This is a genomic window from Agathobaculum massiliense (genome assembly GCF_900291975.1).
Classification (GTDB): Bacteria; Bacillota; Clostridia; order Oscillospirales; family Butyricicoccaceae; genus Agathobaculum; species Agathobaculum ammoniilyticum.
In genome coordinates, this window is sequence record NZ_OMPN01000001.1 from 1,415,773 (window position 1) to 1,471,418 (window position 55,646).

General features: G+C 53.8%; 60 protein-coding genes, 1 tRNA gene and 1 pseudogene (2 of these 62 only partly in view). 23 read left to right on the forward strand and 39 right to left on the reverse strand.

The features are described from left to right. A protein-coding gene (locus DBQ51_RS07330) for a YebC/PmpR family DNA-binding transcriptional regulator (protein ID WP_054327983.1) crosses the window boundary here: on the reverse strand, nt 1-261 show its 5' end (the start). Its footprint begins 483 nt before the window's first position; only the first 261 of its 744 coding nucleotides appear in the window; its start codon is at nt 259-261; its stop codon lies off the left edge, out of view. Between the two features lie 496 nt (nt 262-757). Here DBQ51_RS07330 and recQ point away from each other — a divergent pair, with 496 nt between their 5' ends. After that, entirely contained in the window at nt 758-2,593 is a 1,836-nt protein-coding gene (recQ, locus tag DBQ51_RS07335; RefSeq protein WP_107631137.1) for a DNA helicase RecQ, read from the forward strand. Between the two features lie 33 nt (nt 2,594-2,626). Here the strand turns inward: recQ and DBQ51_RS07340 are convergent, their stop codons facing one another. Beyond that, nucleotides 2,627-3,385, reverse strand: a complete 759-nt coding sequence (locus DBQ51_RS07340; protein ID WP_107631138.1) for a MerR family transcriptional regulator — start codon at nt 3,383-3,385, stop codon at nt 2,627-2,629. A 133-nt stretch (nt 3,386-3,518) separates the two neighbouring features. Between DBQ51_RS07340 and pfkB the strand changes: the two genes are divergently transcribed. From pfkB to DBQ51_RS07360, 4 genes are all read left to right on the forward strand, one after another. Beyond that, a complete protein-coding gene (gene pfkB / locus DBQ51_RS07345; protein WP_107631139.1) occupies nt 3,519-4,442 on the forward strand; it encodes a 1-phosphofructokinase in 924 nt (307 codons plus the stop codon). A gap of 124 nt (nt 4,443-4,566) precedes the next feature. Next, the gene (gene rfbD / locus DBQ51_RS07350) at nt 4,567-5,427 is read left to right on the forward strand and encodes a dTDP-4-dehydrorhamnose reductase (RefSeq protein WP_107631140.1); all 861 of its coding nucleotides are present in this window, start codon (nt 4,567-4,569) and stop codon (nt 5,425-5,427) included. After that, a complete protein-coding gene (locus DBQ51_RS07355) occupies nt 5,424-6,698 on the forward strand; it encodes a dicarboxylate/amino acid:cation symporter (RefSeq protein WP_107631141.1) in 1,275 nt (424 codons plus the stop codon). Before rfbD ends, DBQ51_RS07355 begins: the two co-directional genes overlap by 4 nt. A gap of 307 nt (nt 6,699-7,005) precedes the next feature. Next, nucleotides 7,006-7,092, forward strand: a tRNA-Leu gene (locus tag DBQ51_RS07360). A 49-nt stretch (nt 7,093-7,141) separates the two neighbouring features. Here DBQ51_RS07360 and DBQ51_RS07365 read toward each other — a convergent pair. From DBQ51_RS07365 to DBQ51_RS07375, 3 genes are all read right to left on the reverse strand, one after another. Continuing rightward, on the reverse strand, nt 7,142-8,395 hold the full coding sequence (locus DBQ51_RS07365; protein WP_159068095.1) for a tyrosine-type recombinase/integrase: 1,254 nt from the start codon (nt 8,393-8,395) through the stop codon (nt 7,142-7,144). Between the two features lie 50 nt (nt 8,396-8,445). After that, on the reverse strand, nt 8,446-8,691 hold the full coding sequence (locus DBQ51_RS07370) for a helix-turn-helix domain-containing protein (RefSeq protein ID WP_054328375.1): 246 nt from the start codon (nt 8,689-8,691) through the stop codon (nt 8,446-8,448). Between the two features lie 328 nt (nt 8,692-9,019). Then, nucleotides 9,020-9,328 carry a helix-turn-helix domain-containing protein gene (locus DBQ51_RS07375; RefSeq protein WP_107631143.1) on the reverse strand — a complete coding sequence of 103 codons (309 nt, stop codon included), beginning with the start codon at nt 9,326-9,328 and terminating at the stop codon, nt 9,020-9,022. Nucleotides 9,329-9,448: 120 nt separating this feature from the next. Here DBQ51_RS07375 and DBQ51_RS16520 point away from each other — a divergent pair, with 120 nt between their 5' ends. From DBQ51_RS16520 to DBQ51_RS07385, 3 genes are all read left to right on the forward strand, one after another. Then, nucleotides 9,449-9,838, forward strand: coding sequence for a hypothetical protein (locus DBQ51_RS16520; protein ID WP_159068096.1), 390 nt, complete (start codon nt 9,449-9,451; stop codon nt 9,836-9,838). Between the two features lie 123 nt (nt 9,839-9,961). Then, nucleotides 9,962-10,477: an NAD(P)H-dependent oxidoreductase gene (locus tag DBQ51_RS07380; RefSeq protein ID WP_054328374.1), complete on the forward strand. Its 516-nt coding sequence runs from the start codon at nt 9,962-9,964 to the stop codon at nt 10,475-10,477. Next, nucleotides 10,462-11,079, forward strand: a complete 618-nt coding sequence (locus DBQ51_RS07385; protein ID WP_107631144.1) for a hypothetical protein — start codon at nt 10,462-10,464, stop codon at nt 11,077-11,079. Before DBQ51_RS07380 ends, DBQ51_RS07385 begins: the two co-directional genes overlap by 16 nt. 317 nt (nt 11,080-11,396) lie before the next feature. Here the strand turns inward: DBQ51_RS07385 and DBQ51_RS07390 are convergent, their stop codons facing one another. The 14 genes from DBQ51_RS07390 to DBQ51_RS17570 all read right to left on the reverse strand — a co-directional run bounded on the left by DBQ51_RS07390 (nt 11,397) and on the right by DBQ51_RS17570 (nt 24,809). Continuing rightward, nucleotides 11,397-12,839, reverse strand: a complete 1,443-nt coding sequence (locus DBQ51_RS07390; protein WP_159068097.1) for a vWA domain-containing protein — start codon at nt 12,837-12,839, stop codon at nt 11,397-11,399. Nucleotides 12,840-13,016: 177 nt separating this feature from the next. Next, a complete protein-coding gene (locus tag DBQ51_RS07395) occupies nt 13,017-13,658 on the reverse strand; it encodes a single-stranded DNA-binding protein (RefSeq protein ID WP_107631146.1) in 642 nt (213 codons plus the stop codon). Between the two features lie 22 nt (nt 13,659-13,680). Next, entirely contained in the window at nt 13,681-14,547 is an 867-nt protein-coding gene (locus tag DBQ51_RS07400) for a hypothetical protein (RefSeq protein ID WP_107631147.1), read from the reverse strand. 93 nt (nt 14,548-14,640) lie between these two features. Then, nucleotides 14,641-16,452, reverse strand: coding sequence for a reverse transcriptase/maturase family protein (locus DBQ51_RS07405; RefSeq protein WP_107632149.1), 1,812 nt, complete (start codon nt 16,450-16,452; stop codon nt 14,641-14,643). A 537-nt stretch (nt 16,453-16,989) separates the two neighbouring features. Further along, on the reverse strand, nt 16,990-17,529 hold the full coding sequence (locus DBQ51_RS07410; RefSeq protein ID WP_159068098.1) for an AAA family ATPase: 540 nt from the start codon (nt 17,527-17,529) through the stop codon (nt 16,990-16,992). Next, nucleotides 17,523-17,882 carry an LPD11 domain-containing protein gene (locus tag DBQ51_RS07415; protein ID WP_199855190.1) on the reverse strand — a complete coding sequence of 120 codons (360 nt, stop codon included), beginning with the start codon at nt 17,880-17,882 and terminating at the stop codon, nt 17,523-17,525. Before DBQ51_RS07415 ends, DBQ51_RS07410 begins: the two co-directional genes overlap by 7 nt. Beyond that, a complete protein-coding gene (locus tag DBQ51_RS07420) occupies nt 17,882-18,412 on the reverse strand; it encodes a hypothetical protein (protein WP_107631149.1) in 531 nt (176 codons plus the stop codon). Before DBQ51_RS07420 ends, DBQ51_RS07415 begins: the two co-directional genes overlap by 1 nt. Next, on the reverse strand, nt 18,405-19,046 hold the full coding sequence (locus DBQ51_RS07425) for a hypothetical protein (RefSeq protein WP_159068099.1): 642 nt from the start codon (nt 19,044-19,046) through the stop codon (nt 18,405-18,407). Before DBQ51_RS07425 ends, DBQ51_RS07420 begins: the two co-directional genes overlap by 8 nt. Further along, the gene (locus DBQ51_RS07430) at nt 19,043-19,336 is read right to left on the reverse strand and encodes a hypothetical protein (protein WP_159068100.1); all 294 of its coding nucleotides are present in this window, start codon (nt 19,334-19,336) and stop codon (nt 19,043-19,045) included. The genes DBQ51_RS07425 and DBQ51_RS07430 overlap by 4 nt, the downstream gene beginning before the upstream one ends. Next, a complete protein-coding gene (locus DBQ51_RS07435) occupies nt 19,333-19,821 on the reverse strand; it encodes a hypothetical protein (protein WP_159068101.1) in 489 nt (162 codons plus the stop codon). Before DBQ51_RS07435 ends, DBQ51_RS07430 begins: the two co-directional genes overlap by 4 nt. After that, nucleotides 19,802-20,212 carry a hypothetical protein gene (locus DBQ51_RS07440; RefSeq protein ID WP_159068102.1) on the reverse strand — a complete coding sequence of 137 codons (411 nt, stop codon included), beginning with the start codon at nt 20,210-20,212 and terminating at the stop codon, nt 19,802-19,804. Before DBQ51_RS07440 ends, DBQ51_RS07435 begins: the two co-directional genes overlap by 20 nt. A 17-nt stretch (nt 20,213-20,229) precedes the next feature. Next, nucleotides 20,230-21,369, reverse strand: coding sequence for a beta clamp domain-containing protein (locus tag DBQ51_RS07445; protein ID WP_107631154.1), 1,140 nt, complete (start codon nt 21,367-21,369; stop codon nt 20,230-20,232). Nucleotides 21,370-21,394: 25 nt separating this feature from the next. Beyond that, a complete protein-coding gene (locus DBQ51_RS07450; protein WP_159068103.1) occupies nt 21,395-24,373 on the reverse strand; it encodes a helicase-related protein in 2,979 nt (992 codons plus the stop codon). 367 nt (nt 24,374-24,740) lie between these two features. Further along, nucleotides 24,741-24,809, reverse strand: coding sequence for a hypothetical protein (locus DBQ51_RS17570; protein WP_390126316.1), 69 nt, complete (start codon nt 24,807-24,809; stop codon nt 24,741-24,743). 398 nt (nt 24,810-25,207) lie between these two features. Between DBQ51_RS17570 and DBQ51_RS07460 the strand changes: the two genes are divergently transcribed. From DBQ51_RS07460 to DBQ51_RS07490, 6 genes are all read left to right on the forward strand, one after another. Next, nucleotides 25,208-26,419 (forward strand): IS110 family RNA-guided transposase, encoded by a 1,212-nt coding sequence (locus tag DBQ51_RS07460; RefSeq protein ID WP_107631156.1) that lies wholly within the window; start codon nt 25,208-25,210, stop codon nt 26,417-26,419. Between the two features lie 832 nt (nt 26,420-27,251). Further along, the gene (tnpA, locus tag DBQ51_RS07470; RefSeq protein WP_107631157.1) at nt 27,252-27,653 is read left to right on the forward strand and encodes an IS66 family insertion sequence element accessory protein TnpA; all 402 of its coding nucleotides are present in this window, start codon (nt 27,252-27,254) and stop codon (nt 27,651-27,653) included. Then, a complete protein-coding gene (tnpB, locus tag DBQ51_RS07475) occupies nt 27,643-27,999 on the forward strand; it encodes an IS66 family insertion sequence element accessory protein TnpB (protein WP_107631158.1) in 357 nt (118 codons plus the stop codon). The genes tnpA (DBQ51_RS07470) and tnpB (DBQ51_RS07475) overlap by 11 nt, the downstream gene beginning before the upstream one ends. Nucleotides 28,000-28,091: 92 nt before the next feature. Further along, entirely contained in the window at nt 28,092-29,681 is a 1,590-nt protein-coding gene (tnpC, locus tag DBQ51_RS07480; RefSeq protein WP_242977859.1) for an IS66 family transposase, read from the forward strand. Between the two features lie 162 nt (nt 29,682-29,843). Beyond that, nucleotides 29,844-30,071, forward strand: a complete 228-nt coding sequence (locus DBQ51_RS17575; protein WP_107631159.1) for a helix-turn-helix domain-containing protein — start codon at nt 29,844-29,846, stop codon at nt 30,069-30,071. 34 nt (nt 30,072-30,105) lie between these two features. Further along, nucleotides 30,106-30,459 carry a sporulation initiation factor Spo0A C-terminal domain-containing protein gene (locus DBQ51_RS07490; RefSeq protein WP_107631160.1) on the forward strand — a complete coding sequence of 118 codons (354 nt, stop codon included), beginning with the start codon at nt 30,106-30,108 and terminating at the stop codon, nt 30,457-30,459. A 141-nt stretch (nt 30,460-30,600) separates the two neighbouring features. Here DBQ51_RS07490 and DBQ51_RS16825 read toward each other — a convergent pair whose 3' ends face one another. From DBQ51_RS16825 to DBQ51_RS07510, 3 genes are all read right to left on the reverse strand, one after another. Beyond that, nucleotides 30,601-32,571 (reverse strand): BspA family leucine-rich repeat surface protein, encoded by a 1,971-nt coding sequence (locus DBQ51_RS16825; RefSeq protein WP_199855191.1) that lies wholly within the window; start codon nt 32,569-32,571, stop codon nt 30,601-30,603. 27 nt (nt 32,572-32,598) lie between these two features. Beyond that, nucleotides 32,599-32,877 (reverse strand): HU family DNA-binding protein, encoded by a 279-nt coding sequence (locus DBQ51_RS07500; protein ID WP_107631161.1) that lies wholly within the window; start codon nt 32,875-32,877, stop codon nt 32,599-32,601. A gap of 611 nt (nt 32,878-33,488) precedes the next feature. Next, nucleotides 33,489-34,334, reverse strand: a complete 846-nt coding sequence (locus tag DBQ51_RS07510) for a tyrosine-type recombinase/integrase (RefSeq protein ID WP_107631163.1) — start codon at nt 34,332-34,334, stop codon at nt 33,489-33,491. A 280-nt stretch (nt 34,335-34,614) separates the two neighbouring features. On the opposite strand from DBQ51_RS07510, the gene DBQ51_RS07515 reads away from it, so the two are divergent. Further along, entirely contained in the window at nt 34,615-35,841 is a 1,227-nt protein-coding gene (locus DBQ51_RS07515; RefSeq protein ID WP_107631164.1) for an IS110 family RNA-guided transposase, read from the forward strand. A gap of 405 nt (nt 35,842-36,246) precedes the next feature. Here DBQ51_RS07515 and DBQ51_RS07520 read toward each other — a convergent pair whose 3' ends face one another. From DBQ51_RS07520 to DBQ51_RS07540, 5 genes are all read right to left on the reverse strand, one after another. Next, nucleotides 36,247-36,669, reverse strand: a complete 423-nt coding sequence (locus DBQ51_RS07520) for a DUF2871 domain-containing protein (RefSeq protein WP_107632151.1) — start codon at nt 36,667-36,669, stop codon at nt 36,247-36,249. An 8-nt stretch (nt 36,670-36,677) separates the two neighbouring features. Next, nucleotides 36,678-37,343, reverse strand: a complete 666-nt coding sequence (locus DBQ51_RS07525) for a hypothetical protein (protein WP_107631165.1) — start codon at nt 37,341-37,343, stop codon at nt 36,678-36,680. 3 nt (nt 37,344-37,346) lie between these two features. After that, a complete protein-coding gene (locus tag DBQ51_RS07530; protein ID WP_107631166.1) occupies nt 37,347-37,799 on the reverse strand; it encodes a hypothetical protein in 453 nt (150 codons plus the stop codon). Between the two features lie 69 nt (nt 37,800-37,868). After that, nucleotides 37,869-38,426 (reverse strand): TetR/AcrR family transcriptional regulator, encoded by a 558-nt coding sequence (locus DBQ51_RS07535; protein ID WP_107631167.1) that lies wholly within the window; start codon nt 38,424-38,426, stop codon nt 37,869-37,871. A 345-nt stretch (nt 38,427-38,771) separates the two neighbouring features. Beyond that, nucleotides 38,772-39,113, reverse strand: a complete 342-nt coding sequence (locus DBQ51_RS07540) for a helix-turn-helix domain-containing protein (RefSeq protein WP_107631168.1) — start codon at nt 39,111-39,113, stop codon at nt 38,772-38,774. Nucleotides 39,114-39,279: 166 nt separating this feature from the next. Here DBQ51_RS07540 and DBQ51_RS07545 point away from each other — a divergent pair, with 166 nt between their 5' ends. The 3 genes from DBQ51_RS07545 to DBQ51_RS16530 all read left to right on the forward strand — a co-directional run bounded on the left by DBQ51_RS07545 (nt 39,280) and on the right by DBQ51_RS16530 (nt 40,940). After that, a complete protein-coding gene (locus DBQ51_RS07545; protein ID WP_107631169.1) occupies nt 39,280-39,813 on the forward strand; it encodes a hypothetical protein in 534 nt (177 codons plus the stop codon). Between the two features lie 376 nt (nt 39,814-40,189). Then, nucleotides 40,190-40,525: a hypothetical protein gene (locus tag DBQ51_RS16525; RefSeq protein ID WP_159068105.1), complete on the forward strand. Its 336-nt coding sequence runs from the start codon at nt 40,190-40,192 to the stop codon at nt 40,523-40,525. Nucleotides 40,526-40,538: 13 nt separating this feature from the next. Continuing rightward, the gene (locus tag DBQ51_RS16530; RefSeq protein WP_159068106.1) at nt 40,539-40,940 is read left to right on the forward strand and encodes a hypothetical protein; all 402 of its coding nucleotides are present in this window, start codon (nt 40,539-40,541) and stop codon (nt 40,938-40,940) included. 480 nt (nt 40,941-41,420) lie between these two features. On the opposite strand, the gene DBQ51_RS07550 is transcribed toward DBQ51_RS16530, so the two are convergent. The 3 genes from DBQ51_RS07550 to DBQ51_RS07560 all read right to left on the reverse strand — a co-directional run bounded on the left by DBQ51_RS07550 (nt 41,421) and on the right by DBQ51_RS07560 (nt 44,897). After that, nucleotides 41,421-42,965, reverse strand: coding sequence for a recombinase family protein (locus DBQ51_RS07550; RefSeq protein WP_107631170.1), 1,545 nt, complete (start codon nt 42,963-42,965; stop codon nt 41,421-41,423). Between the two features lie 135 nt (nt 42,966-43,100). Beyond that, nucleotides 43,101-44,219 (reverse strand): HAMP domain-containing sensor histidine kinase, encoded by a 1,119-nt coding sequence (locus DBQ51_RS07555; RefSeq protein WP_107631171.1) that lies wholly within the window; start codon nt 44,217-44,219, stop codon nt 43,101-43,103. Then, on the reverse strand, nt 44,220-44,897 hold the full coding sequence (locus tag DBQ51_RS07560; protein ID WP_107631172.1) for a response regulator transcription factor: 678 nt from the start codon (nt 44,895-44,897) through the stop codon (nt 44,220-44,222). It abuts the gene before it with no gap. Nucleotides 44,898-45,066: 169 nt separating this feature from the next. Between DBQ51_RS07560 and DBQ51_RS07565 the strand changes: the two genes are divergently transcribed. From DBQ51_RS07565 to DBQ51_RS07570, 3 genes are read left to right on the forward strand one after another with little or no spacing between them, the layout of a single operon-like run. Then, entirely contained in the window at nt 45,067-46,257 is a 1,191-nt protein-coding gene (locus tag DBQ51_RS07565; protein WP_107631173.1) for a TlpA disulfide reductase family protein, read from the forward strand. Then, nucleotides 46,244-46,390 carry a CD1871A family CXXC motif-containing protein gene (locus DBQ51_RS16830; protein ID WP_199855192.1) on the forward strand — a complete coding sequence of 49 codons (147 nt, stop codon included), beginning with the start codon at nt 46,244-46,246 and terminating at the stop codon, nt 46,388-46,390. The genes DBQ51_RS07565 and DBQ51_RS16830 overlap by 14 nt, the downstream gene beginning before the upstream one ends. Next, entirely contained in the window at nt 46,383-47,303 is a 921-nt protein-coding gene (locus DBQ51_RS07570; protein ID WP_199855193.1) for a 4Fe-4S binding protein, read from the forward strand. Before DBQ51_RS16830 ends, DBQ51_RS07570 begins: the two co-directional genes overlap by 8 nt. 22 nt (nt 47,304-47,325) lie before the next feature. Here DBQ51_RS07570 and mobQ read toward each other — a convergent pair whose 3' ends face one another. From mobQ to DBQ51_RS07610, 8 genes are all read right to left on the reverse strand, one after another. Beyond that, complete coding sequence (gene mobQ, locus DBQ51_RS07575) at nt 47,326-49,023, reverse strand: MobQ family relaxase (protein WP_107631174.1); 1,698 nt, start codon at nt 49,021-49,023, stop codon at nt 47,326-47,328. Nucleotides 49,024-49,468: 445 nt separating this feature from the next. Next, a complete protein-coding gene (locus DBQ51_RS07580) occupies nt 49,469-49,675 on the reverse strand; it encodes a DUF3847 domain-containing protein (RefSeq protein ID WP_101877477.1) in 207 nt (68 codons plus the stop codon). Between the two features lie 220 nt (nt 49,676-49,895). Next, nucleotides 49,896-50,249 (reverse strand): sporulation initiation factor Spo0A C-terminal domain-containing protein, encoded by a 354-nt coding sequence (locus DBQ51_RS07585; protein WP_107631160.1) that lies wholly within the window; start codon nt 50,247-50,249, stop codon nt 49,896-49,898. A gap of 34 nt (nt 50,250-50,283) precedes the next feature. Beyond that, nucleotides 50,284-50,547 carry a helix-turn-helix domain-containing protein gene (locus DBQ51_RS07590; protein ID WP_107631175.1) on the reverse strand — a complete coding sequence of 88 codons (264 nt, stop codon included), beginning with the start codon at nt 50,545-50,547 and terminating at the stop codon, nt 50,284-50,286. Between the two features lie 126 nt (nt 50,548-50,673). Further along, nucleotides 50,674-52,263, reverse strand: coding sequence for an IS66 family transposase (gene tnpC, locus DBQ51_RS07595; RefSeq protein WP_242977859.1), 1,590 nt, complete (start codon nt 52,261-52,263; stop codon nt 50,674-50,676). 92 nt (nt 52,264-52,355) lie between these two features. Continuing rightward, nucleotides 52,356-52,712, reverse strand: a complete 357-nt coding sequence (gene tnpB / locus DBQ51_RS07600) for an IS66 family insertion sequence element accessory protein TnpB (RefSeq protein WP_107631158.1) — start codon at nt 52,710-52,712, stop codon at nt 52,356-52,358. After that, complete coding sequence (gene tnpA, locus DBQ51_RS07605) at nt 52,702-53,103, reverse strand: IS66 family insertion sequence element accessory protein TnpA (protein ID WP_107631157.1); 402 nt, start codon at nt 53,101-53,103, stop codon at nt 52,702-52,704. The genes tnpB (DBQ51_RS07600) and tnpA (DBQ51_RS07605) overlap by 11 nt, the downstream gene beginning before the upstream one ends. A gap of 416 nt (nt 53,104-53,519) precedes the next feature. Further along, nucleotides 53,520-54,068 (reverse strand): replication initiator protein A, encoded by a 549-nt coding sequence (locus DBQ51_RS07610; RefSeq protein WP_107631176.1) that lies wholly within the window; start codon nt 54,066-54,068, stop codon nt 53,520-53,522. Nucleotides 54,069-54,903: 835 nt separating this feature from the next. Between DBQ51_RS07610 and tnpB (DBQ51_RS17580) the strand changes: the two are divergent. Both tnpB (DBQ51_RS17580) and tnpB (DBQ51_RS17585) read left to right on the forward strand, forming a co-directional pair. Further along, nucleotides 54,904-55,002, forward strand: a pseudogene (tnpB, locus tag DBQ51_RS17580) (IS66 family insertion sequence element accessory protein TnpB); the annotation flags it as partial. Further along, a complete protein-coding gene (gene tnpB / locus DBQ51_RS17585; RefSeq protein ID WP_407923235.1) occupies nt 54,989-55,264 on the forward strand; it encodes an IS66 family insertion sequence element accessory protein TnpB in 276 nt (91 codons plus the stop codon). The pseudogene tnpB (DBQ51_RS17580) and the gene tnpB (DBQ51_RS17585), both read left to right, overlap by 14 nt. Here the strand turns inward: tnpB (DBQ51_RS17585) and groL are convergent. Next, nucleotides 55,214-55,646, reverse strand: partial view of a chaperonin GroEL gene (gene groL / locus DBQ51_RS07620; protein ID WP_107631178.1) — the end only. Its footprint extends 1,202 nt past the window's final position; the window shows 433 of its 1,635 coding nt (coding positions 1,203-1,635); the start codon falls outside the window, past its right edge; it ends in the stop codon at nt 55,214-55,216. The two genes, tnpB (DBQ51_RS17585) and groL, sit on opposite strands and share 51 nt — an antisense overlap.

Genomic DNA, 55,646 nt, shown 5'->3' on the forward strand with positions numbered 1-55,646 from the left:
GTTGTTGGCCTCGTAGTTGACCTGGCCGTTCGCACCCGAGTATTTGTCCAGCGTGCGCTTGATGTTGTCGTTGGGCATATTGTTGGCCTTGGCCTTGGCGATGCAGTCGCGCAGGCGGGCGTTGAAGTCCGGATTCGCCGAGCCTCCCTCTTTGATGGCGATCGCCATCTCACGGCCGATTTTGGTGAATATCTTTGCCTTTTTCGCGTCATTCGCGCCCTTGCGCTTGGCAATATTATGCCACTTGGAATGTCCCGACATGATGGATGTCCCTCTTTCTATCATTATAATAATTAAAACAAACCTGAAAAACGCCGTGCGGCGCAGATAGATTCTATCAGGTTTTGCAGCTTTTCGCAAGACCCACGCGTATATTTTCCGCACAACGGGTGCAGACTATCATCGAAAAATCCAAAAAAAGAGGTGATTCCGTTATGAGCAAGCAGAACCGCAACCAGAACCCGTCTACCTCGAACCAGCAGCAGAACAACGAGCAGAACAAGAACCAGCAGAATACCCAGAATAAGAAAAACGACCAGCAGTACTAAGTCTTTCGCCTGGGGCATGCCGCTTCCAGGCGGGCGGGGCATCGCCGGCTCACGGCCGGACATGCCTGTCACGGCAGGGGGCGCTGAAAATCCTGATTTTCAGCGCCCCCTGCTTTTGCCTTTCCGGTGGGGCTGGCAGATTCTTTGTTTTACATTCCGCGGTCCAGCGTGGTATGATAGAAGTGATTCCACCAAAGGAGCTTACGCGCATGGAGACCCCACAAAGCATCTTAAAGCAATATTTCGGCTATGATTCGTTCCGGCCTGGGCAGGGCGAGCTGGTGCAGTCCATCCTCTCCGGCTGCGACACGCTGGGCATCATGCCGACCGGCGCCGGCAAATCGATCTGCTATCAGGTACCCGCCCTGCTGCTGGACGGCCTGACGCTGGTCGTTTCCCCGCTGATCTCCCTGATGAAGGACCAGGTCGGCGCGCTGGCCGAGGCGGGCGTACCCGCGGCCTGCGTCAATTCCTCCATGCCGCCCGCGGAAATGGCCGACGCCCTGTATGCCGCCGAGGCCGGCGCGTGCCGCCTGCTGTATATCGCGCCCGAACGGCTGACCGCCCCCGCATTTCTGGATTTTGCGCGCCGGACGCCGATCGCCATGCTCACGGTGGACGAGGCACACTGCATCTCCCAGTGGGGACAGGACTTCCGCCCCAGCTACCTCAAGATTGAGGAATTTCTCGCCGCCCTGCCCGCGCGTCCCCTGGTTTCCGCATTCACCGCAACGGCGACCGCCCAGGTGCGGGACGATATCGTACGCGCGCTCGGCATGCGCGAGCCTTACATCAAAACCACAGGCTTCGACCGGCCCAACCTGTACTTCTCGGTCGAGCGCCCCTCCTCCAAGCCGAACGCCCTGCTACGGCTGCTGGCCGAACGGGCGGGGAAAAGCGGCATCGTGTACTGCGCCACACGCAAAGCCGTGGAGGATGTGTGCGATATGCTGGTGTCCAAGCGCCTGCCCGCTACGCGGTACCACGCCGGACTGTCCGCGGAGGAGCGGCAGCTGAACCAGGATGATTTCCTCTACGACCGCAGGCCCATCATGGTGGCGACCAATGCGTTCGGCATGGGCATCGACAAATCCAACGTGTCCTTCGTCATCCACTACAACATGCCGAAAAACATGGAGAGTTATTATCAGGAGGCGGGCCGCGCCGGACGCGACGGAGAGCCGGCCGACTGCATCCTGCTGTACAGCGGGCAGGATGTGCATACGGCGGAATTCCTGATTGAGCGTAGCCGCGAGGCCGAGGACGATGCGCTCGCCCCAGCCGTGCGCCAGCATCTGCTCGAACGCGATCGGGAGCGGCTGCGCCGGATGACCTTTTACGCCACAACCACCGAATGCCTGCGCCGGACCATCCTGCGGTATTTCGGGGAAGAGGCGCCCCTGTCCTGCGGACACTGCGGCAACTGCGACACCACCTTCGAGCAGGTGGACGCGACGGTCGAGGCACAAAAGATCCTGTCCTGCGTATACCGTCTGAGCGAGCGCGGCCTGCATTTCGGGCGGGTGATCATCGCCGCCGTACTGACCGGCAGCAAAAGCGAAAAGATCGATCAATTCCGGCTGGACACGCTCTCCACCTACGGCATCATGGCGGACGCGACCGCCGCGCGCGTGCGCCAGTTGACCGACGCGCTGATCGAGCGCGGACATCTGCGGACCGATCCGGCGCGGTACAACGCGCTGTTCCTCACCCCGTCCGGTAACGCGCTCATGCGCGGGCGGGATACCTTCGTCCTCCGTCTGCCGCGCGAAAAGGCGCCCGCAGCCCGCGCCGCGGAGTCCAGCGCGGCCATGGACCAGGACCTGTTCGGCCTCCTGCGCGCCCTGCGCACGGCGCTGGCGCAAAAGGCGCATGTGCCGCCCTACGTCATTTTCTCCAACGCCACGCTGAGCGACATGGCGGCGCGCCAGCCCATCACGGAATTTGAGCTGCTCGCCGTGCGCGGCGTGGGCGAGGCCAAGGCCAGACGCTACGGCGGGGCCTTTCTGGAGGAGATCAAGCGTTACCTGCAGGAAAAGGCGTAGGGCGGCAATGCCGCCCTACGCCTTTTCTTATCCTCACCGCGCCCAATACTGTACCGCGTCGCACAGGAACTGTGCGCAGCCGGCCAGCTTGCGGTCGTAATAGGCGGTGAATCGTTCGTCCGCCGTGTAACCCGCGGCCAGCGCGCGGTGCGCCTGCGCGGTATAGTCCCTCCACGTCATGCCCAGCCAGGTTTTATGCAGCCGGACAATGCGCTCTCCGGACGGCCCCTTGGGATCGTCCCCCGCGCGCACCGCGTCTTCCAGCGCTCGCTGCACCTCGTCCTTCAGCGCTTCGAAACGCTCATAATCCGCCTCGGTCATGGCCAGCACCGCGGCGTTCGCCGCGTCGGCCTGCCCGTCTCCGTATTTGGCGCGCACTTCGGCGCCGTACCGTGCCTCGTTCTCCCATACGATTTTGTGTTTGAACGCCTCAAATTTTTCCGTATCGCTCATCTCTGTCTCTCCTTTCAGGGAACGGATGGTTTTTTGCACCGTCTCAATCAGGGCGGTGGTCTGCGCCTGCCGTGCATACAGGGCCGACAAATGGCTTTCCAGTGCGCGCAGCCGGTCGAAACCGTCCGCCTGCACGATGCGGGCGATCTCTTTCAGCGGCACGCCCAACGCCCGATAAAACAGGATCTGTTGCAGCAGGTCGACCTCCCGCTCCCCGTACAGGCGGTAGCCGGCTTCGGTCGTGCCGCTCGGCCGCAGCAGCCCGATCTGGTCATAGTACCGCAGGGTGCGCGCGCTCACCCCCGCCAGCCCCGCCAGCGCGTGAATCCCGTATTCCATCGTTTTTCACCTCCCTGCCCTTAGTATAGCGGTTTACGCTGCGTCAAAGTCAACCCTGTTTGTGAAAATATTTTGCTTCCTGCGCGGAACTGCGGTATCATACTATTATAATAAGGAAGAGGAGGCAGCCTCCATGATCTATACCGTTACACTCAATCCCTCGCTGGATTATCTTGTCCAGACCGACCGCCTCCGCCCGGGCAGGCTGTGCCGCATACACGGCGAAACCCTGCGCCCCGGCGGGAAAGGCGTCAATGTTTCGCTTGTCTGCGCGGCGCTCAGCCTGTCCACGCGCGCGCTCGGCTTTATCGCGGGCGGCACGGGTGCGCTGTTCGCCTCCCTGCTGGCCGAAACCGGCGTGGAATACGATTTCTGCCGTTTGGGGCGGGGCATGACGCGCATCAACGTCAAGGTTTGCGCGCGCGAGCAGACCGAGCTTAACGGCGCGGGGCCTGATATCCCCGCGGACGCGCTCGAAAAGCTGGCCGCGTCGCTGGACACGCTCGGCGGCGGGGACTGGCTCGTTCTGTCCGGTTCGGTCCCGTCCGGCGTGCCGACGGATATTTACGCCCGCCTGCTCGACCGCGTGCGGGCAAACGGCGTACACACGCTCGTCGACGCCTCGGACGACGCGCTCAAAAACGCCCTGCCATGCGCACCCGACCTGATCAAGCCTAACCTGGAGGAGCTGGACGCGCTGGTCGGCGGCGCGCCGCGCAGCCCTGCTGGCATCGCCGCCTGCGCGCGCGAGCTGCAGGCCGCGGGCGCGAAGGACATCCTTGTTTCCTGCGGGCCGGACGGAGCCGTACTCGTCCCCGCTACCGGCGCAGCGCTCCATCTGGACGCCCCCGCCGGCCAGGTGGTCCAAACCGTCGGCTCCGGCGACTCCATGGCCGCCGGCTGGCTGTACGCGCGCCTGCATGGCTTTTCCGCACCCGAGGCGCTGCGCTTCGCGGTCGCTGCGGGCAGCGCGGCCGCGTTCTGCGGCTGGCTCCCTGACCGCGCCGCGGTCGAGGCGGTGCTGCGCCGCACCGCCGCCCCAACGGAAATCCGATAATTTTTCTTCCGCAGCGCACACTTTTATGGTATACTGATACTCCATGCGCGCAAAATCTGAATATACAGGCGCATGCCCGAATGGAACTGCGGTTTCGATCGAAGATTATATCGAGAGGTGTTTTATGAGTATCACGACACGCGTCTGGATCGCAGGCGCAGGCGGCCGTTTGGGTTCCGCTCTGTGCCGCCGGTTCGACCGCAACACAGGCTTCCGGCTGCTGGCAAGCGACCTTGACGTTCGGGTGGAGGACAGCTTCCAGGTCGGCCACTTCGCCGACCTCAACCATCCCGACGTTATTATCAACTGCGCCGGCCTGACCGACGTGCGCGCCTGCGAGCGGCAGCCGGAGGAAGCGTATAAGGTCAATGCCATCGGCGCGCGCAATCTCGCGGTCGCCGCGCGGCGCATCGACGCCAAGCTGATCCAGCTGTCGACCGACGACGTTTTCGACGGCGCAGCCTCATCCGCGCTGTGCGAGTTCGACGACGCGCATCCGGCGACCATGTATGGCAAAAGCAAGTACGCTGGGGAAAAGCTGGTGCGCGAGCTGACGGATAAGCACGTGATCGTGCGTTCCTCTTGGCTGTACGGCGCCGGGGCGGACGATTTCGTCGACCAGGTGCTGCAGGCGGCGGCACGCGGGGAAACCGTGCGCCTGCCCGAGGACGAGATTTCCTCCCCGACCTCGGCGGACGCGCTCGCCGGCTTTATCGAATACCTGGTCAGGGCGCGTGAATACGGGCTGTACCACGCCTCCTGCGAAGGGGCCTGCTCGCGCGCGGAATTCGCGCGCGAGATCCTCCGTCTGAGCGGCTTCGCGGATTCCGTTGTGGAGCCTGCGGCCGCAGACGAAACGCTGCGCCCGCGCTTTACACTGCTGGACAACATGATGATGCGCATTACCGGCATCTACCATATGCCGGACTGGCGGGAGGCGCTTGGCATGTATCTGTCGGAGCGGAACGCGGGAGGGCTGGCATGATCGAAACCGGAAAAATGAGAAAAAACAGCCTGACCACCAAAATCTTTATCGCTCTGCTGCTCGGCGCGGCGGCCGGCGCGCTGCTGCACGGCTTTGCGGACGGGTCCGCTTTCGTGCAGGACGTCCTGGTCGGCGGCATATTTTATGTTGTCGGCCAGGGCTTCATCCGGCTGATGCAGATGCTGGTCGTGCCGCTCGTGTTCTGCTCGCTCATCTGCGGCGCCGCCGCGATCGGCGACACCAAGACGCTTGGCAAGGTCGGCGTCAAAGCGATCGGCTTTTACCTGGTCACAACCATGCTGGCGGTCGCGGTTTCGCTGGGCGTTGCCTCGCTGCTCAATCCCGGCTTGGGGCTGGATATGTCCCAGGTGCAGGCCGTGGATACCACGGTCACGGAAAGCGCGGGCTTTGCCGAGACGCTGCTGGACATCATCCCCAAAAACCCGATTGAAGCGCTGGCCGCCGGAAACATGCTGCAGATCATCGTATTTGCGCTGATCATCGGAATCATCCTTGCCAGACTGCAGGATAAGGTGCAGCTGGTAACAAACTTTTTCCAGCAGGGCAACGACATCATGATGGAGATGACCATGATGATCATGCGGCTCGCGCCGGCGGGCGTGTTCTGCCTAATCGCAAAAACTTTCGCCGAACTGGGCTTTTCCGCGATGGTCCCCATGTTCAAATATATGGCGGCCGTCCTGCTGGCGCTGCTGGTGCAGTGCCTCGGTGTGTATCAGATCCTGCTCAAGCTGTTTACCGGCCTCAACCCGTTCCGGTTCATCCGGAAATTCGCGCCGGTCATGGGCTTTGCGTTCTCCACCGCGACCTCGAACGCAACCATCCCGCTCTCCATCGAAACGCTGGAGGAAAAGGTCGGGGTGGCGCGGCGCATCTCGTCGTTCACGGTCCCGCTCGGCGCGACGATCAACATGGACGGCACCTCCATCATGCAGGGTGTGGCGGTCGTATTCGTCGCGCAGGCGTTCGGCATCGCGCTGACGCCCGCGGATTACCTGACCGTCATCGCCACGGCCACGCTCGCTTCGATCGGCACGGCCGGCGTCCCCTCTGTCGGCCTGGTGACGCTGGCGATGGTGTTCGACTCGGTCGGCCTGCCGGTTGCCGGCATCGGGCTGATTATGGGCATCGACCGCATTCTGGATATGGCGCGCACGGCGGTCAACATCACGGGCGACGCGGTCTGCACCACGATCGTCGCGCACCAGGACGGCGCGCTGGATAAGCGTGTGTTTGAAAAAAAGGCGTAACTTTCGCCGCCCCGCCTGTTTGACAGGCCGCGTCCGGTCTGCTATAATAACAACGATGCATGCCGCCATGGCGGAACTGGTAGACGCAGAGGACTTAAAATCCCTTGCGTTCAAAACAAATCCCAGACCATGCAGCATGCAACATTCTGTTAATTTTATTATTTTTTGTGATAAAAACCTATCTTTTCAAGCGGGTATTCTTCATGTTGGCAATTTTCTTCCTCCTTTTTGTCCCCTGTATGTTGGCAAACACTTCGGTGTTTGCCAACACTTTGCCAGCAAATCGTACAAAAATGTATTTTCATATGCCGCCATGACGGAATTGGTAGACGTATCAGACTTAAAATCTGAGGCTGGTTTCAGCGTGCGGGTTCGATTCCCGCTGGCGGCACCATCACCCAAGGGCTCCTGCGACTGTTACCGTCGCAGGTTTTTTTATTCCCTCACTCTGATCCGCCCTTTCCAAGCACATCAGAAACTATTCTTGCCGCGGCATTCGCAGTGCCGATTTTATCGGTATAATTCAAATGCGTGTAGATATCCGCTGTGGTTTGATAAGTGGAATGTCCCAGCCAGACTTGAATCTCCTGCAACGATATCTTTTTTCGGCACAGCATTGTCGCACATGTATGCCGCAAATCATGGAATCGGATTTTTTTGAGATTGTTCTTTTTCAAAAACCATTGAAAATGACGCGATACATAATCCGGCTTTATCAATTTCCCGCATTCATTCACAAAAACAAAATCCCTATCGTCTTGTTCATATGCTTTGCCATAAAGCTTGCGATTCCTGTTTTGTTGAAATTTTAATCTCAACAATTCTTCTTCGATTGAGGGAACCAGTGGCAAGGTCCTGTTACTGCTTTTGTTTTTCAACAGGCTATCCTTTACATATACCAGCTTCCCGTCTATCAGGGTCTCTGTCACCTTATAGCAAATGTGAATACTCTTCTCCTTGAAATTGATTGCCGACCATTTCAGACCAAGCAATTCGCTTCTACGCAGTCCATAAGTTACATCCATCAGGATAATCAACGCCATCGGGTCCCCGCGCATTGCTGCGAACATCTTTCGCAAATCATTTTCGTCATACGTTTGTGGAATATAACGCACATGCTTTGGCTTTAAATCCTTATCCAGCACCGCGAAAGGATTAACCGGTAGCAGTTTTTCTCGAGCCGCTTTTCGCAGGGCTTGATTCAGAACAGTCTGGTAATGCAGCAGTGTGTTCTCCGACACACCATTACGCCGTTTATACCGATAAAAGTCTGCAATATCTTTGTCGGTCATCTGCTCAACAAGAATGCCTTTTTGCGCAAAATACGGCGCTATGTAGCTTTGCACATCCTTCTGATATGCCCCAAACGTGGTCGGCTGAATCCGATTCCGACGGGACTCCACCCAATCCAGAAGGTATTCTGAGAATAGGATCCCGCTTTCTGACTGTCCCCTACGGTTTTGATGGGTCTCTCTTTTTGCTTCGCGTACTGCCGTTGACTCTAATACCTGATCCTCGGGTTCCAATACAGGCTTCCATTCCTGTATAGCATCCTCCATCATTTTTTTGGCGCGTCTGCTATTACCTCGAATCGGAAGTTCTGTATCGATCCATTTTTGTTTCCGCGCACCTGATCCGTCCTTATAAATCAAAACGATCTGCCAAGTGCCTCTTTTTTCATATATGCGGGCTGTCACAATAATACTCTCCTTTCCAGGCAGCCCCATACGCATTGTTGACGGCTCTATTATACATCATTCCTGTCGTTTTCTCTACCCGTTTCTGCATCCGATCCCAATAGGTAATCAATAATGTGCATTTTTGCTATAATGTACTTCTTTCCATTGCGCCGATATGGTATTTTCCCGCTTTGCAGAATCTCATATGCTTTATTTTTACCCAGCCCCAGCATCTGCCTGTACTGCTCAAATCCAACCGCATCAGGATAATCACTAAAAATTTGCCGATAAAATGTTTTCTTTTGATATGGCATCCTTCTGTCACTTCCCAATTATAGACTTCATTACCCCAAAGGGTCCATCGGTATTAAAGCCGCCGATGGTCGCTGCCCATCTTCCCTTATATGCTAACGGCTCTGGGCTCTCCGGCGTTTGCTTCATAGGAACGCACCCATGCTCTTTACTTTTCAAGGTTCACACAATCGAATGTAGATTCCAACTATGGCTGCGTATATCATCAGCCTGTTCCAATGCATTCCTATACAAAATGTATTGGAACAGAATGACAATCTTCTTGATATGTGGAGATACTCCCCGCGCACGTATCATTCCAATAAGAAAGAGTACCTCCACTACGCAAGATTATTTGTGATCCATTTCACTGACATGATATAAAAGTAACTCTGCAACATTATTAATAAAAGAGCGTCGCCACCCAGTCAAATTGTTTATTATATCCTTCGGGTATTTCTCTACACCAAGCAGGAAGTCAATGGTAACACCATAAAACTCTGCTAACTTTATCAAATTTTCGTATGTTGGTTTTCTCAGATTTGTTTCATATGCCGAAATTGCCGATTCGTTTACGCCAATATATCTTGCTACCTCTTTCTGCTTGTACCCATTTGTTAATCTCAATTCCCTCAATTTCACAGATAAGTTCGTATTCATATATTAATCTCTCCTGTCTATTTTCGGAACCTACCTCGCCAGAACTGAGTATAATCAGGCTGATGTCTACGTTCTAATTTTAGAATACCAGATTTTGTATTTCGTGTGGTGGATTTCACATTGCAGACTGAAATATTTGGGGAAAATTTTTCATCTTTGTTTCGTAGCTCTATCTACTTCACCAAAGGATATAACTGTGGATCTCCGACCTTTACTCAAACCGTACTTTGGTTTTTACAGTCAAATCGGGATTTTGAAGGCGTATTTACTGTTGCCCTTATCGGCCAACCTGATTTTCTTACCGCTCTTTTCATCTGTCTCGGTGATGCTCTCTACTACATAACAATTAGTTTAGTGGTGGATTCTTCTTTTTGTGAGTTCCTCTCGTCCGTTTCAGCGGAGCGGACCGGCATTTTCAAATCCACCTTGGAATGCTATGAAGCGAACGACTTCAAGCGAAGCAGCCCGTCAGCTTGTCAAACTGACAGACTTCTACCAGGTATACCTTGACTTCTATCTTGGTTATGCTATAATTATCGCAATTATCGGCAGACAATCCAGTCGCCATTCGTCATGCTTATGCGTACGGAATGAATACCGTCGTGACAACATCAAACGGGAGGCATAACCGCAATGAACCTTTTACTTTCAGACACCGCTTTGCCGGAAACATTGCCAGTCTTGCCAGAAACCTTTTATGTGGATCTCTCCCAGTTGCAGATCGGCAGCTGCCTTGGATGCTTTAGTTGTTGGGTGAAAACACCTGGCCGGTGTGTGCTGCGAGATGATGCAGCAGCCATATATCCCCTGATTGCGTGCAGTGACCAACTTCTATATGTGAGCCGGGTCTATTGCGGTTCTTATGACGTACCAATGAAGCAGATGCTGGAACGATCCATTCCAGTTCAGCAGGCATTTATCCGTCTACACCACGGCGAGACACACCATGTGCAGCGTGCCGTTGCTGAAAAAGCTGCTGTTATTATTGCATATGGCGACATCCTGCCGATAGAACAGGATATTTTCCGCGCTTTAGTAGCACGCAATGCCTATAACATGAACTTCCGAAGCTACCGGATTCGATTCGTCTCCGAGGCAGAGCGGGATGAAACAATTCTGGAGGAGGTATCCGCATGGGCAGGTTACTGATTATAAACGGCAGTCCGCGCGCACCGCGCTCTAATTCCAGGCGATATGCTGCATTATTCCGCAGGTATTGGAAAGAACCCATGGACGAATATCTTGTAACAGATTGTCAGCATACTCTGATTTGTGCGCAGCTTAGCAGGTACGACCATCTGCTCCTGGTTTTCCCGTTGTATGCGGATGCTTTACCTGCAGCATTGCTTCGCTTTCTACAGGAGATGGAGCGCGCCTTACTCCCTGCCAATCTTCGGGTCCACACCCTTGTTAATTGCGGTTTTCTAGAGCCGGAGCAGAATCATACCGCACTTGCGATCCTGCAATATTTCTGCGCAAAAAACAGTATGAAGTATGGCTCCTCACTTTGTATTGGCTCTGGCGAGGCAATATTGGATACCCCATTTTCCTTTCTGGTCAGGCATAAAATCAAAAAACTGGCGTCATCCATACACACTGGCCACTATGATGCTTTTTCTGTTACCATGCCGCTGACGAAAAAAATGTTTATACGGGCTTCCACCAGGTATTGGCTGTCTTATGGCAGCAAAAACCATATTTCCGAGGTGCAAATGCGTACGATGCAAGTAGAGGGGGATAATGAAGCGTAACTGCATACAGCAATAGCCTCGTTTGTTATAAAGTTTCAAATTTCATGCTCAAATCATATGTCCCTGTGGGCAAAATCAAAAGCCCCCCCTTAATCAGCAAGTAGTTTTGAATAGATGGTTAGCTAATTTTTGCATAGATTCCCCTTAATCTTTTGTAGGCATTTTATATGCTTGTATGGGATCAATAATTTTTGGGGGTCTCCTGCCGATAGTGTCCATCTGTTTTCTTTGCATTTATGGATATACCGCTAATGGAAAATGGCTGCCTAAATAGACAGCCACTTTTCTTCCCAATGTAATATCGATATCGCGTTCTATCAATTTAGTATCGACTTTTCCATCTCCTCCCTTTCTATTTCACTTACTCTGCATATCTTCTCACAGAATTTATCCAGGCTGAACGTCATCCCCGGGTCATCGGCGTCCAGCAGCAGCCCAACCACAGAGCATCGTGCGTCCTGTATTGCATCCCGCAGCTGTTCCGCCAACTCATCGGATATGGAACGCTTCCCGTCCGTGATAAACAGGATATCCGCGTCCTCAAACTCTTCCTCGTTTATCAGCCGCAGGGCCTCCCTGATCGAAGTTTCAAAATCTGTGCCGCCGTCAAAGAAATGCTCCGCTGCGGATAGCAGGTCGGCGGACGTGTACTGCCCCGGCAGGAACCGGTCTGTCCGTATCTGGCCTGCACCGGAGAAATGGATCAGCGCAAATTTCCGCCCTTCGTGCGCGCAGATATCCTGCACGGCCAGCGCCAGCGCCTTGCCCCACTCGGCGTTTTCCCCTTTTGTCGAGCCGGATTCATCCAGGCAGACGATGATATCGCCATGCCCTTTGTGGATGCGCTCCCGCTTTGCATATTGCAGTAATCCTTTCGCATTGTACTTACGCAGGAACAGCGGCGTCGTTGCTGGGGAGGCCAGCAGCGCCAGCTCGCCGGAGAGCAGGTTTTTCAGGTCGCGCCCGCGCGTGATAGAGTATTTCTCCCCGCGGCCGTGCGCGTAATCGTTCTTCCGCAGGTCGGACAGCATCTCCTTCATGCGCCCCAGCTGACGGGTGACACCCAGCAGCATCTCATTGCTCTTTACCCTGTCCAGCAACTCGCGGTCATTGGCCGCTTGCTGCGCTGCACCTTCAGACGTCCCATCTCCCCAGCACCGCCGGACATAGCGGGCCAGAGACGCGGCGTCCATGCCTTGCTGCAGAGCAGTATGCACCGCCGCTTCTGTTTCCGCCTGCCGTTTGCGCAGCTTATCCCGTATCATTCCGGACACGGCCTGTATCTGCTCCGCCGTGCTTGCCGTCTCTGCGGCAGCGCGGAGCGCCTCCGGCGTTTTGGCCGGATCGGCCTGTGCGTCCCTCACCAGATGATAACGCCTTTCCGCCGCCGCGTCATGGCGGCGCGCCAGCCGTTCCAGCACGGGCAGCAGTCCGCCCGCCGCCCGGTCGATACCTTGTACCGCTTCGGAAAGCGCCTGCCGCACTGTGCGCGCAGCTTCCATCGCTGCGCTGTCCTCTCCCCTGCACAGATGGTGCAGGGCGGCAAACTGCCCGTTATCCTGCAGCCCATCCAGCAGATATGCCCAGACAAGGCGCGCTTTGGGGGACAGCTCTTTTTCGCTCCCCCAGCGGTATGTATGCGCATAGAGCAGATGGAACAGGTCGGCCAGCAGCGGTGCGGCAGCATCCAGCCCATTGGCCATGCAGCTGTCATGGAACACCATACGCTCCAGCCGTGTCGGACGGGTACAATGATCCATACGTTCCGGTCGTTGGTATGGTGCAGTAAGATTGAATAGCGGTGAATTTACAATCTGATCAAGTGAAGAAAAACGGTATTTCATCCATAGCCTCCAGGTTATCAGTCGGAAAAGCAGGGCGGACGCCCTGCTTTTCCATATTGCCTTACTTCTGTTTCTACATATCATGCCTGCCGTTCAGAACGGCGGGTTGCCGGCTGGGACGCCGCCCGGCCCCCATGCGTAGCTTTCCGGTACGCCGGAGAAATCCGGCATCGGGTACTGCACCGCAGCGCCGGGTACCGGCTGCGGGTAGCCCAGCGCCGACGCCGCCTGTACCGTTACCGCAGGCGCGGCCGCCGGCTGGGGCGCCTGTGCCGCTGCCGACTGTACCACGGGCGGGGCAGCATACCCCTGCGCCGCGGGTACGGCTTGCTGCGGCGCATATCCAACTGCTGGTACGGGTACCGGAGCGGGTGCAGCCACGGGCTGCGCAGCGCCGTCCGGCTGGGCGTCCTCCGGTTTCCTGTCCAGAAACTTCACCTCGGTGCGCACCACCTCAAACGAGGAGCGCTTCTCGCCGGTCTGCTGGTCCTGCCATTCGCGGCGCCGGATCGCGCCAACGACGCAGAGCAGACGGCCTTTGCGGCCGTACTGTAATACGAACTTCGCCTGCTGGCCGAACACTGAGCAGTCGAAAAAGTCCGCTTCCGGCTCGCCGTCTCGCTTGTAGTCGCGGTCCACCGCGATGCGGAAGCTCGCGATCGGCTTTTCCGGGTCTTTGCCGCGTTGGTCGGGGTCCCTGGTCATGCGCCCTATCAGGATAATCTTATTCAGCATTCTGTTTTCCTCCTCTTTTTTGTCATGCTGCGGACTGTAATACGGCCAGCTGCGCCAGCGGGGACGGGGTGAACGAGTACGCCTCGTGCGCCCTGCGGTTCAGCTCCTCAAGCGCGGCGAGCGCGTCCCCCGTCTGCCGGCGCTGCTCTTCGGACTGCGCTGTGGCGTCCAGCACCTGCCACTCGCGGTACAGCGCGGCGAAACTGGCGCGCAGCTGTACGAGCGCCTTGGCTTTCTGGCCGTCCGGCGCGTCGTTGAACGAGCCAAACGCGTCTTTCGCCTTCGCCAGCAGTTCCTCCAGCCGCGTGCGGAGCGGATCGTCGCACAGGCGCGTGAGCACGGCCTGCACCTTCTCGATCTCCGCCGGTTCGTTCCAGAGGTAGTTCTTCAGCTGCAGCAGGTCCTCCGGCTGCACCGCGGCATGGCCGGCGAGCCATGCCGCCGCCTGCGCCACCGGCCCATAGCCGAAGAACGTGCGGTCGGATACCGCGATACCCTCCCGCCGCAGCTCGCACAGCACATCGTCCATCAGCTCATTGACCGCCTCCGGAATGGAGACCAGCACCACCTGCTCCTGCATGGCGTACAGCTCGTCCACCGAGAAGGTCGCCCTCACCTCGCCGAAATGCCCGCCCTGCTTGTTCCGCAGGACTGCGAGCCGCGCAGTGCGCTCCTGCACGTCCTTTGTCACAACGCGAAGCTGGAAGCGGTCATAGAGCGGGGCGAGGATCTGCTCTTCTTTATTCCGGAAGTTCGGCATCTCATTGGAGGCCGAAAAGAACGAGATCACAGGAATGTCCACCGTCACGCCCTCGTTGGTGTACCGGCGCTCGTTGAGCGCCGTGAGCAGGGAGTTGAGCAGACCATCCGCCGCTTGTAGGCTAAGCATCCAGTGCCTTGTCATATTGCTATGGCAGGTTTCTGGGTGCTCGCCTCGGAACCGGACTTACACCTCTCAATGTATCCGGCTCCCCACTTACAATCAGTCCATTTTGTCACCGTGAATTTTATGATGGCAATCTTCACATACAGCAAGGGTTTTGCGTTTGCGGGAAATCATAAACTGCTCCCAGGGTTCTTTGCCCTTTAGGTTTTTGAGTTTTCGTACATGATGCATTTGGAGAGGGACATTCTCTTTCCCACAAAATTCGCATTTTCCCGCTTTTATTCGTTCTGTGAGGCTACTTCGCCCACTGTAAACGATTGTTTTCGGGATGATGTCGCAGTTTGCGGTAATGTCCTTCTTCCGCTTGAAGCCCTCATTGTAAAAAAGGGCTGTACGCTCCCGGCCTTTACTGTCTACATACTTCACTCCCAAGTCCTTGCCAATCCTCATGCGCTTAATGATTACGCTTTTTGAAGTGCGGTACTTAGTCGCAAAGGTTTTGAGCATACTATACTGCATCACATATTTTAGGTTGTTGATAGTGCCACTGTTGAGAGCAAGTGCATAGTAATTATAGAATCCTCTGATTTCCGCATTGTAATGTGACAGGATTTCCAAATCGTCATTGTTTCTCAGATATACCCGTGCCTGCGGTTTCCACATCTCTTTGCCGTTATGAACGACAATTTTCAACGCATTGTATTCCAGAAGTTTGTCCCTGATCTTTCCCGCTGGAATTTTAAGGACAATTTTTCCGTTGTTATATCGAGTTGGGGCGTTCTTCCTTCCAGGCATGGGCAACTGCGAATATCTGACTGAGATTTCATACCCGAGGAAATGTGCGGGGGATGCCGCGTGGGTAATCAAGGTCTTTTCATCCGAGAGGTTTAATCGCAGTTTTTCTGATAAGAAGTTTTTGAGGTCTTGTTTGATTTTCCTGCAATCCTCTTTGCTTCCAATAACACCAATCAAAAAGTCATCAGCATATCTCTCATAGCGAAGTCGCTTGAAATTTGTATCCATATCCACTTTACTGTGGATGGTACACCGTTGCCTTTCGATCTCTTTGATATGGGTAAGGATTTCCTGCCGTTCTTCCACGGTGGCTGCCCTTTTAAGGCGGTATTCCCATTTTCTGAGCTCAACTTGAATTGCCGTGTATTTCGGGTTATGCGCTCTGCGTACACCGGTGTTAAACTTTTCGGCGTATTCCTTCATGTACTTGTCCAGCTTATTCAGATAGATATTTGCCAAGATGGGGCTGATAATCCCACCTTGCGGTGTACCGCTGTAGGTCTTATGGAACTGCCATTCTTCCATATATCCTGCGTTCAAAAACTTTCTAATCAGTCTCAGGAAACGAGCGTCTTTAATGCGTTCAGCCAAAATCTCGATGAGAGTATCATGGTCAATCGTATCAAAGAACGCTTCAATGTCTCCCTCAACAAACCACTTGCATCCGGTATAATATTTCTGTATGCAGGCAAGGGCTGTGCGACAGCTTCGGTTTGGCCTGAACCCGTGGGAAGTCTCCTCAAAGTGACCTTCATATATGCTTTCCAGTATCATCCGAACGACCTCTTGCAGAAGTTTATCATCGAACGAGGGAATGCCTAAAGGCCGCTTCTTCCCCTTCTTTTTAGGGATATACTTTCTACGGGATGGAGCCGGTTGGTAACTTTCAGACTTTAGGTTGGCAATCAGTTTGTCGATACGCATTAGAGAGATTCCATCAATGGTGCGGTTGTCCGAACCTTTTGTCATGTTGCCCGGCTTGGCATAGATCTTTTGGTAGGCTGTATAGTACATCTCCGGATTGTACAGCAATCGGTAGATTCGCTCATACTGATAGGAACTTTCCTTGCTGTGCATGGATAGACTGTTCAGCACATTTACTGGATTTCTCATAAGTGTCTCACACACTTTCTCAATATTTGTACTGAGGCTGTAAGCTGCCTCCCTTCGCCATGTGGACGGCTTTCCCTGCCTCGGACTACTATGGAGGCTCCGTTGCCTTGCCGAATATTCAGCGCCTAAACGCATAGCCCAGATGGGCGTTCCGGGTTAGGCAATCCCCGTTTAGCAAAACAATAACTTGGCGCGATGGATTGTCGGATACGATTTCCGTCCTTTACTGCTGATGGCGGTGCGCCGCAGAATAATAAGCCTTGGACATTCTCCTCTTCAAATGGAAAATGTCTTCTGCGGTGTAGCGGCTATAGTCACCTTCCGCTACAGACACGAGTGGGACCGCTCGGACTGTCGTTCAACCAATCAGGGCTTTATCCTCATATCCATCGTTTCATCCAACCATTCAGTCGTGACCGGGTGACTGGTCAACTTATGGCCTTTCCGACATGCTATATTCCCTATATAGGTTTCCCCTCAAGGTAAGTCGAATGATGATAGGCAAAGGCTCCTTGCCTACTGCTTGCCAAAGCAGATTTATTGTCTCGCCGCTACGGGCGCACTAAAGATCTCATCGAGGAAGCAGATATGCGCGTCCGGTATCTTGCCCGCCGTGATGGTCATAGGCGTGCCGCCGTGCAGCAGGGACAGCCCTTTCCGGTACTGCTCCAGCTTTTCGGTAAGGCCCTGCATCCGCGTAGCCGCGGCGTTATCCGCCGAATCCGCGCGGAAATCCTCCGCCGCCTGCGCAAGCTCCTGCCGGAGCATCCGGTAAGTACCGTCCTGCTCCAGCACCTGCGCAGGGACCGCGCCCGGTATCAGACTGGCCAGGTCGAGGCGGCCGAACAGCGCCTCCTCATCCGTCTGCCTGGACAGCAGGCGTTCGAACTGCTTTGCGCCCGTGATGCGTTTGCGGAACTCGTTCACCACGAAGCTCTTGGCCTGCCCGGGCGCGCCCAGAATGAACAGGTTGCTCCCGCTCAGCAGCGCCAGCGCGATCGTCTGCACCAGCTCGCGCCGCTCCGCAGCCTCGCTGTTTACTTCCTCCATCACGGCCAGCATCTTATCTCTCAGCATGCGCATCTCCTTCCAGCATCCGTTTTTCCAGTGACAGGATTTCGTCCATTGTCATCCATTTCAGGCTTCCCATCCGAAGGAAAGCTGTTCCAGACCGCCTTCATGTACGCCAGTTGCTCTACAGCGTCATTCGCCCAAAGATACCTGGGGTCTCGTCTGCCATAGCTCAAAAAGTACAGGCAGTCCTGCCGCATACGATTCAGCAGGCCGGCCCGCTGCTTCAGGGTCTCCAGCTTCACCTCTGGGACAAGCGTCGCGTACATCAGCGGCACGGGGAACGCGCCGTTTGCCATATCCACCGCGCCGAAGCGCGCATCGCCTTTCCCCTTTGCATAGAGCATGAGGTTTGCCATTACGATACCTCCGTCTCATCCGTTGTTTTTCCGGTCTGGATACGCTTCACATCAAAGAACGCCGTGCGGAAATCGTGAGAGGCGGCGCAGTAAAAGAAAAACTGCCCCAGCCCTGTGTCGATCTCCACCACGTCTCTGGTATGGATGCTTTCATCCGGAAGCGGCGAGGACAGGTCCCCAGCGTTCGCCTGCTCATAGAAAGCTTTCGGGGATAAGCCGGTTTTCCCTTCCGCGCGCAGCCGGTACCGGTGTGCAAGGGGGAACACAAGCTCCCTGTCTCCCATTTCGTCCGCTTCCAGCAGCCGCGCCATCACAGCCGCCTGCTCATCCGCATAGCTGTAGATGCGGTACTCGCAGGGTCTCTTCCGTTTGGGACACCACTCCGGCGCCTTATACGCCGGATCCTTCTTGCGGAACGGCTTGCGGCGCTTTTTGTTCTTGAAACCGCTGCAATAGCGGCTGGAGCCGTAGTCCAGATGCGCTTCACAGCCGATACAGCCGGGTTCTGCAAAACTTTTCTGCTTAAACATCCTTTTCCTCCCTCAAATAGTCACAGATCTTATCCTTATGCGCTTCCAGAGGGAAGCGTGCGCCGCCATGCCGGCGGCTCCACCGGCAGAGCGCGCGGTACAGCAGCTTCAGCCGCGTCAGGTTGAGGCGCAAATGCGTGCATGCGTCCTCCATGTCCTCCTGCAGCTCATCCAGCCGCATCAAGACGGTATCCCGCCCGTCCCCGCGTTCAGCGGCCAGTTCTTCTTTCTGCAGGAAATGTTCCGCCACAGAAGAATCTGCGGACAGGCAGGACAGCACACGGTACGGATACAGTACTGCTTCGTCATGCACCGGCAGCAGGCGCTTGTCCATCTGGGGCAGGAGGCGCAGCGGGAGTGGAAGCTCCGCATCCGAACCACGATACGGCTTTGGCAGTTCTGCGATCCTTTCATACGGGAGCTCCCATGCCGGCGCGCTGTGTGGATGGGGCAGCACCGTGACGCCCCCATCCGTCAGCAGGACGTCGTAAAGATGGTACGCCCCGCCGTCCACAAACTGCCCGACGCCGATATACCATTGTCCGGACACGAGCAGACGGCTTGCGAAGAGGAAACAGCAGTCCAGCATTTCATGCGGCGTCTTTACGGCAAACAGCCTGTTTTCCATGCTCACGCCGCACCCCCGTTCAGAGCCGCGCGCCGCACCTCATACAGCTCCGGATGGTACTCCAGCAGCTCCCCAAGCGAGAGTTCGGACACGAAATACGGCCCGCTTTCCGGCCGCTCCAGCGCGTCCGCGATAAAGCGGCGCGCCTGATGTTCGGAGGGAAAAGTGAGCGCCTTGTCCAGGCTGCCCAGGTCCACCATGTGCCGGCCATCGTTCAGGAAGTGGTCCGCCACAAAGGAGTACCGTGAGCGGTACAGGTAGTACACCACATAAACGCCGGTATGTACGCCCATCATGCCGCCTCCCTTCTGGGGGCGGCGCATACGGGGAAGCGGTACACCCTGCAGCTGCGGACAGCATGGGCTTTTTGCAGCGCCGTGCGTTCCCGCCGGATGATAACATCCGCCGGGTCTGCACAGCTCTTGTCCGGCAGCACGTCATACAACGTGCCGCCGTCCTCTCTCCATGCATCCAGACTGAGCGCCACGGGCGCTTTGCGCTCCCTGTGCCGCTGGCGCAGCAGTGCGTTGCGGATGCGGCTGTACGCGATCGTAGTGAAGCGGTACCTCTGCAGGCTCTCGTCCGCCATATACCGCTGCGCCGCGAGCATCAGCCCCAGCGCGGCTTCGCCGTACAGGTCCGTGTCCGCTTCCGTGCCGAGGTGCAGGTCATGCATCACACGGTAGATCAGGTTGTGATAGCGCTCTGCGAGCGCGCGTTCGATGTCGGTCAATGGCCTTGTCATGGTTTTCCCTGTCATATCAGGCAGCCTCACTTTCATTTATTGTCCGTCCTTTTCGGTACACCACAAAAAAGTAGTTGAAATCCCCATGGTTCACCATGCAGCGCAGGCGGTAGCCGTTCACCGCGCCCGCATACGCGAAATCGTATGTGGGGCACCAGAAGTCATGCCGCTGCGCCTCCGGATTGGCGGCGCAGAAGCGCCGCATGGCCTGCGCGCTGTGCAGCACGGTCTTCCGCAGCCGTTTGAACACCGCGTTGGCCTCGTCTATGCTCTGGGCTGTGAGGAAACAACTCCGCACCGGATACCACAGGTTCATCCGCCGCGGCTCGAACTGGCCTACGGCGCTGAGCAGCCGGTCTTCTGCCCGCAGCGGGCATATCTTCTCCGCAACGGCGGCAGGGATCAGGATCAGCTTTTTGTTTTTCATGTACAGCTCCTTTTTTCTCATGCAGCTTTCTTCTTCCGTTTCGGTTTTTCCACTTCTTCCTGCGGCATACGCGTTGGCATCAATACATGCAGCTCGCTGCCCGTGCGCAGCATCAGGGTCCCTTTGCCGTCTAACAGCAGGGCCGTCTCCTTTCCGCTCACCAGCTTCGCCGCCTGCAGCAGATAGTTGTAGGTATAGCAGAAGCCTTCCCTGGGAAGCGGCGTGCGGACGTCCGCGGGAAATTCCGTCCCGCCCTGTACGGCCTGCCGGTCCCCGCTGATATAGCCGATCTGCAGCATCCCTTTGCCCGTGCGCAGGATCACGCGCGCGCCGGCTGTGCTGCCGGCGCTTACGCGGCTCAGCTCCGCATGGAACAGCGCGCCGTCCACGTGGATCTCATATGCTGTCTGGAAGTGGTCCAGCACCGGCTTCAGGTCCACCGCCTGATAAGGGCTGCGCTGGACGGAAAAGACCATGCCCGGCCCGAGGAACAGCGCGGTATCGCCGTCCACACCGATCCTGCAGTGCGGCACGCCGCGGAACACGGCGAGCAGCACCTTCATCGCGTCCGCTGGGATCAGCAGGTCTATCGGCTCATCCTGCGCCGCGTCCTCGCTCGCCACAGTCATGCGGTATCCATCGCAGCTGGCCGCGCTGAATTTGCCGTCATGGACGGTGAGATGCACGCACTTCAGCTGCTCTTTCCCCTCCGCTTTGCCCTGCGCGGCGGAGAACAGCACCCTTGCGCTGACCTCCGCGAAGCCGGAGCAGTCCAGCAGCTGTGCGGGCGCGGGCGTACCCACGGCGGGGTACTTGTCCGCATCCATCAAAGGGAAGACAAAGGCGGCTGTCGCGTTGCGCACCTCGATCCGCCTGCCGTCTGTGGCGACAGACGTTGCTTCGTCCGCAAAGGCGTCCAGCATCCGCTGGAACACCGGCGCGAACAGCAGCGCCCTGCCGTCCTCCTCCACGCGGCACGCATGCCGCACCTGTAAGGTGCAGGTCCGGCTGCGCGCGGTGAACATCACCGTGTTTGAAGCGGCGTCCGCTTCCATCAGGACGCAGGCATGCTCTTTGGATACAAAATACGTCCCTATCGTCTGGCTGCAGCGTCGGGCGATGGGCAACAGCTCGGACCGGTTCGCCAGAAATCGCATCGTTCCATCAACTCCTGTTCTTTCTTCATCCTGCCAGCTCCCACAGCGATAACTGCTCTGCGGGTGGTACTGGCTGTATCTTTGTTTCTTTTCTCACGCTGGCCGGCACGGCCTTCCGTCCGCATTCCGCTCCCTGTACCTGCCGCTCCTGTGCCGGATGCAGCACCGCCATCTTGCGGAACGACGCCGCGATATCCTCCACCGCGTCCTCATGCCGGATGCCTTCGGCCAGCTCGCGGGCGAGCGCGGACGTCATATCCTCGCTCTCGCTCATCGCAGCCAGCCCTTCGTCCGTGAGCACGCCGCCCTCGATCACGCCGGCCACCGCCAGTTTGGAAGCCATCAGCCGGACCGCGCGCTCCTGCATGGTGTGCCGGTAGTACAGGATGTACACCTCCACACGGGGCGCGGTCTGGTTGATGCGCCATGACCTGCGGCTCGCCTGACGGAACGTGAACAGCTTGAACGCCATGTCATAGAAGATGAGCGTGGTGAAGTCATTCAAATCCAAGCCGGTTTCAACCAGATTTGGATTTACGATCATCACTTGCATGCCCTGCCGGAGGTGGTTTGCCACCCATTCTTCGCGTCCCCGAGGCGGGACGGTATCCTCCATGATCTCGGCGCGGACGCCGGTGTCCGTGAGAAAGCGTTTTAAGCGTGTCCGGCTGTCCAGACGCACCCAGTTCACGTAGAGCAGAACCCGTTCGCCGGCGTTTACCTTGCGGTGGATGATCTCCAGCGTGCGCCGGTCTTTTTCGGTCTGTTCCTCCGGCGCACCGCTGTCCTCCGGCACCAGGATCGGGTCTGCGGTGACCGGATGTACGACCGGCTTATGCCCATACGGCTGGTCCGGGTAAGCCATCATGAGGTTCAGGGACACGGACAACAGCTTCCGGGCGAGCTTACGCCCTTCGCGGCTGCGGTCCTTGAAGATCTCATGGAAAGCGTGCTCCAGGTCGTCACAGGCTCTTTGCTGGTTCTCCGGAAGCCTGAGCGGCACAGGGATCTCCTCGTATTCCGGCAGGTCCTTGCCCATATCCATGAGCGAAAGGAACACGCCGTTCTCCAGCAGGAAGCGGCTGTACACCAGCGGCGAAACGCCTGGCTTCTGACGGGAGCGTTTTTTCCGCTTCGCGGTGCGCCGGTTGCTGTTGTACCCGCCTTCCGTTACTTCGTAAGTGTCCTCTGTCACGCCGTATTCCCGCGCAAACTGCGCGGGGGCGGCATAGCTTTGCCCATCCTGCTCCATACGGCATGCACACATGCGGTAGAGCAGATAGAAGATACCGGAGGCATAGCCGTTGATGAGGGTTGCCGTCATGCCGATGCATTTTTTCGCGGCGGCGAACAGCTCGCCCATCGCGTCCCCCTGGCCGCTGTCCGCGGAAAACTGGTGCAGTTCATCCGCTATCAGGCCGTCTATCTTCCCTCTGTACCGGTTTTTGATATAGGTGCTGAGCGGGAAGCGGCGGCATGCGCCGCGGGCGGCCATGAAACGGTCCGGCTCGCGCAGCAGGGCGGCAAGCTGCTTTTTCGCCGCTGCTGTTTTGCAGGCGTCCCGCGCAAGGTACGCAAAACGGCGGTGGACATAGCCCAGATGGCTGATGCGCACCCATTCGCTCTGTTCCTCCGCAGTGGTAGCTGTCCAGAGGACAGCGCCGCAGCTTTCGCACTTGCGGTTGGCGCGGGTCTCCGTCCGGAAGTATTCCGGCGTAGCGTCTGTCAATGTCCGCTTACCGCAGTCCATGAATTCCATCTGGACCATGCTGCCGCAGTCTGGGCAGGTAAAGCCCCGCCGCCTTGCGTCCCATCTGACCGCAGGACGGCGCATATAGCCGTCCCGCGCGTTTTCCCTGGACATGACTGCAAACACGGTGCGGACGCCGCGGGCATACCCCGCGTAGAGGGCGTCCATGTCCGCCGGCGTCCGCACGATGGCGGCACGCGCGTTTGGGATGGCCTCCTCCAGCTCGCGCACCCATTTGCCTGTCATGTGGGAGGGGCAGAGGACGATATGCAGGCACTTCCTGTGCTTTTGCAGGAAGTATGCCTGCAAGGCGAGGCTGCCGACCTTAGACTTTCCTGACCCGCATTCTGCGATGAGCAGGCCGAACCTGGCGGTCTGCAGCCTGCGCCGCAGCGCTTCCGCGGCGGCGAGCTGGGCGCCGTACAGGTGGTACCCTGCCGTCTGCGCCACGAACTGGTCCAGCCCCAGCACCCCCTCTGACAACGGCTCCTGGGCCGGATCATACAGGGGCTGGAACTGCCTGCGGATGCGGGACGCGATCACGGAACCGAACGCCCGCAGGTAGCCGGCTACGCCGTTGATCTCTGTAAACGCGTCCGGCTGGCAGGGCCATGTGCTGGGGATACGGATAACCCCTGCTTTCAAGCCGTCTGTAAGTACGTCCGCGATATTCTGATCGTCCGGCGTGCAGGTGAGCCGCCATATGGCAAAGGGCTCCCCTGTTGTGTACACACGGCACGGCGCCAGCATATCCCTTGCCTGGAGCTCGTTTATCATGTAGTCCCTGAATTCCGGCAGCATGGGGATGGTGCTTACTTTGTCGATCTCATGATACAGGGCGGTTTTGTCCCGTACGGGGCAGGCGAGGTAATACACCCTGGCCTCCTGTGCTTTATCTGTTTTCTCCTTTTGTTCCTCCGTTTCTTCTGTCTGCTTCCCTCCGCCCTGCTTCCGCGCGCTCTGGTTGTCCCAGAGCAGGGCAGCCACGGCATATGTACCGTCTCTGGATACCGCCTTGCTGTACCGCCCCTGTTGGGGTGTGCATACCAGGGTTTCCCCATCCAGCTGCACGGACAGCGTGCCTCCGCCGCTGACCGCGTTGACAAGGCCGGCTGTCACTTCCGGATAACCGCCCAGCCGGACCGCGATGAGCAAATTGTCCCGCGGGTCCACGGCAACGGTATCCGCCCAGGCTGTAAGGGTGATTGTCTGGGCTAGGTCACTGTAGATGGCTTTCATCAGCTTTTCTGTCATTGCATATTGATCTTCCTTTCCATCTTTGCGCAAAAAAAGACCATACAGCATCCGGTAAAGGATTTCTGTATGGTCTAAATCAGGTGATGAATCAAGTACGGAGCTGGTGTGCGGTCCAGACAGGCAGACTGCCTCCTGGGCGGGTTACTCTGACACGAATTACTCTGACCTGATTTCTCCTTTAATATAACACGGTTTACCTGCTCTGGAAAGATGAAATGTTTTTATCTTCTCCGCAGGCTGTTGCAATGTTGGCTCGGTACTGGTAACATTTGTAATAGACTTAGGAAAACCACCGTTTATGATGTTATCCATAACGGCGGCATATATAGGTTGATTAGTGTTTCTGCCTTTGAATGATGGTTATTTACAAATCCTTTGCGTCGATGAGCGTTTCCTGTTTACGCTTCGACCAGTAAAAAGGAAAGTTTTTCAATACGGTATCCTCCCTAATTGATATTATGTGTTTTTCTGCCGCATATGGGACAAAGTATCTACTCTAAAGTAAACATATTACGCTGGAAGTATTCAGCGAGTACCGGATTTGCATAAGTTCCTATTACAATAGATTTACGGTTCAAGGCACGGCAGCCAGCCGTGTCTTTTTCCGCGCCGTTGCCAAAGCTGTTAGAATGAGAGTGTCTTGGCCTGATGTTAAACTCCAAGGACCAATGCGTCCGTTGTAAAGTCCGTCAGCCAGCCTCTCCTTCGCAGCGTTCGATTTATGCAGGTTGAGCCGCCACATCGGTGCGCCCGTGTCATCAAATAGATTGGATCGGCAATGATGAAATGGCTGGACGCCAAAAGACAAATCTACGATGAGGAGCGTTGTGCATGAACAATGTAGCAGGGGTCGATGTTTCCAAAGGAAAGAGCATGGTAACTGTTCTCCGTCCCTTCGGGGAAGTGGTGGCAAAGCCGTTTTCTGTTGGTCACACCGGCAGTGAACTCAAGGAGCTGGCAAACTACTTGAAAAACCTGGACGGTGAGACGCGGGTAGTCATGGAGCACACTGGGCGCTACTATGAGCCGGTGGCCCGCTTTCTCCATGAGGAGGGCATCTTTGTTAGCGCAGTCAATCCTAAGCTCATTAAAGACTACGGGAACAACACCCTGCGCAAAGTGAAAACAGATAAGGCAGACGCTAGGAAGATTGCCCGCTATGGGCTTGACAACTGGGTAGAATTGCGCCAACATACTCCTATGGACACGATTCGGAAGCAACTGAAAACGCTGAAGCGGCAGCAGGGGCTGTACTCCAAACCCAAGACGATGATGAAACACAACCTCATCGCCCTCTTGGACCAGACCGATCCCTATGTCAACGCCATGGTTGACAGCCCTATCCGTGAGGACGGCAGCCAGAAGTGGGTGGACTTTGCCACGACCTTTTGGCACGTGGACTGTGTGCGGGCTATGAGCCTCACTGCTTTTATGGAGCGCTACCGCAAGTGGTGCAAACGCCACGGCTACAACTTCAGCCAGAGCCGGGCCATTGAGATTCACATGGAGGCGCAAGACCTGATTGCCATGCTCCCCAAGGACGCCCTGACCAAAACCATGATCCGGCAGGCCATTGACGCGCTGAACGCCGTCTCCAAATCTCTGGAGCAACTCAAGGTTGAAATGCGCACTCTGGCTGCCCAACTCCCCGAATATCCAGTTGTCATGGCCATGCGCGGCGTAGGCAATTCTCTCGGCCCCCAGCTCATGGCAGAGATTGGTGATGTGACCCGGTTTGCACACAGAGGCTCCATTACGGCTTTTGCCGGTGTTGACCCTGGCGCTGACCAGTCTGGCACCCACGAGGCCAAAAGCAACCGGACATCCAAAAGCGGCCCGCCGGAGCTGCGCCGCGCCTTGTTCCTAGTCATGGACTGCCTTTTGAAAACCATGCCTCAGAATGATCCAGTGTACCGTTTCATGGACAAGAAACGAGCCGAGGGCAAGCCCTACCTGGTTTACATGACAGCCGGCACCAACAAGTTCCTGCGCATCTACTACGGCAGAATAAAAGAATATCTGGCATCTCTGGAGGGAAATTAAGGAAGCATCCTTCCTTGTCGGGGAACGATACTGCATTTACGCTAAAAACATCTTATGACAGAAAGAGAGCGATTAAGATGTTTTTAGACAATTTATCCACCTCCGTCCTCAGATTATGTGATACTCGCAAGCTTAGCTATGAAACTGCCTCGGAACGATGTGACCTCAGTTCTAGGTACTTTGGCGACATTGCCAGAGGCAAAACCGCCCCAACGATCTTGACATTGGAAAAACTCTGCGTTGGTTTTAATCTGACACCAAATGACCTGCTGATTCCCTCGGCAATTTGGAGGGAAATGTCTTTCCGCAAACCCATGCCAGTGACGCAGATCCGCTGCTTTCACTTCCTTCATGGCCTTACTGGCTTCCCAGTCTGCCCCCAATGTAGAAAGACTATGGAACGGGAATACCAGCCTTACTGTGACCGCTGTGGGCAATGCTTGGATTGGAAAGACTTCTCTAAAGCAACCATTCTGCTGCCTCAGGAATAACACTCCTTGATACATATCTTCCTATCTGGCCAGCGCATTTTACCATCTGGCCGCTTTTGGTATGCCCTTTTTCTTTTCATCATTTTTCTCCATTCCCCTATTGACTTTTTATTTGCAGACTTTACTACTTTACTACTGGCGAAAAGCATGAAATTGTAGTTTTCTTTCAAAAAAGCTGAAACAAGTGGATTTTCCGCTTTACTCACTGTTTTCCGCAGTCAAATTGTAAGCGTCAAATAAAGCAACGGATTGTGGGTAGATGTAGAGTGTGAGAAAATAAGGATAAAAGTTGCAGTGGATAGCATTAAGGGAAGTCAAAGGAAGCAGAGGAGCTGGGAAAAATGACAATTCGGGAAAGACATCGGGAGCAGCAAGCGGCCCAATGGACGGAGCTCGTACAGGAATGCCGGAGCAGCGGGCAAACAGTAACGGGATGGTGCGATGAACGGGACATCAGCACAAAGACGTATTACCGATGGGAGAAAAGAGTATTGCAGCGAAGTGGCCACGGGATAAAAAAGGTGGAAAGAGTACCGGCAGAAAAAAAGGCGGCTGAATTTGTAGAGCTGAGAGTGAGGAAGGAAGGGATGTGGAACAGGGAGCTTCTTCAGACTGCTCCAGCGGGGAAACAGTCGGCAGTAACAGTGGTGGTAAAGGGGCGAGGGATAGAAGTTGAGATTTATGCGGGAGTGGAGCTGCCGGTGATAGAGGCGATCTGCCGATCGGTGTGCCATGCTGAATGATTTTCGCGGCGCGGAAAAAGTGTATATAGCCTGTGGGTACACAGATCTGCGGAAAGGGATCGACGGCCTGGCGACATTGGTACAGCGGCAGTTCCATCTGGACCCGTTCAGCAATACGCTGTTCCTGTTCTGCGGTTACCGGCGGGATCGGATCAAGGGGCTGTATTGGGAGGGGGATGGATTTGTTCTGGTATATAAGCGGTTAGAAGCAGGCGCCTTCCAGTGGCCGCGGAACGGAGATGAGGCGCGCCAGTTGACAGGTCAGCAGTACCGCTGGCTTATGGAAGGGTTAAAGATCGAACAGCCCAAAGCGCACAAAGCGGTGACTGGCCCGAGTATGATATAACGTTGAAAAATCGGATGCTATTTTCCTCGAAATCCCTTGAAATGCTGGTGTTTTAAGGGGTTTTGTGTTATAATAAGAATATGAAAAATGAAGTGAATATTATCACAAGCAACACGGAAATGGTGACCATTTCCCGTGCGGAATATGAGTCTCTGAAGGCGGAAAGAGACGAGCTGAACCAGAAGCTGGACTGGCTGATGGAGCAGATGCGTCTTGCCAAAAAGAAAGTCTATGGGGCATCGTCCGAGCAGACGAAGGAAGAACTGGCAGGCCAGTTGAGCCTGATGTTTGATGAAACGGAAGCGTGGCTGTCCACCAGAAGGAGCGCCTCAAAGGAAACTAAGGTGGCGGCCCACACACGGCAGAAGCGGTCTTCCCGTGTGGAGGAGGTACTGCCGGACAATGTTCCTGTTGAGGTGGTAGAACACCGTGTCCCGAAGTCTGAGCGTAACTGTCCTGAATGCGGTACACTCATGACGGAGATTGGCACCGAGATCCGCCGTACTCTGGTGATGATTCCCGCCCAGGTGAAGATCCGGGAAGATGTTTATTTTACATACGCCTGCCAGAACTGCAAGCAGACGGGGACGGAAACACCTGTCCTGAAAGCCGAAAAAGAGCCTCCCCTGATCTCAGGCAGCTACGCCTCCCCAGAGGCTGTGGCTCATATCATGGTCCAAAAGTTTGTGATGTACGCTCCGCTGTACCGGCAGGAACAGGAATGGAATCGGGCTGGGGTGATGCTCTCCCGGCAGACGATGAGCAACTGGGTGCTGCGGGTGGCGGAGGATTGGCTGCGGCCCATCTATGACCAGATGCACCAACAGTTGCTTCAGCGAGAGGTCCTCCACGCGGATGAGACGACTCTGCAGGTGCTGAAACTGGAAGGGCGGACGGCCAGGAGCAAGTGCTATATGTGGCTGTACCGGACCGGCGGAGACGCCGGGCACCCCATTGTCCTGTATGAGTACCAGCAGAGCCGAAAGGCGGAGAATGCCGAGGCGTTCCTCAAGGGCTTTACGGGCTGGCTCCATGCTGATGGTTATTCCGGCTACCACCGATTGCCGGAGAACATCCGGGTGGTTGGCTGCTGGGTGCATCTGCGGCGAAAGTTTGACGAAGCGGTGAACGCCTTGCCAAAAGAGCAGCAGACTGGCTGCGCGGCGTTGGAGGGACTGCAATACTGCAATGTTCTCTTCGCCATTGAAAAGGAACTGGCGGATTTGCCGCCGGAAGAACGGTACAAACAGCGTCTGATCCGGTCCAAACCGATGATGGACGCTTTGTTGGCATGGGCGGAAACAAAAACCGCCCCGCCCAAGTCCTCTTTGGGAAAGGCGCTGTATTATCTGCGGGAGCAGTGGCCATATCTGAAATGCTTTTTGGAGGACGGGCGGCTGGAAATAAGCAACAACCGGGCAGAACGGAGTATGAAACCCTTTGTGATGGGGCGGAAGAACTGGCTGTTTGCAAATACGGAAGGCGGGGCCCAGAGCAGCGCCATTGTTTACAGCCTGATTGAAACGGCCAAGGAAAACGACCTTGACCCATACCGGTATCTGGTCTATGTGCTGTCCAGGGCGCCATCTATGGCCGTGGCTGACAGAGAGTGGGCCACAAAACTGACACCGGATCTTGTTCCGGTGCAATATCGCAGGGGCCAGGAGGACTCTACAATATAGGTTTTTTAACGGACTGACCGAAAGGCCGGTCCATTTTTTTCGACATTTTCCACCAAAGGGGAACTACAGAGCCTCACAGGTAATCCTTTCCATCCCTTATGCTTTGCATGAAGGGAGGTGAGGATAATGTTGCCAAGATTTTATGTAGCAAAGTAGCGTGAAATACGGGAACAACAGGGTATATCCCAGTCTGAATTGGCAGCCAGAGCGGGTACCTCCATCCGTTATGTCCGTGCCCTTGAAAAAGGCAGAAAGCGCAAGCCGTCCGCAGAACTGCTTTATAAATTGGCGATTGCACTGGATGTCCCAATGGAAACATTCATGCAGCACCAGCCAGAAGAACACGATAATTTTTACTATGAGCGAGAGGCAAACCGTGCATTGCTATGAACGAACCAAAATCACATGAGGAGGAAATGGTATCATGACAGATTCTCAAGTAACTTGTGATCTGCTCTGCCAACTCGGAATATACCCGCATTATAAAGGTTTTTTCCATACCACCTATGCGGTATCATTGTGCATGGAGCAGCAGGACAGACTTCTGCTGGTAACAAAATGGCTTTATCCCGATGTTGCCAAGAAATACGGAACGAACTGGAAAGCGGTGGAACGGAATATCCGAACTGCATCCGCGATTGCTTGGAAACGCAATCGGCCACTGTTAGAATCCCTGGCGAAAAGGCACCTTGACAGCCGTCTGTGTTCCGTTGAATTCCTCGCACTTATCTTCCGCGCTGTCCTGACCAATGAATCTCGAAAATCTCCTGATCTATAATCCTATCTGAATCAGAAATGGCGGCGGGCAATTTTTGCTCGCCGCCACTCAATTCTTTCTTGTTTGACTTCCCTTAATGCTATCCACTGCAACTTTTATCCTTATTTTCTCACACTCTACCTCTACCCACAATCCGTTGCTTTATTTGACGCTTACACTATAGCCTTTAAACATGCCACTCATATCTGTGACCTCAGAGGTATCAAATTTATCGCCTAGCTCGATACTCGTCAAATTCCCTGAGCTAGCAAGCATACCGCTCATATTATTGACGTTGGAAGTATCCAATGCGGTAAGGGAGATCGAACGAAATCTACCTCCTTCAGAATTCTTGCCGGTTGTAAAAAGGTTGCTGGAATCGGCTGGCGCTTTTGCGCCGCCCTGCCCGGCAATATACATATCATATTTTCCGAACTCGATTTGACTTGGCAACAGATAGACTACTACTTTGTCATTCTCAGTTGCACCGATGTGCCGGGCATACACAGCGTTTGGAACATTGGTCAGCTTGACACGATACGGGTCCCGTGGGTCCTCTATCTTTTCATAGGTCACAATTTGGTCAATTACGCTAAGACTTACGATTTTCCAGCTCACAGGTTCCGTGGGATCGTCGAGGTATAAGCTGTAAAATGATAAACGCCCAGTCTTATTTGTACCATTATCTTCCAACAACATTTTCGCATCATCTGCCATCTGGTTTCCGGGCGGTCCGGCATCTACACTGCCCAGCTCCAGCTCAACCTCCACATGGCCCCATGCAGGCTCCAAAACCATATCGCCCGCAGGCATCGGGATAATCTGTCCGGTGTTATAGTGCGTCCCTTTGTTCGGGCCGCTTACCACGTTCCAGCCGCCGAAGCTGCTGCCGGAGTTCACCAGCCCCTCGCCGCCGGGGATGGTAACGGTCGTTCCCACAAGCTGCTGGATGGCTTCCGGCGCGCTTCCCTCCGCGCCGCCTGTCTGGAAGGTCATTTTACTCTGGCGGCGGTCAATGACCACCTCCGGCAAGGTCAGCGTCATGCCGTAGAGCGTGCCATCGTCAAATATGCCGGTGTGCAGGCCGCCGTTGGAGTGGTCGGCCGGAGCAGTGATGCTGCCGCCCGGAATCACTTTTTCCTGTGTATAGACCTCTGGATTGAGTTCCACTTCCAGCACAAAATCAATGTCCGCCTGTCGGCATACATGCTCCAGATGCACGTCGATGCCCTTGCCGTCCGCCGTGGGGACAGCGGTCATGTCAATATAGGCGCTGTCTGATTCATAGTAGCCGCGGTTTATCTTGGAAACCACAGACTGCTGCCTGTCCAGACGCAGGGTAAAATCAATATCGTGATAGTGGTCATGCACCACCTGTTCCAGATCGGCCCGCATTTCATCCCTGAAAATGGTTGTGTCAGGGGAAGCGTGTGCCGCCACAATATCCGCGTCGGGGGTATGGGCCTCGCCGTGATGGGTGGCGTATCTGGTCAGCATTTCATTCGGCGTGTCCGCGAGCTGCCAGGTAATCAGCGCGTCGCCCTCGCCCAGCGCCTCACTTAACGCTTTTACCTGTTCCTCAATCTCGCTTTCATTCTGCCAGCCGAAGCGGTCCCCCAGCACCCAAAAGACCACGGTTGGATTCCCGTCGTCCATGGCCTTTTTCAGCGCCGCCGGCTCATTGGCTACGCCCTGACCGGGCGTGCCGTGCTTGTCTATGGCGGCAAGCAGACCGTCTTTGCCCGTTACAACGCCGCTGTCTACCACCGTGTTCTGGTAGGTGATCAGCCGCGTGTCGGAGTTTACGCCGTAATCATAGATGTAGTTCAGGCCATTAGTCCGCATCATGGTTTCAAATTCTTCATGGGATTCCCGTCCGGTAACGGCCACATCCACAAGGAAAATCAGATTGACCGGATCGGCCTCGATCCCTTCCTTGTGATAGCGGATCTCCGCGCTGGTACGGTTCACGTCGGGGTACGTCACCTCAACCGTGGCGGTTTCCGTCTGCGGCTGCGCTGTTGGCACCGGCTGCGGGTCCGCCGCCAGTGCGTAGGTAGGCAGTAAGCCCACAAGCATCGCCGCACTAAGCAGGAATGACAGCGCCCGCTTTCGTAAGTTTACCTGTTTCATTTCAATTCATTTGCCACCTTTCTCTCTTTACTTTCGCTTCAGCTTGTCCTTCAATGCCTGTGATGGCTTGAATACCGGCACTGTGGCCGCCGGTATCTCCACCGTTTCTCCGGTACGCGGTTTGTGGCCCACACGGGCCGCCCGCTCTTTTGTCTCAAAGGTGCCAAAGCCGTTGACCATCAGCCAGCCGCCCTCAGATAAGATCTCCTGTAAAGTCTCAAACAGCGCGTCCATGATCCGCTCGCTGTCCTTCTTCATCAATCCCGTCTTCGCAGATATGCGGTCTATAAACTCCCGTTTTTGCATTAGCGGTTACCCCTCCGTTTCAGTGATGGATCGAGCCGGATAATCAACTGCCTGTGGGCGGCCTTGGCGGTCATTTCTAACGGCGCCCCCGTCAAATACATTAAGGCCGCGTTCCATTCTCTGCGTTCTGCCCCGTCTGGCGGCAAAGTCTCCACTACCTGCGCAAGCTGTATCCGATCCTCCGTACTCAGGCGAAGTAAATCAGATATACAACTGCATCCCACTTCATGAGCCAAGTATTCCAACAGATTTACTGAAAGCCCTTTCATAAGCCCGTTGCTCCTTTGCTTTTTCTTCCTCTCCTGTCCTCGAACTCGCACGCGCCCCCCTTCCCTACAGCTTGCTTTTCCATGCACCTTTCACCCCCTGTATGCAAAATCAATATTTCGTCTATTACATTGCTTCGCACAAACGGGCTGGCAGCAAATACATTGCACCACTCCTGTTCTCGAACAGGAAAAAGGAGCATAACAAAAGGGCCTCAAAAAATTATTTTTTGAGGTCTAGTTTTGTGCGCCAAAAATCGGAAAACATATTGCGGCTGTAGGAAAAGAATGTTATAATCCATTCGTAATATGTAACCGAATTGGTGCAATATATTGATTTCGCCTCTATGATACCAGCCCCAAGCATTCAAGTTGGCGTTGATGCTCCGCGCTGGAGGTCAGAAGATAAATGCGAGTCGTCTCAATGGAGCTATGGCCCAGCAAGTCTGCCAACCGGACAATATCACGGCTGACCCGGTAAAAAGTGGTGGCGAACAGGTGCCGCAGGTTGTGGGGAAACACCTTGGCGGGTTCCACCCCCGCGTATTTGCATAATCGCTTCAGTTCTGCCCAAATCTGGCGGCGGCTGAGTGGGTTCCCGTTTCTGGTACGGAATATTCCGCCAGAAACGGTCTTTTGTTTTTTTGCATATTTGAGCAGTTTGCGGCAGAGCTTTCTGGGTAGCAGGATGGTGCGGATTTTTCCTTTCAGCATAATCTCGGCCCTGCTCTCCTGTGCGGCCTCCACTGTGATATAGCGCACCTCGCTCGCCCGTATGCCGGTAGCGCAGATGGTTTCCATGAGCAGCGCCAGCCGCTCCTGGCCGCGGCCCTGCGCCGTTTCCAGTAGTCGCTCATAGTCTGAGCGGGATAACTCCCTACTCTCGTCGCGGAACAGTCGGCGCTGGATTTTCAGGAGCCGAACCCGGCATTCCTCCCAGCCAAGAAAGTTGAACAGGCTGTTGAGTGCAGCTATCATGGAATTGATGGTGGCAGGGGCATAGCGAAGGGAGATGAGGTGCTCTTTCCAACTGGATGCTAACGCCCTTGTCACCGGTTTGCCAGTTAACCAGACGAAAAAGCTCCGAACATCCCGCAGATACTTCTCTATTGTGCCGTAGCTCCGCTCCTCGGCATGTAGATGGTGGGCATAAGCTACGAGAAGCTGTTCTGTCAATCTGTATCCATTCATTTTGCGTGACCTCCTACAATAATAATTACGGTATAAGGCGCGGCAGCCAGCCGCTTCTTTTTCCATCTCAAAGCCGAAGCTGTTAGAATGGGAGAGTAAATGGCCTGACACGCATCACCATGGGCCAGCACGCCCGTAATGGAGTCAGTCAGCCACCTCTCTCATTCGCAGCATTCGATTTGCGCAGGTAGAGCCACAGTGTGCGCTCGTGTCACCCAGGAGATTGAACAGGCAATGAGTAAAAGGTGGAAAGCCATGTCCAGCCAGAAGGAGGCATAAAATGAACGCAGTTGGAATTGATGTTTCCAAGGGAAAGAGCACGGTGGCTGCCCTGCGGCCAATGGGTGAAGTGGCATTGCTACCACAGGAATTTCTCCATACCGAGGTTGGTCTGGAGCAGATGGCTTATGCCATCATTGCGCTGGGCGAAGATACCCGCGTTGTCATGGAAGCTACCGGCCGCTACCATGAGCCGATTGCGGCAGCGCTGCATGAGTACGGTATCTACGTCTGTGTCCTAAATCCGCTGTACATCAAGCAGAGCGGAGGCAGTTCTATTCGCAAGGTCAAGTCCGACAAGGCCGATGCCATGAAAATCGCCAAGTACGGCCTTGACAACTGGGTGGATCTGCGGGAATATACTCCCATGGATACTGTAAGACAACAACTGAAGCTGTGCAGCCGCCAGTACAACCTCTACATGAAAACGGTGGTGTCGCTGCAAAACAATCTCATTTCTCTGACCGACAAGGCCTTTCCCAGCGTGAACGAACTGTTCTCCAGCCCGGAGCGTGCGGATGGCCACCAGAAATGGGTGGACTTTGTCATGACATTCTGGCACTGCGACTGCATCTGCCACGTCAGCGAAAAGGCTTTCACCGAGCGTTACCAGAAGTGGTGCAAACGCAAAGGTTACCATTTCAGCGTCGAGAAAGCATTGGACATCTATGCCAGCAGCTGTGGGCACTTCACTACACTACCGAAGAATGAAAACACCAAGCTGCTCATTGTTACAGCCGCAAAGCAGCTTCTTGCAGGCAAGACCACACTGGCTGCTCTGCGGGCAGAGATGAGACGGCTTGCATCCCAGCTTCCAGAATACGAAACTGTGTGCGCCATGTACGGTGTTGGTGAAACCACTGCCGCGCAGCTCATGGCTGAGATCGGCGATGTGCGCCGCTTTCCGCGCCGTAGTTCTATCGTTGGCTTTGCGGGCGTTGATCCCGGTGTGGATGAATCCGGCAAGCACAGCGCCAAGAGTGTTCCCACCACAAAGCGTGGCTCGCCTCACCTGCGGAAAACGCTGTACCAGATCGTCTGCACATATCTCAGAAAAGCGCCGCCAGACGAGCCTGTGTACCAGTTTCTCGATAAGAAACGCGCAGAGGGCAAGCCATACTTTGTATACATGACCGCCGCACAGAACAAGTTCCTGCGTATCTACTACGCACGTGTGAGGGAATGCCTAGAGGCTTTTGACGCACAGCAAAGCACCTCACAAGGATAAATCAGATTGATTCTTTATCCCTGCTGGCGAAACTTTTTCTCCAGCCTGTTTTGTCATGCCCTTTTTCGGTCGCGCAAATTTTGCGGGACTTTTTTCATTTCAGCTATTGACTTTTGTTTGCAGGACTCCATTTAAATAATAAGATTCTATAAATGCTATTCTACTCGAAAATTGAGTAACGCCCTACAAAGGGATGCAAAACTATTATTATAAAACGGAGTTTCTCTAAAAGCGTATGTTGAAAAAAAGCAAAGAAAATTAGGGCGGGAAGCCTTAAAACGGCTTCCCGCCCCTTTCAATTTTGAAGGAAAATCTGTCTGCTTTTTCGTGAGTGCGTCCACAAGTTCGGCACACCAGATATCTTCCGCTTTTTCTGGCCAGGAAACAAAATTCCGCTCATTCAGATCAAACCTTTGCGGCGGCCGTCACGCTGCGCCTGACTTGCATCAGCAGAAGCACCAGGCTGATACCAAGCAGAATATGACCAATTCCAGCAATACCGGAAATCGCGGCGCTCGCGCTGGTAGAGAGTGCAGTTCCCCAAACCTGGGTTATGCCCCGCACTACAAGCATCGTGGCAGTCAGGTTAAGGCCGATATGATAGGTTGCCAGTATCCGTCCAGTCCTAGCTCCAGTGAAAGAAAAGCTCTTTTCGAGCAACAGCAACAGCAGGAAGAATACCATGCCCAGCAGAAAGTAATGGGTATGTATCACTCCCAACGCGGTTTTGGCGGTAAAGCCGTTAAACTTGGTAAGCTCCCTGTAAAATACGCCACCAACCAGTGCAAGCACAGCGTAGAGCAGAGCCGTATTCATATATCGTTTCATATTCATTCCTATTTCCACTCCTTTTTCATGGCAAAGTATCCAATCAGAACTGTCCATACATAAGCGCAGGTCTTGGGGATCATCAGCATCCCGATCATGGGAATAGTATCCGCCCACAGCACCACCGGGATATAGAAGCCAAAGCTTAGTACGATAGTCAGCCACATCCATCGGAACGCCCTGTCTCCATGCTCCTTTGCACTGTGATAAAACAGGACGATCACCAGGAGGCCCAGCAGCGCAAAAGGAATGTTGCGGTAGATGCCCCAGGAGAGTGGGGCCTCAGCGCTGAGCCACTGGTTTTGCGGCATCATGCACAAAACGATCCGCATACCGGCCAGGAAATAGACGGAGGCGGTCAGAACCCTTTGTCCCTTGATTTGATACCGTTGACGCCACACATAGTAGAGCAGCACATAAAAAACGGTCATTGTGATGGAGGTGATCCATTTGCCCAATCCAAGGGGGACAGTGTAGCTCTCCAGCCCAGTGGTACAAAGCGCCAAGGCTCGGGGGATCAGGTGAAAGGAATCGCCCACCCCCAGCACTACCGCCATCCAGCCAAACAGCCGGAACTGGCGATTTCCCTCACTTCTCTGAATCATTAGCACGCCGATGATAATGACGGAAAACAGATAGACTGCATCAAACAAGGTTTGTACGGTCGCTTGCATGGTTTATTCTCCTTCTTGCTCGATTTTATTTTGAACGTCGGCATCCGCCAGCACAGCTTTGCCAAAGTTACAGCCAAACAGCACCCCGGCCAGCAAAAGGGCAGCCCCCAGTCCGGTATAAAAGACAGCGATAAACTGCTCTGGCGCCAATCCGCTCACCCGCAGGCCGATCCCGCCGAACATCATCACGGCCATAATAGCGAAGGATTTTCCATCAAAAAATTTAAGGAAAAAGTGCCGTTCTTCTATATAGGAACGAATTCTGGCTGTGTGTTTTTTCACCAGCGTTCCAAAAACAAACTTCTGGAATACAACAAATACTAGGACGGACAATAGGACATTCAGTACAGACCTATAGGCGGGGTATGCGATTAGCCCTATGCGAAGGATGTTGAAGCCCGCTACACTCCACACCAAACAAGCGAGGAGCAGCAGGGTGTTTCGTTTTACTTTCATATACTTCCTCCATCATTTGAACAGTGTTCATTTTCTGGGGCAAAAAATTCCCACTCCTCTGTGGGAATTTTAATAAAGGGTTCTGCGGACGATTTCCAACACAGCGCTTGGATCGTAGTCCTGGCGCAACAAAGCGGAGAGCATCAAGGAAAACAGGACGCCCGCAAATTTCTCTGCCGTGAACTGCCCGGTAAAGGCATCTGGACGAATTTTATGATCCCGTTTTAATACAAAACACAGCGCCTCTAAAATATGCTGCCAAGTCTGCTGCATACGCCGTTTTCCATCCGGCTTTTCCTCCTGCATAAATCCAAGTGAGTGTAGGGTAAAAAAGCCGGGATACTGCTTGCTGCCGTATTCCAGCCGCCCATACATCCAGGTAATGCAGGCCTGTGTGTCCTGAAATACAGACTCATCCCTCGGGCGGTGAAAAATCTCACACCAGACACTCTCTACTGTAGCTCCTACCAGCGCCGCTTTGGAATCAAAATAATTGTAAATAGCTCCCACAGATACGCCGCAGGCAACTGCAACAGCGCGAATGTTGACCGCAGACCACCCCTGCTGTCGGATCAACTCCCTGCTGGATTCCAAAATTTCCTCTTTCGATGTTACGATTTTATTCATCTGCTCACCTCTATATGAACATCGTTCATTATAGCGTTTAGTTTCCGGTTTGTCAAGTGTGCTGTTCCCGGTTTGCACGGAGGAAAATGCAAAAGATAAGCGCAAAAAAGCAGCAAATCTTTTTCAAGACTTACTGCTTTCCTTCCATTCCTCTAAAAACAATAAATTTCGACTTTCCCGAGAGTATTCGGGCCGGGGCGCGGTGGTCTGCTTAGACTACCGCGCCCTGGCTTCCTTTCCGTCTATTCTGCTTCAAAAATGAGATTTTCTTATCAATAGCTATGTAATCACCTTCAATTTAAAAAAGCACCGAACATACACGGCCGCCCCCGTTGTTCAGTGCTTTTATAGCGTCATAGCAATATCTGTAATAAACTTTTTGATTATTTCAAGTTGCCGTCCTTTGCATTGTTCTACCAGGGACGCAATATCCTTCCTTAAAAGTTCATCATCTTGTCCTATATGCTTCAAATCAACTATGCTCTCTATGGGAATATCGTAAACCTCGCAAACCTGCAAGAGCTTAACTAAACTGATTGGCTGCTCCCCGCGTTCAATCAATCCCCAATAGTCGCTATTCTCGCCCAACTGCTCACAAAATTTATCCCTTGTAAGACCCTTTAATTCTCGGATTTTTCGTAGTTTGCAGGCGATTTGCTTTAATTTATTATCAACTTTATTATTCAACGCATCTTTTGCCCTTCCTCAAATAATTTATATTATTATTTTATCGGAAAAGCAAAGCCCTATACAGTGTGAAAAATATAGTACAGCCATTGACTTATATATAAGTTTCGCTATATACTTTTTTTACAAATGCACACAACATTCTACAAAGGGAGTGAGGAAAAAGATGGGGACAGATGAAAAAAGCAAGCAACAGATCACTTTAGAAGATTATCTGCAATATTACCATATCGCATATAAGCGCAATAATATCAAAGCTATGCTTGAACTTGACAAGCGTTTTCCCGAATTATCAAAGTTATCTTCGGATAAGGACTACATGGCAAAAAAAGCAAATTGGGAAGACGAGGAATGGTATTATATACACCCTATTGTCATGGACAGCACGCGTATGAGTGAAATGCGCGTGCTAGATATGGTGGCCTATCTATATTGCCAAAATGAAGCGCCTTCACAATTTACTAATATTTTGAAAGAGAAAATTTTATATCGAACCATTTTTAATTATGATACCGACCGTTATCAGCGGGATTACAACCGTGAAGCTCTTTGGATTTATTTCTTTAATGGAGTGCCAGAACTTTGCCAGCGCATTAAGCAACGACGGATCAAGAGCCTTTCAGAATTAGAATATCGGGCCACAGAATATTTTGAAAATGGCCCTTCCTATAGGGCGCGCAAAAAATTTTTCTATTTATAAAAAGCGGCGGTCTTTGTCACGGAATAGGGACGAAAAAAGCTCGGCACAACGGGCTTTTTTGGGGGGCTGTTCAGACTACCGCTCTCCTGCTTTTTGTCGTTAATTCTGCTTTTTCTATTCTGGATACCTTGCTGTAAGTGTTAAAAGAGGTAACGTCTAGAAGTGGTGGAGAGAGTGGTAGTGTATTAACGTTCACTTAATCCATAGTGACGACTGGGCATAATGCCAAATTTTAATATCTTACAAAAATATAGTTGAAATCGATCCAAAAACAGTCTAAAATGCCCATACAGAGTTAATGAAACATTTTTAAACTTAAATGAGGATAAACACTCTGTTGTGTAGAAATATGTTTTCAAGATTGAGGGTGATTCCAATGGGGCTAAAATACTGTTGCTATGACCAACAAAGCGGAAGCTATATAGAATTCCAGAAAGGAGACTTTAATTTACACGGTTGCTTTTGGCTTTCAGATTCGTTATTTCTTTCGGATGACATTGCCAATAGTTGTAATCTAGTAGATTTGTTTTCTCAAGCTATACCTGGTTTTAACTACTATGGTTCTACTGTTGTTTCCAGCGACCAATGGAATACCATCAAAGAACTCGGAGGAAATTATTCTCCAGTAGTTCAGGAAATTTTAGCGGAGATTGATCAATGGGCATATAATTGTTTTTTATCCGAAAAGTGCTTTAGCATTTTAGGAATTTAATGGAGGTAGCAACGTGAAAGGCTTCAAAAAATTTTCAGCCGCTCTCCTTGCATTAGTTATGTGCATCTGCTGTATGATTCCTGTATCTGCGGCAGATTACTCCACTGAACAAAGTCTGCCGACTCCCGACCATTTTGTTGGCACTCCTAGTTGGCCGCTCCAAGAGGATTCTTCCATTATCGATCTCGAAGTAGTCGAGCCTACGGAGGTCGAGATTCGAACTCCTGGTATAAATCTTGTTGGTGTTTCGGCTACACCAACGCGTAATGGCATCGTAGTCCATGTTTCTAATGCAGGCCTCGACACCTTGGACTCAGTTACAGTAACTGCAAAAATTAGCGGATACGAAACTACTTCAATGACAGCAGCAGTTCCTCCAATCATTGGAAAGGATTTTACTTGCATGCCCCAATGACTAGAGTTGAAATGGATTATGATATAACTGTTACCATACGGGATGGTTCTACCTTCGTAGGAACGAAGACTGGACACTGGGGGTTAAGTTGCACGGAAGAGAGTTTGGTCGACATATGGCACCCTGGAACATGGCCTTCTCGCCAGGATTCTCTTCAATATCATTTCGATAAGCACCATAGAGACTATGGACTAAATATTTATAACATACCATCTTATATCGAAGCTGCTGTAGAGACAAAGTGGGATACGTATAACTACCCCGACGATTATACTATTATAAAGCAAAAACCCACTAGCCAATATGTTGCCGCGCATAAATATACCAACAAAAATGATGGTAGATTTGTTTTGCTGGCAGACTCAGATGATTTAATCCTTTCCTTTGGCGGAGCATAATTACAGGAAGGCGACTAATTTTGGAGTATATTCATAAGGATGTTTATACTTCGGGAAAACGGCGTGATGTGCAATCGGCATATCACGCCGTTTCTTTTTTGTCGATTGCATGGGAAAGCTCCATTTCACCAATAAAATTATAGTGGATATCAATTTGCTGGGTACGGTGGCCGCTGGACTTGTCTGGGGCATGGACAACAATCTTTTCCACAAAGGCGTGAAGCAGTTCGGGGAACAGCTTGTCCGGCACGGTGTATTTCTTCACCAGCTTGATAAAGCTGTCCATGTTTACGCTTTGCTGTTCGCAGGCTTCCACGGTCTGCCGCAGTTCCCTGGCGCTCACCTGTAAGCGGGCCTGCTCCTGCTCATAATCAGCAGACATTTTGGAAAAGCGTTCATCGGTCAGCTTGCCGCTGATGTTGTCCTCATACAATCGCTTAATAATGCCGTCGATTTCCGCAATACGCCGTTCCTGTTGCTCCAGCGTCCGTCTGGCCTGCGCCTGTTCCTGCATCTGTGCCTCTATCCGGTTGGACATGGCCTGCCGGATAAAGCCCTCGGTATCCGCACGGGCAAAGGCAATGACTTCCCGCAGGTTTTCCAGTACAAGCTGTTCCAGCACCACCGCACGGATGAAGTGGGCGGTACACTCGCCCTTTTTCCGTTTGTAGGTGCCGCAGGTGTAGTTGTCCTGCTCCCGCGCCCATGATTTGGTGCGGTTGAGGTTGAGCGGCCGGCCGCAGTCGGCGCAGTATAACAGGCCGGAGAATAGTCCCATATCGCCCATGCGGGTGGGCCTGCGCCGGTTCTCCCTGTTCTTTTGCACAATCTCCCATGTTTCCTGTGACACAAGGGCTTCGTGGGTATTCTCAGAGACCACCTGCTTTTCTTCGGGGTTCTGGATTTTCTTCTTGCTCTTGTAAGACTTCTTGGTGGTCTTGAAGTTTACCGTATGGCCGAGATAATCGCGGTTGTTCAGGATAAAGACAACGGTGCTGGACAGCCAGAAGCAGGGGTTTGCCGGGTCATAGCGGCGGGTGCGCCCCGTGCGCTCAAACTCCAGCGTTCCCGGCGTGACAATCTCCATTTCCCGCAGGCGGCGGGCAATTTTGCCGGGGCCGTTGCCCTCGGCGGCAAGCTGGAAAATCAACCGGACAACCGGGGCCGCTTCCGTGTCTACGGTCAAATTCCCTTCCTTATCACGCAGATAGCCATAGGGCGCTTGCGTGGAAAGGCGCTTGCCGCTCATGCCCTTTGCCTTGAACACGGCGCGGATTTTCTTGCTCGTGTCTTTCGCATACCATTCGTTGATGATATTGCGGAACGGGGTAAAATCGTTGTCCTCACTCTCACTGTCCACGCCGTCATTGACGGCAATAAACCGCACATCAAATTCAGGAAAGCGGATTTCGGTATACATTCCAACCTCAAGGTAGTTACGCCCGAAACGGGACATATCCTTGACAATGACCGTGCTTACAAGGCCGCTTTCGATATCGGAAAGTATTTCCTGAAAGCCGGGACGGTTGAAGTTTGTACCTGAAAATCCATCATCTTTATAGACTTTATACTGAGTGATATTGTGTTCTTTCGCGTACTTTTTGAGGATTTCGATTTGGAAAGAAATTTGTCAAGGGTATTTTCTCTTTATGTAACAAATGGTCCAATACGAAGTAAATCAAATCTGCTTTGCAACGAAATATATTTTAAAAGTGTAGCCTAACTCACGAAAAATGTTATGGAAGAAACTTCATTTGCTTGATCAATTTCTTGAATATAAAGGAAATGCTAAATGAAAAATCGTTCCTTGGAGCGAATTTGGCTTAACGGAAATTGTTCCCTCCATCTGCCCAACCAGTTCCTTTACAATCGGCAGGCCCAGCCCGGCCCCGCCGGATTCTCTGGATCGGGAGCTGTCTGCCCGCCAAAACGGTTCAAACAGCAGCAGATAGTCTTCCTCCTGGATTCCACAGCCGGTGTCGGCTACAGTGAACCGCCAGTGGCTTCCGTCCTTCTCCGCATGGACCGAGACCTCTCCACCCTCATGGTTATATTTGATCCCGTTCTCCATCAGGTTAAACAGGATGCGGTAAAGGGCCATATAGTCCGCCCGCACAGAAAGGTCAGCGGGGATGTCCAGGCGCAGAGACACATTCCGGACGGCCGCCGCGTCGGCAAGATCGCACTGGACCTCTTCCGCCAGCACGCGAAGTGGGAAGGTTTCCGGTGCGTGGGGCTGCTTCCGGGTCAGGTCCAGGAGCTGGTTGGAGAGGCTGGTCAGGCGAGCCGTCTGCCTGGTGACGGATTCCAACAGCTCCTCATATTCCTCCACCGTATGGCGGCGGCGGGAAAATACATCCAGTTTGGTCTGAAGGACCGCCAGCGGGGTACGCAGTTCATGTGCCGCGTCCGCCAAAAAACGCTGCTGGCTGGCAAAGGCGTCCGCCAGGCGAAGGGAGAGGGTGTTAAAGGAATCGGCCAGTTGGAGCACCTCGTCCACTTTGGTGGAAATCTCCGGCGGGCAGTCCAGGTTGCTTACCCCGGTCTTCCGGATATGCTCTGTGAGCTGGCGCAGGGGCCGCAGGCAGTATCCGACCAGAATATAGGTGCAAAGGGCGCCCAAAAGCAGGACGAGAAGCAGAGCAACCCAGTTTTTCAGAAACGCCGCGTCCAGCATATCGTTTGCCTGCCCAATCGTGACGATTTCGGCGGGCACACGGTTTATATCCAATTCGCCGGGGAGCTGGATGGTGCGGATCAGAGCGCTGACCTGCTGGGACGTGTGGTAGTTGTTGAGCAGCATCTGGCCGGTACACATCAGCAGGAACAGACCGGAAATGAGGAGCGTGAGCCGCCCGCGGAGCGATAGTTTTTTCAGCATTTACTTCACCTCCACGGACAGAATATAGCCTTCTCCCACCCGATTCATGATCGGGTCATACTCAAGCGCCGCCCGCAGCTTTCGGCGCAGGGAGGAAATGTGGACCCGGACGGAGTTGCTGAACTCGTCCACGCTTCCGTCCCACACGTGCTCCAGAAGCTCCTCCGGCGTAACGAGCTGCCCGGCGTGGAGCATCAGGTATTCCAGCAGGGACGTCTCTTTCCGTGTCAGAGCCAGCGGCTTCCCGTACACCTGCACCATGCGAGAAAGGGTATCAAATTCCAGCGGCCCACAGACGGGCCTCACGTCGGACTGTATGTACCGGCGGCGCAGGAGGACACGGATACGGGCCTCCAATTCGTCAAAGGAGAAGGGCTTGGTCAGGTAGTCGTCCGCGCCGGAGTCCAGGCCCAGCACCCGGTCGGCCACGCTGGAGCGTGCAGTCAGCAGCAGCGTCTTGAGCTCCGGCCGCTCCAGACGGACCTCCTTCAACACCTGGAGGCCGTCTTTTCCCGGCAGGTTCAAATCCAGAAGCAGCAGGTCATAAGCATCCGTGACCGCCCGCTCTGCCGCCTCATTCCCGTCGCCGCACATATCCACAGAGTAGCCGTCCATCCGCAGCCCCTCCGCAATGGATTCCGCAAGCTCCCGCTCATCCTCCACAACCAAAATGCGCATCGTTCATTCCTCCCTGGGGGTAACTCATAGAATACTTTATGATAACACAGACGGTATAAAATCTTTGTAAACCGGGACTTTACAGAGATTTTATACCTCTTTTGCTATGATAACACAGGAAAAGGGGAATGCACAGCCCCCACACTATCATGGCAAAGGAGTTTTTTGAATGGATAAGTGGAAAAAACGAGGAAGCATTGCCCTGACTGGCGCAATGTGCCTGCTGATGCTGGCCGGATGCTCTGGAGGAACTGACACTACGCCATCCCCGGAGGCTTCCGGCGAAATCACGCTGGGGGATGGCCCCATCAAGGTCAGCCGTCCGGAGAAAAAGCCGCTGCCCTGGCAGTCCGAGATCACCTACGAGTATCTGGGCCTGCGCTTTTCCATTGACCCCGGCTTTCAGAAGGGGATCGAAGATGGGACACTCTACTTCCAGCGGGAGGCGCTGTACGATACCGAGGGGGCGGACCGGAGCGAGTGCTACTACGCATACCAGTACCTCCAGTATCTGCCCGAAGGCACCGAGGATATGGAGTACGCAGTGGATTGGGACGCATGGCTGGCAACCACACAGCGGATCGGAACGGTGGGGGCATACCAGGCGGACTATCTGGAGGAGCACCCCATTGAGACCATTACCGGCTGCCCGGAAAACACGGAAGTGGGCCGGAGCGAAGATGGGAAGTGGGTTTACTATTTGAGTACAGATGCGGGGCAGCAGCTGGAGCTGGGTGAGCTTTGGCGCAAAACAAAGGTGGAACTGATCGACCGGGCCACCTATGAGGCCAACCCCGATATTCCCGGCTTCTATGATGTCTTTGACACAGCCCGCAACAATGACGCTGCCAGCTTTATCGGGGATTTCCATGCCCAGGATCTGGACGGGAACCCGGTGGATCTCTCCGTCTTTGCGGATTACCAACTCACGATGGTCAATGTGATGACAACCTGGTGCTCCTCCTGTGTCGCGGAGATGCCGGATCTGGCGAAGCTCAGCGGCGAGGTGGAAAAGGACGGCGTACAGATCATCACCATTGTGGCCGATACCATGTTTGACGGGGCGGTTGATGAGGAGAAGCTGGAACTCTCCAAACAGATCCGTTCCTCCAGTGGTGTGGAGTATCCCATGCTGGTGCCGGACGAAGTGCTGCTGAGCGGCCGCCTCAAGGGGATCAACGCCTACCCTGAAACCTTCTTTGTGAATTCCGAAGGCAATATTGTTGGAAACACCTACTATGGCACCAAGAGCTTTGATGAATGGAATGGGATCATCGCACAGGAGCTTGCCGCTCTGAACAATGCCTCCACAGGAGGCGGCACAGTATCAATGGGAGGTGGCACGGTTGGGATGTCGTAAGCCCTGGCTGGCCCCCTGCGCCCTGCTGGTGCTCGGCGCGGCCTGCACCGGCTACGGCATTCTGCGGGGGGAACCAGCCATCGTCCTGCAAAAAGCGGTGAGTATCTGTATGGAGTGTATCGGAATTGGATAAGAAGTGGAGAAAAAAGCACCAGACCGGCATCCGGCACGGGATCCAGGCGCTTTGGGCGTTCCTGACCAACAGCTATCTGACAGGGTTTCGGAACGGCACGATCTATCAGGGGAATTTAAAGTACCTGTGCGTCCCCGGCCTGAACTGCTATTCCTGTCCGGGGGCGAGAGGGGCCTGTCCTATCGGCGCGCTCCAGGCCGTTATCGGAAGCTGGAAGTTCAAGGCGGCGTTCTACATCTCCGGCATCCTGATTTTTATCGGCGCGCTGGTGGGCCGCCTGGTCTGCGGATGGCTGTGCCCGTTTGGTCTGATCCAGGAGCTGCTGCACAAGATCCCTTTCGTGAAGAAGATCGGGACCTTCCCTGGGGACAAGCTCCTGCGGAAGCTGAAGTATGTGATCCTGCTGGTATTTGTAATCCTGCTCCCAATGTTCCTGGTGGACATCATCGGGCAGGGCTCCCCCTACTTCTGCAAGCTGATCTGTCCGGCCGGGACGCTGGAGGGCGGAATCCCGCTGGTGCTGCTGAATGAAGGAATGCGGGGAGCCATCGGGTGGCTGTACGCCTGGAAAAACCTGCTGCTGGTATTGACGGTTCTGGCCTGCATCATCATTTACCGCCCGTTCTGCAAATACATCTGCCCCCTGGGGGCCATCTATTCCTTTTTTAACAAGGTGTCCGTGTTCCGCTACCGGGTGGATGCGCATAAGTGCGTCCACTGCGGGAAATGCGCGAAAGCCTGTGAAATGCAGGTCGATCCGAGCAAAACCCCAAACCATGCGGAGTGTATCCGCTGCGGGAAGTGCCGCAGCATCTGTCCCACAGATGCAATACAGCTTACGACCTGCTTTTATCAGAAGCACGATGATACAAACGCAGAAGAAACATATCAAGCAAAAGACAACTTGAAGTAAATCTATAAGGACAAGAGTTATATTATCGCTCTTGTCCTTTCTCTTTTTTTCTGTGTGAAATCTGTTGTTTATTCTGATCCTGCTGTACAAGGTTCCGCACGGCCTGTCGCTCTATATCCTCATGCAGCATCCGGGAAACCGCCTTTTTGCTGTCAAACATCAGAAGCGGGCTGTACTTCTCGTCGTAAACCTGCTGTGCCCGGTTCTCCGCTTCCTGTTCCTTGCTGGGGCGGATAGCTTGCCTTGCTTCATACAGCTGCACTGGGTCAAAGCCCTGAGCCTGCTCCCGAAGCCCTGCATACTCGTTCAGGGCAGCGTCCAGCTCTGCAGAATATTTCTGTTCCTGTTCTTCCAACCGTTTCAGACTCTGCTCCATAGCGGCAATGTCTTTAGGGAATTTATTGGCAGCATCTTCCTCAGAATATGCCAGCGATGCCAGAAGCAGATTCTTTTCCGAACGCAGTTCCTCCAAATCCTCTGTCAGTGCCGCTATCTTAGCCGCCAGCTCCCGGTGCCGGAACACATGGACAGCAGAAAGCGCCTTTTTCTCGGAGAGCAGACTGCGTCGCTCTTTCGTCTTATCCCGGATGTCCTTTGCTAACTGATTGTACTGTGTGAGGGCAGGACGCAGCGTATTCAGCGAAGCGTTCAGGCGTTCCTTGCCCTTGCGGAGATACCCCAGCTGATAGCAGAACAGCAACAGATTTTTACGCAGATTCTCCATGGCCTCGGCAAGTGCCGGAAGGGTGTTTTTAACTGCCTGCGCCAGCTTTTTGACCTGTCCTCTCAGCTCCCGGAGCCGGGCATTGTCTGCCTTGATCTGCCGGTTCAGTTCGCACCGGTCAGAGATAATGCCCTTTTTCTCCATGGCTCTGGCAACCACACCTTCATGGACCGTAGGCCGCTCCAGCAGGCCACGCTCGGCATGGCTGCGGTGGTCGATGCGTTCTTCGTGCCCAGTGCGCTCCAGATAGCAGTTTGCCACATCCGCCCATGCAGCCCGCCACAGGACAAGCTGATCGTCGCTGTTCCAGCGTTCCGTGATGGGATTCTGCCTGCCATATTTGGTGCTTTTGGGGTACTTGGACACCCGTTCATAGCCCTGTGCCTGTGCTGCGGAAGGGGCCATATACATCTTCTTTTTGCCCACCTTGTACTGATACTGCTTCTCCCATCCGTCGGCCTGTGCCTGTTTGAACTCAGCGGCAGTAAAGCCCCGTTCCTCGCCGCCTTTCACACAGAGATACTCTTTTTCGGTCTTGTACTGCCATTTTCCCTTTTCATCCAGCGGGCGCACCGTCAACAGGATATGGGCGTGGGGATTGTGTCCGGGAGGATATGGGTCGTGGATGGCAGCATCGGCGCACATTCCGTCTGCCACAAACTGCCCCTTGATGAAATCTTGCAGGAGCTGGATTTGTTCTTCCCGGCTCAGTTCTATGGGCAGCGCCGCCACAAATTCACGGGCAAGGCGGCTGTCCTTTGCGGTTTCGGTTTCCTCCACAGCGTTCCACAGGGTTTCCCGATCCTGCCACTCTGCGGGGGCGGTGGCTGGCAGAAAAACCTGCCGCCACCCAAGGCCCTGTTTGCGTGTGTAGTCATACTGCACCCCGTCGTACTCATTGGGCATCCGGGAACAACTCAGATAGGCCGCAGCAGCCACGGCGGAGCGTCCGGCTCCACGGCTGACTATTTTGGCCTCCAAATGATAAATCGCCATAAATCACCTTGTCCTTTCTGAAAGGGATGCCCCGAAACAGGGCACTCTTGTTTTCGCTCAGTACATCGTGAAATGCGACGTACCACCAGCAGGGGTGGAATGATTCGTTCCACCCCTGCATCTGTGTCAAGCTGCGGAACATATCCGAAGGATTTGTTCTGGGCAGAGTTGACGCAGGCAGACGGCGGGATGGGGTGGCAATATACCACCCCATGAACAGGGGCTTCCAAAACGGAAACCCCTGCGCCGACTGCGTGGACAAGGCTGGCAGTTTGGCAGAAATGCAGCCTTGTCCAGCGGCTCCCGCAAGGAGCCGCAATCCCCCTCGGAGAGCGCACGTGCCCGACCAACGGGAGGGCTACCACCGCTTGCTTTATCAGGTGGTGAGTAAGTGCGCCCTTTCGGGAAAAAGAAAAAGCGACCGATAGCCGATCGCTCATAAAAATCATCGGATTGGTTTGAATACTTCGCATAAAAAATCCTCCAACTGTTCCAAAGTCATCTGTGTTGTCTGCGGTAATGCTTTCTCTAAAATCGCACCCTCCTGAATCAATCGCCGTGTCCGTGCTTTTCGCTCTTTCTGTCGGTCGCGCATCTGTGCTTCTTCCAATCGGTGCTTCGCCTGCAAAAGCTTCTTTTCATTTTCTGTCATAAATTTTATTCCTTTCTGCCGTATCCGGCTGAAAACACAAAGAAGGCGGCTCATGAGATTTTATGTAAGCGTCAAATAAAGCAACGGATTGTGGGTAGAGGTAGAGTGTGAGAAAATAAGGATAAAAGTTGCAGTGGATAGCATTAAGGGAAGTCAAACAAGAAAGAATTGAGTGGCGGCGAGCAAAAATTGCCCGCCGCCATTTCTGATTCAGATAGGATTATAGATCAGGAGATTTTCGAGATTCATTGGTCAGGACAGCGCGGAAGATAAGTGCGAGGAATTCAACGGAACACAGACGGCTGTCAAGGTGCCTTTTCGCCAGGGATTCTAACAGTGGCCGATTGCGTTTCCAAGCAATCGCGGATGCAGTTCGGATATTCCGTTCCACCGCTTTCCAGTTCGTTCCGTATTTCTTGGCAACATCGGGATAAAGCCATTTTGTTACCAGCAGAAGTCTGTCCTGCTGCTCCATGCACAATGATACCGCATAGGTGGTATGGAAAAAACCTTTATAATGCGGGTATATTCCGAGTTGGCAGAGCAGATCACAAGTTACTTGAGAATCTGTCATGATACCATTTCCTCCTCATGTGATTTTGGTTCGTTCATAGCAATGCACGGTTTGCCTCTCGCTCATAGTAAAAATTATCGTGTTCTTCTGGCTGGTGCTGCATGAATGTTTCCATTGGGACATCCAGTGCAATCGCCAATTTATAAAGCAGTTCTGCGGACGGCTTGCGCTTTCTGCCTTTTTCAAGGGCACGGACATAACGGATGGAGGTACCCGCTCTGGCTGCCAATTCAGCCTGGGGTATACCCTGTTGTTCCCGTATTTCACGCAGCTTTGCTCCATCAAATCTTGCCAACATTTTCCTCACCTCCCTTCATGCAAAGCATAAGGGATGGAAAGGATTACCTGTGAGGCTCTGTAGTTCCCCTTTGGTGGAAAATGTCGAAAAAAATGGACCGGCCTTTCGGTCAGTCCGTTAAAAAACCTATATTGTAGAGTCCTCCTGGCCCCTGCGATATTGCACCGGAACAAGATCCGGTGTCAGTTTTGTGGCCCACTCTCTGTCAGCCACGGCCATAGATGGCGCCCTGGACAGCACATAGACCAGATACCGGTATGGGTCAAGGTCGTTTTCCTTGGCCGTTTCAATCAGGCTGTAAACAATGGCGCTGCTCTGGGCCCCGCCTTCCGTATTTGCAAACAGCCAGTTCTTCCGCCCCATCACAAAGGGTTTCATACTCCGTTCTGCCCGGTTGTTGCTTATTTCCAGCCGCCCGTCCTCCAAAAAGCATTTCAGATATGGCCACTGCTCCCGCAGATAATACAGCGCCTTTCCCAAAGAGGACTTGGGCGGGGCGGTTTTTGTTTCCGCCCATGCCAACAAAGCGTCCATCATCGGTTTGGACCGGATCAGACGCTGTTTGTACCGTTCTTCCGGCGGCAAATCCGCCAGTTCCTTTTCAATGGCGAAGAGAACATTGCAGTATTGCAGTCCCTCCAACGCCGCGCAGCCAGTCTGCTGCTCTTTTGGCAAGGCGTTCACCGCTTCGTCAAACTTTCGCCGCAGATGCACCCAGCAGCCAACCACCCGGATGTTCTCCGGCAATCGGTGGTAGCCGGAATAACCATCAGCATGGAGCCAGCCCGTAAAGCCCTTGAGGAACGCCTCGGCATTCTCCGCCTTTCGGCTCTGCTGGTACTCATACAGGACAATGGGGTGCCCGGCGTCTCCGCCGGTCCGGTACAGCCACATATAGCACTTGCTCCTGGCCGTCCGCCCTTCCAGTTTCAGCACCTGCAGAGTCGTCTCATCCGCGTGGAGGACCTCTCGCTGAAGCAACTGTTGGTGCATCTGGTCATAGATGGGCCGCAGCCAATCCTCCGCCACCCGCAGCACCCAGTTGCTCATCGTCTGCCGGGAGAGCATCACCCCAGCCCGATTCCATTCCTGTTCCTGCCGGTACAGCGGAGCGTACATCACAAACTTTTGGACCATGATATGAGCCACAGCCTCTGGGGAGGCGTAGCTGCCTGAGATCAGGGGAGGCTCTTTTTCGGCTTTCAGGACAGGTGTTTCCGTCCCCGTCTGCTTGCAGTTCTGGCAGGCGTATGTAAAATAAACATCTTCCCGGATCTTCACCTGGGCGGGAATCATCACCAGAGTACGGCGGATCTCGGTGCCAATCTCCGTCATGAGTGTACCGCATTCAGGACAGTTACGCTCAGACTTCGGGACACGGTGTTCTACCACCTCAACAGGAACATTGTCCGGCAGTACCTCCTCCACACGGGAAGACCGCTTCTGCCGTGTGTGGGCCGCCACCTTAGTTTCCTTTGAGGCGCTCCTTCTGGTGGACAGCCACGCTTCCGTTTCATCAAACATCAGGCTCAACTGGCCTGCCAGTTCTTCCTTCGTCTGCTCGGACGATGCCCCATAGACTTTCTTTTTGGCAAGACGCATCTGCTCCATCAGCCAGTCCAGCTTCTGGTTCAGCTCGTCTCTTTCCGCCTTCAGAGACTCATATTCCGCACGGGAAATGGTCACCATTTCCGTGTTGCTTGTGATAATATTCACTTCATTTTTCATATTCTTATTATAACACAAAACCCCTTAAAACACCAGCATTTCAAGGGATTTCGAGGAAAATAGCATCCGATTTTTCAACGTTATATCATACTCGGGCCAGTCACCGCTTTGTGCGCTTTGGGCTGTTCGATCTTTAACCCTTCCATAAGCCAGCGGTACTGCTGACCTGTCAACTGGCGCGCCTCATCTCCGTTCCGCGGCCACTGGAAGGCGCCTGCTTCTAACCGCTTATATACCAGAACAAATCCATCCCCCTCCCAATACAGCCCCTTGATCCGATCCCGCCGGTAACCGCAGAACAGGAACAGCGTATTGCTGAACGGGTCCAGATGGAACTGCCGCTGTACCAATGTCGCCAGGCCGTCGATCCCTTTCCGCAGATCTGTGTACCCACAGGCTATATACACTTTTTCCGCGCCGCGAAAATCATTCAGCATGGCACACCGATCGGCAGATCGCTTCTATCACCGGCAGCTCCACTCCCGCATAAATCTCAACTTCTATCCCTCGCCCCTTTACCACCACTGTTACTGCCGACTGTTTCCCCGCTGGAGCAGTCTGAAGAAGCTCCCTGTTCCACATCCCTTCCTTCCTCACTCTCAGCTCTACAAATTCAGCCGCCTTTTTTTCTGCCGGTACTCTTTCCACCTTTTTTATCCCGTGGCCACTTCGCTGCAATACTCTTTTCTCCCATCGGTAATACGTCTTTGTGCTGATGTCCCGTTCATCGCACCATCCCGTTACTGTTTGCCCGCTGCTCCGGCATTCCTGTACGAGCTCCGTCCATTGGGCCGCTTGCTGCTCCCGATGTCTTTCCCGAATTGTCATTTTTCCCAGCTCCTCTGCTTCCTTTGACTTCCCTTAATGCTATCCACTGCAACTTTTATCCTTATTTTCTCACACTCTACATCTACCCACAATCCGTTGCTTTATTTGACGCTTACTTGGCGACCTCTAATCCCGCCGGAAATCCGCAGTCAAGGCCCGCCCAGTCCGCAGACTGGGCGGCTCGCGTGCGATTGTGAAACAATCGCACGGCCTTGACGGCGGACAGAGGGCGGGATACCCTCCACGCATGGGATAACGCCCCGCCGCTGCGGATGGGGGGTTCAGGGGCTTGCCCCTGACAAAAGGCGTTTGTGTCACAAATGCCATACTTGCTCGGACAGCGACGCCCTGCGGCGTCGCCGTCTGGTTCGGCTGGCTTGATAGCTGTGCGGCATTTATACGGCTGTAAATCCGTTTCAGAATGGATAGATGATAGATTTAATTAACTCAGTATAATTCTTATTAGTATTATTACATTCGGTTTTTCCGTATTCTTGACTTCCTGTTTTCCGCGGTGCAGAGGTATCGTTTTGAGCCGTCAAGACTTCCGTTTCTGTGCAGTCCTGATTGCGGCTGCCGGTAGGATGATGGGGCGGCTCTGGACGCTCTTGCGCGGTAAACTGCCTGACATAAATTTGGGACGGTTTGCCCTGTCCCTGACGGACACGTTCAATTAAGCCAACGCCTTTTTTGTTATCCAGCTCATTCAGCAACTTTAATACCTTGTCCTTTTTGCAGTTGAGGTGTTCTACAATATCTGTCACAGTGTAGTAGATAAATACACGGCCCTGATCGTCATACCAGCCATTACGGGCGGATAAACACATACGGTCCAGCATCAGGCTGTTTAGCAGCTTGGCGTCCGTGGACAGACCGCGAAACTGCGGGGCGGTAAACAGCAGACGGGGGATACGTAGAAATCGGAAGCTCTCCGACTGCTCACCATAGTAATAATCAAAGCTCATTTTTTCGTGTTCCTTTCTTTCCTTTAGATAGAAAAACGGCACTATCCGTTGGATAGTGCCGTTTTCTGGCGGTTATTCTCTTCGTCATAAAGATTTTTGTGCGGTGATTGCCTGTTTTTTGCGTTTTTACTGCTTTTTTAGCTATTCCTTATGCGTATTTGCCTTTGCCGGCGATAAAGTTTTTTAGAATCTGGCGTAAAAATCCGGCGATTATGACACCGGCAGAATTTTTGAAATATTGTCTTGTTGAAAAGGCAGCGGGCCGGATAAAAAACCACGGCCCGCTGTGTTTACATCTGCTGAATCTCATTTTCAGCGTATGCTTGATTTTATCGCAGTAACCGTCAGGTAATCGGACGGATTGATAAATAGTGGAGGGAGTGCGATAATGTACCCATGACATACGTCAGTGACGACAGTGATGGGAAAGTGGGGACATTATGACGGTGAGGGAGGCAAAAGCCGAGGCCAACATGAACAGGTGGCAGCAATCATCACTGAATAAAGGCAAAGCGTGCAGAGTATAGTGGAATTCTACACAGGACGGCAAATCACAACCGGCCTGTTCTACAGGTCGCAGAGAAAAGTTTTGAACCGGCTGATAGGAAGCCAAACGGGTTCAAACGAGGGGCGGTGGATTTGCTTTGCAGAATTGCCGCCGGTAGAAGCCTTTCCGGTACCGCAGTTGTCGTCGGCATCAGAACCACAAACGGAGATATCAAAAGAGGCGGTTGCCACGCTCCGCATAAGAGGTACTGAAATAGAGATTTACGCAAGAGCGGATGCAGTTTTGGTAGAGACGTTGTGCAAGGGGGATTCATGCTCAATGACTTCAATGGAGCTATACCTTGCAGTTGGATATACGGATCTGCGAAAAGGGATTGGCGGGCGGGCGGCTCTGGTGCAGCAGCAATTCGAACTTGATCCATTCACCAATACGCTGTTCCTTTTTTTGTGGTCGGCGCAGAGACCGCATGAAAGCCTTCTATTGGGGAAAAGACGGCATCTTACTCCTCTACAAACGTCTGGAGGAAGATGCTTCCATTGGCCAAGAAGCGGGGGTATGGGTACATTATCGAACTCGCCGCACTGTTTATCAATCCGTCCGATTGCTTGACGGTTACCAGAAACGTTTTTGTTCGGTCTTAGTAAACCTTCTTGTTGGATTCTTCTCTGGTCTTGCCGCCCGAACGTAGCCATGCCTCGTCAATCGGGTCGATAACATCCACCTCGGTCGTCAGGAATACCGACGCCATGGAAGCGGCGTTCTTCAGCGCCAGCTTTGTCACCTTGGCCGGATCAACAACGCCTACCTCCGCCATGCGGACAAACTCTCCGGTGATGACATCCAAACCAACGCCATTTCCCTGCTTTACTGCTTCCGAGGCAACCACGCCGCTGTCAAATCCGGCATTCTGCGCAATCTGGCGCATGGGTTCCTCTAACGCCTCCATCACAACCTGTGCGCCGGAAAGCTCATCGCCGGTAAGCTGCTGCGCATACTTGCGCACCGCAGGAATCGCATTGCAGAACGCAACGCCTCCACCGGCAACAATACCCTCCGCAAGCGCGGCGCGG

Bases quoted from the DNA above. Each gene is read 5' to 3' on its own strand.
- recQ (WP_107631137.1), top strand. From the start codon at position 758: ATGGAGACCCCACAAAGCATCTTAAAGCAATATTTCGGCTATGATTCG.
- DBQ51_RS07340 (WP_107631138.1), bottom strand. From the start codon at position 3,385: ATGGAATACGGGATTCACGCGCTGGCGGGGCTGGCGGGGGTGAGCGCG.
- pfkB (WP_107631139.1), top strand. From the start codon at position 3,519: ATGATCTATACCGTTACACTCAATCCCTCGCTGGATTATCTTGTCCAG.
- rfbD (WP_107631140.1), top strand. From the start codon at position 4,567: ATGAGTATCACGACACGCGTCTGGATCGCAGGCGCAGGCGGCCGTTTG.
- DBQ51_RS07355 (WP_107631141.1), top strand. From the start codon at position 5,424: ATGATCGAAACCGGAAAAATGAGAAAAAACAGCCTGACCACCAAAATC.
- DBQ51_RS07370 (WP_054328375.1), bottom strand. From the start codon at position 8,691: ATGCCATATCAAAAGAAAACATTTTATCGGCAAATTTTTAGTGATTAT.
- DBQ51_RS07375 (WP_107631143.1), bottom strand. From the start codon at position 9,328: ATGAATACGAACTTATCTGTGAAATTGAGGGAATTGAGATTAACAAAT.
- DBQ51_RS07380 (WP_054328374.1), top strand. From the start codon at position 9,962: ATGAACCTTTTACTTTCAGACACCGCTTTGCCGGAAACATTGCCAGTC.
- DBQ51_RS07385 (WP_107631144.1), top strand. From the start codon at position 10,462: ATGGGCAGGTTACTGATTATAAACGGCAGTCCGCGCGCACCGCGCTCT.
- DBQ51_RS07390 (WP_159068097.1), bottom strand. From the start codon at position 12,839: ATGGATCATTGTACCCGTCCGACACGGCTGGAGCGTATGGTGTTCCAT.
- DBQ51_RS07395 (WP_107631146.1), bottom strand. From the start codon at position 13,658: ATGCTGAATAAGATTATCCTGATAGGGCGCATGACCAGGGACCCCGAC.
- DBQ51_RS07400 (WP_107631147.1), bottom strand. From the start codon at position 14,547: ATGCTTAGCCTACAAGCGGCGGATGGTCTGCTCAACTCCCTGCTCACG.
- DBQ51_RS07405 (WP_107632149.1), bottom strand. From the start codon at position 16,452: ATGAGAAATCCAGTAAATGTGCTGAACAGTCTATCCATGCACAGCAAG.
- DBQ51_RS07410 (WP_159068098.1), bottom strand. From the start codon at position 17,529: ATGCTGAGAGATAAGATGCTGGCCGTGATGGAGGAAGTAAACAGCGAG.
- DBQ51_RS07415 (WP_199855190.1), bottom strand. From the start codon at position 17,882: ATGGCAAACCTCATGCTCTATGCAAAGGGGAAAGGCGATGCGCGCTTC.
- DBQ51_RS07420 (WP_107631149.1), bottom strand. From the start codon at position 18,412: ATGTTTAAGCAGAAAAGTTTTGCAGAACCCGGCTGTATCGGCTGTGAA.
- DBQ51_RS07430 (WP_159068100.1), bottom strand. From the start codon at position 19,336: ATGATGGGCGTACATACCGGCGTTTATGTGGTGTACTACCTGTACCGC.
- DBQ51_RS07435 (WP_159068101.1), bottom strand. From the start codon at position 19,821: ATGAAAGTGAGGCTGCCTGATATGACAGGGAAAACCATGACAAGGCCA.
- DBQ51_RS07440 (WP_159068102.1), bottom strand. From the start codon at position 20,212: ATGAAAAACAAAAAGCTGATCCTGATCCCTGCCGCCGTTGCGGAGAAG.
- DBQ51_RS07445 (WP_107631154.1), bottom strand. From the start codon at position 21,369: ATGCGATTTCTGGCGAACCGGTCCGAGCTGTTGCCCATCGCCCGACGC.
- DBQ51_RS07450 (WP_159068103.1), bottom strand. From the start codon at position 24,373: ATGACAGAAAAGCTGATGAAAGCCATCTACAGTGACCTAGCCCAGACA.
- DBQ51_RS07460 (WP_107631156.1), top strand. From the start codon at position 25,208: ATGAACAATGTAGCAGGGGTCGATGTTTCCAAAGGAAAGAGCATGGTA.
- tnpA (WP_107631157.1), top strand. From the start codon at position 27,252: ATGACAATTCGGGAAAGACATCGGGAGCAGCAAGCGGCCCAATGGACG.
- tnpB (WP_107631158.1), top strand. From the start codon at position 27,643: ATGCTGAATGATTTTCGCGGCGCGGAAAAAGTGTATATAGCCTGTGGG.
- DBQ51_RS07490 (WP_107631160.1), top strand. From the start codon at position 30,106: ATGACAGATTCTCAAGTAACTTGTGATCTGCTCTGCCAACTCGGAATA.
- DBQ51_RS16825 (WP_199855191.1), bottom strand. From the start codon at position 32,571: ATGAAACAGGTAAACTTACGAAAGCGGGCGCTGTCATTCCTGCTTAGT.
- DBQ51_RS07500 (WP_107631161.1), bottom strand. From the start codon at position 32,877: ATGCAAAAACGGGAGTTTATAGACCGCATATCTGCGAAGACGGGATTG.
- DBQ51_RS07510 (WP_107631163.1), bottom strand. From the start codon at position 34,334: ATGAATGGATACAGATTGACAGAACAGCTTCTCGTAGCTTATGCCCAC.
- DBQ51_RS07515 (WP_107631164.1), top strand. From the start codon at position 34,615: ATGAACGCAGTTGGAATTGATGTTTCCAAGGGAAAGAGCACGGTGGCT.
- DBQ51_RS07520 (WP_107632151.1), bottom strand. From the start codon at position 36,669: ATGAAACGATATATGAATACGGCTCTGCTCTACGCTGTGCTTGCACTG.
- DBQ51_RS07525 (WP_107631165.1), bottom strand. From the start codon at position 37,343: ATGCAAGCGACCGTACAAACCTTGTTTGATGCAGTCTATCTGTTTTCC.
- DBQ51_RS07530 (WP_107631166.1), bottom strand. From the start codon at position 37,799: ATGAAAGTAAAACGAAACACCCTGCTGCTCCTCGCTTGTTTGGTGTGG.
- DBQ51_RS07535 (WP_107631167.1), bottom strand. From the start codon at position 38,426: ATGAATAAAATCGTAACATCGAAAGAGGAAATTTTGGAATCCAGCAGG.
- DBQ51_RS07545 (WP_107631169.1), top strand. From the start codon at position 39,280: ATGGGGACAGATGAAAAAAGCAAGCAACAGATCACTTTAGAAGATTAT.
- DBQ51_RS16525 (WP_159068105.1), top strand. From the start codon at position 40,190: ATGGGGCTAAAATACTGTTGCTATGACCAACAAAGCGGAAGCTATATA.
- DBQ51_RS07555 (WP_107631171.1), bottom strand. From the start codon at position 44,219: ATGCTGAAAAAACTATCGCTCCGCGGGCGGCTCACGCTCCTCATTTCC.
- DBQ51_RS07560 (WP_107631172.1), bottom strand. From the start codon at position 44,897: ATGCGCATTTTGGTTGTGGAGGATGAGCGGGAGCTTGCGGAATCCATT.
- DBQ51_RS07565 (WP_107631173.1), top strand. From the start codon at position 45,067: ATGGATAAGTGGAAAAAACGAGGAAGCATTGCCCTGACTGGCGCAATG.
- mobQ (WP_107631174.1), bottom strand. From the start codon at position 49,023: ATGGCGATTTATCATTTGGAGGCCAAAATAGTCAGCCGTGGAGCCGGA.
- DBQ51_RS07580 (WP_101877477.1), bottom strand. From the start codon at position 49,675: ATGACAGAAAATGAAAAGAAGCTTTTGCAGGCGAAGCACCGATTGGAA.
- DBQ51_RS07585 (WP_107631160.1), bottom strand. From the start codon at position 50,249: ATGACAGATTCTCAAGTAACTTGTGATCTGCTCTGCCAACTCGGAATA.
- DBQ51_RS07590 (WP_107631175.1), bottom strand. From the start codon at position 50,547: ATGTTGGCAAGATTTGATGGAGCAAAGCTGCGTGAAATACGGGAACAA.
- tnpB (WP_107631158.1), bottom strand. From the start codon at position 52,712: ATGCTGAATGATTTTCGCGGCGCGGAAAAAGTGTATATAGCCTGTGGG.
- tnpA (WP_107631157.1), bottom strand. From the start codon at position 53,103: ATGACAATTCGGGAAAGACATCGGGAGCAGCAAGCGGCCCAATGGACG.
- DBQ51_RS07610 (WP_107631176.1), bottom strand. From the start codon at position 54,068: ATGAGCTTTGATTATTACTATGGTGAGCAGTCGGAGAGCTTCCGATTT.